Origin of the sequence: Actinokineospora pegani, assembly GCF_009745975.1 — a bacterium.
GTDB classification, from domain to species: Bacteria; Actinomycetota; Actinomycetes; order Mycobacteriales; family Pseudonocardiaceae; genus Actinokineospora; species Actinokineospora pegani.
Genome location: NZ_WHOL01000064.1, coordinates 1 through 57,671 on the forward strand (window position 1 = coordinate 1; position 57,671 = coordinate 57,671).

General features: G+C 75.9%; 33 protein-coding genes (1 of these 33 running past the window's edge). 14 read left to right on the forward strand and 19 right to left on the reverse strand.

The window, feature by feature from the left end; genetic code table 11:
- From GCL84_RS08565 to GCL84_RS08635, 15 genes are all read right to left on the reverse strand, one after another.
- Window positions 1-339 (reverse strand): beta-ketoacyl synthase N-terminal-like domain-containing protein (locus GCL84_RS08565; RefSeq protein ID WP_156754854.1); only part of this gene is annotated, 339 nt, incomplete at its 3' end.
- A 58-nt stretch (window positions 340-397) separates the two neighbouring features.
- Window positions 398-11,404 (reverse strand): type I polyketide synthase, encoded by an 11,007-nt coding sequence (locus tag GCL84_RS30600; protein ID WP_156754855.1) that lies wholly within the window; start codon window positions 11,402-11,404, stop codon window positions 398-400.
- Between the two features lie 66 nt (window positions 11,405-11,470).
- Complete coding sequence (locus tag GCL84_RS08575) at window positions 11,471-13,072, reverse strand: glycoside hydrolase family 1 protein (protein ID WP_156754856.1); 1,602 nt, start codon at window positions 13,070-13,072, stop codon at window positions 11,471-11,473.
- A gap of 147 nt (window positions 13,073-13,219) precedes the next feature.
- A complete protein-coding gene (locus GCL84_RS08580) occupies window positions 13,220-14,410 on the reverse strand; it encodes a macrolide family glycosyltransferase (RefSeq protein ID WP_197523109.1) in 1,191 nt (396 codons plus the stop codon).
- Between the two features lie 53 nt (window positions 14,411-14,463).
- On the reverse strand, window positions 14,464-15,087 hold the full coding sequence (locus tag GCL84_RS08585; RefSeq protein ID WP_156754858.1) for a DinB family protein: 624 nt from the start codon (window positions 15,085-15,087) through the stop codon (window positions 14,464-14,466).
- Window positions 15,088-15,104: 17 nt separating this feature from the next.
- Window positions 15,105-15,629, reverse strand: a complete 525-nt coding sequence (locus GCL84_RS08590) for a hypothetical protein (RefSeq protein WP_156754859.1) — start codon at window positions 15,627-15,629, stop codon at window positions 15,105-15,107.
- A 6-nt stretch (window positions 15,630-15,635) separates the two neighbouring features.
- A complete protein-coding gene (locus tag GCL84_RS08595; protein ID WP_156754860.1) occupies window positions 15,636-16,946 on the reverse strand; it encodes a cytochrome P450 in 1,311 nt (436 codons plus the stop codon).
- 22 nt (window positions 16,947-16,968) lie between these two features.
- Window positions 16,969-17,832, reverse strand: coding sequence for an alpha/beta fold hydrolase (locus tag GCL84_RS08600; RefSeq protein ID WP_156754861.1), 864 nt, complete (start codon window positions 17,830-17,832; stop codon window positions 16,969-16,971).
- Between the two features lie 36 nt (window positions 17,833-17,868).
- Entirely contained in the window at window positions 17,869-27,990 is a 10,122-nt protein-coding gene (locus GCL84_RS08605) for a non-ribosomal peptide synthetase/type I polyketide synthase (protein ID WP_156754862.1), read from the reverse strand.
- A 44-nt stretch (window positions 27,991-28,034) separates the two neighbouring features.
- Window positions 28,035-29,093 (reverse strand): HAD-IIIC family phosphatase, encoded by a 1,059-nt coding sequence (locus tag GCL84_RS08610; protein WP_156754863.1) that lies wholly within the window; start codon window positions 29,091-29,093, stop codon window positions 28,035-28,037.
- A complete protein-coding gene (locus GCL84_RS08615; RefSeq protein WP_235926092.1) occupies window positions 29,090-30,268 on the reverse strand; it encodes an acyl-CoA dehydrogenase family protein in 1,179 nt (392 codons plus the stop codon). The genes GCL84_RS08610 and GCL84_RS08615 overlap by 4 nt, the downstream gene beginning before the upstream one ends.
- Window positions 30,265-30,519, reverse strand: a complete 255-nt coding sequence (locus tag GCL84_RS08620; protein WP_156754864.1) for an acyl carrier protein — start codon at window positions 30,517-30,519, stop codon at window positions 30,265-30,267. Before GCL84_RS08620 ends, GCL84_RS08615 begins: the two co-directional genes overlap by 4 nt.
- Window positions 30,520-30,542: 23 nt before the next feature.
- Window positions 30,543-31,439: a 3-hydroxyacyl-CoA dehydrogenase family protein gene (locus GCL84_RS08625; protein WP_156754865.1), complete on the reverse strand. Its 897-nt coding sequence runs from the start codon at window positions 31,437-31,439 to the stop codon at window positions 30,543-30,545.
- A 2-nt stretch (window positions 31,440-31,441) separates the two neighbouring features.
- Entirely contained in the window at window positions 31,442-35,149 is a 3,708-nt protein-coding gene (locus GCL84_RS08630; protein ID WP_156754866.1) for an FkbM family methyltransferase, read from the reverse strand.
- Between the two features lie 395 nt (window positions 35,150-35,544).
- A complete protein-coding gene (locus tag GCL84_RS08635) occupies window positions 35,545-36,207 on the reverse strand; it encodes a hypothetical protein (protein WP_156754867.1) in 663 nt (220 codons plus the stop codon).
- Between the two features lie 207 nt (window positions 36,208-36,414).
- Here GCL84_RS08635 and GCL84_RS08640 point away from each other — a divergent pair, with 207 nt between their 5' ends.
- Window positions 36,415-36,621, forward strand: a complete 207-nt coding sequence (locus GCL84_RS08640; RefSeq protein ID WP_156754868.1) for a hypothetical protein — start codon at window positions 36,415-36,417, stop codon at window positions 36,619-36,621.
- A gap of 355 nt (window positions 36,622-36,976) precedes the next feature.
- Here GCL84_RS08640 and GCL84_RS08645 read toward each other — a convergent pair whose 3' ends face one another.
- On the reverse strand, window positions 36,977-40,057 hold the full coding sequence (locus tag GCL84_RS08645; protein ID WP_156754869.1) for an AfsR/SARP family transcriptional regulator: 3,081 nt from the start codon (window positions 40,055-40,057) through the stop codon (window positions 36,977-36,979).
- A gap of 666 nt (window positions 40,058-40,723) precedes the next feature.
- On the opposite strand from GCL84_RS08645, the gene ligA reads away from it, so the two are divergent.
- From ligA to GCL84_RS08670, 5 genes are all read left to right on the forward strand, one after another.
- Window positions 40,724-42,715: an NAD-dependent DNA ligase LigA gene (gene ligA / locus GCL84_RS08650; protein WP_156754870.1), complete on the forward strand. Its 1,992-nt coding sequence runs from the start codon at window positions 40,724-40,726 to the stop codon at window positions 42,713-42,715.
- Between the two features lie 190 nt (window positions 42,716-42,905).
- On the forward strand, window positions 42,906-43,808 hold the full coding sequence (locus GCL84_RS29930; RefSeq protein WP_156754871.1) for an acyl-CoA dehydrogenase: 903 nt from the start codon (window positions 42,906-42,908) through the stop codon (window positions 43,806-43,808).
- The gene (locus GCL84_RS29935; RefSeq protein ID WP_156754872.1) at window positions 43,805-44,506 is read left to right on the forward strand and encodes a PIG-L deacetylase family protein; all 702 of its coding nucleotides are present in this window, start codon (window positions 43,805-43,807) and stop codon (window positions 44,504-44,506) included. The genes GCL84_RS29930 and GCL84_RS29935 overlap by 4 nt, the downstream gene beginning before the upstream one ends.
- A complete protein-coding gene (locus tag GCL84_RS08665) occupies window positions 44,503-45,096 on the forward strand; it encodes a class I SAM-dependent methyltransferase (protein ID WP_156754873.1) in 594 nt (197 codons plus the stop codon). Before GCL84_RS29935 ends, GCL84_RS08665 begins: the two co-directional genes overlap by 4 nt.
- On the forward strand, window positions 44,988-45,734 hold the full coding sequence (locus GCL84_RS08670) for a glycosyltransferase (RefSeq protein WP_197523110.1): 747 nt from the start codon (window positions 44,988-44,990) through the stop codon (window positions 45,732-45,734). Before GCL84_RS08665 ends, GCL84_RS08670 begins: the two co-directional genes overlap by 109 nt.
- A gap of 64 nt (window positions 45,735-45,798) precedes the next feature.
- Here the strand turns inward: GCL84_RS08670 and GCL84_RS08675 are convergent, their stop codons facing one another.
- Window positions 45,799-46,260, reverse strand: a complete 462-nt coding sequence (locus GCL84_RS08675) for a VOC family protein (RefSeq protein ID WP_156754874.1) — start codon at window positions 46,258-46,260, stop codon at window positions 45,799-45,801.
- A 127-nt stretch (window positions 46,261-46,387) separates the two neighbouring features.
- Here GCL84_RS08675 and GCL84_RS08680 point away from each other — a divergent pair, with 127 nt between their 5' ends.
- From GCL84_RS08680 to GCL84_RS08705, 6 genes are all read left to right on the forward strand, one after another.
- Entirely contained in the window at window positions 46,388-46,885 is a 498-nt protein-coding gene (locus tag GCL84_RS08680) for a GNAT family N-acetyltransferase (protein WP_328618760.1), read from the forward strand.
- Window positions 46,886-46,985: 100 nt separating this feature from the next.
- Window positions 46,986-47,531: a hypothetical protein gene (locus GCL84_RS08685; RefSeq protein WP_156754876.1), complete on the forward strand. Its 546-nt coding sequence runs from the start codon at window positions 46,986-46,988 to the stop codon at window positions 47,529-47,531.
- Between the two features lie 130 nt (window positions 47,532-47,661).
- On the forward strand, window positions 47,662-48,318 hold the full coding sequence (locus tag GCL84_RS08690) for a TetR/AcrR family transcriptional regulator (protein ID WP_156754877.1): 657 nt from the start codon (window positions 47,662-47,664) through the stop codon (window positions 48,316-48,318).
- 214 nt (window positions 48,319-48,532) lie between these two features.
- Window positions 48,533-49,882, forward strand: a complete 1,350-nt coding sequence (locus GCL84_RS08695) for an FAD-dependent oxidoreductase (RefSeq protein ID WP_156754878.1) — start codon at window positions 48,533-48,535, stop codon at window positions 49,880-49,882.
- A gap of 278 nt (window positions 49,883-50,160) precedes the next feature.
- Entirely contained in the window at window positions 50,161-52,011 is a 1,851-nt protein-coding gene (locus GCL84_RS08700; RefSeq protein WP_156754879.1) for an alkaline phosphatase, read from the forward strand.
- Between the two features lie 96 nt (window positions 52,012-52,107).
- Window positions 52,108-53,094 carry a COG1361 family protein gene (locus GCL84_RS08705; RefSeq protein ID WP_156754880.1) on the forward strand — a complete coding sequence of 329 codons (987 nt, stop codon included), beginning with the start codon at window positions 52,108-52,110 and terminating at the stop codon, window positions 53,092-53,094.
- On the opposite strand, the gene GCL84_RS30605 is transcribed toward GCL84_RS08705, so the two are convergent.
- A complete protein-coding gene (locus GCL84_RS30605) occupies window positions 53,052-53,180 on the reverse strand; it encodes a hypothetical protein (protein ID WP_268891340.1) in 129 nt (42 codons plus the stop codon). The genes GCL84_RS08705 and GCL84_RS30605 overlap by 43 nt on opposite strands.
- Before the next feature lie 244 nt (window positions 53,181-53,424).
- On the opposite strand from GCL84_RS30605, the gene GCL84_RS08710 reads away from it, so the two are divergent.
- The gene (locus tag GCL84_RS08710; protein ID WP_156754881.1) at window positions 53,425-56,163 is read left to right on the forward strand and encodes a hypothetical protein; all 2,739 of its coding nucleotides are present in this window, start codon (window positions 53,425-53,427) and stop codon (window positions 56,161-56,163) included.
- On the opposite strand, the gene GCL84_RS08715 is transcribed toward GCL84_RS08710, so the two are convergent.
- On the reverse strand, window positions 56,075-57,028 hold the full coding sequence (locus GCL84_RS08715) for a hypothetical protein (RefSeq protein ID WP_156754882.1): 954 nt from the start codon (window positions 57,026-57,028) through the stop codon (window positions 56,075-56,077). The genes GCL84_RS08710 and GCL84_RS08715 overlap by 89 nt on opposite strands.
- A gap of 407 nt (window positions 57,029-57,435) precedes the next feature.
- Between GCL84_RS08715 and GCL84_RS08720 the strand changes: the two genes are divergently transcribed.
- Window positions 57,436-57,671: the 5' portion of a helix-turn-helix domain-containing protein gene (locus GCL84_RS08720; protein ID WP_156754883.1), read on the forward strand. It continues 1,966 nt past the right edge of the window; the window shows 236 of its 2,202 coding nt (coding positions 1-236); it begins with the start codon at window positions 57,436-57,438; its stop codon lies beyond the right edge, outside the window.

Consider the following 57,671-nt stretch of genomic DNA (forward strand, 5'->3'; position numbering starts at 1 on the left):
CAGCGCCTCACGCCGGGAGATGCCGAAGAACTCCGCGTCAAAACCCTCCACATCGGACAGGAATCCGCCCTCGCGGGAGTACGACTTGCCGGTGGCCTCCGGGTCCGGGTCGTACAGGTCCAGCGCCGCCCAGCGGGCCGGGAACGGGCCGATGGCGTCGCGGCCCTGCGCCAACAGGTCCCAGAAGCCCTCGGGGGTGTCCGCGCCGGGCACCCGGCAGGCCTGGGCCACCAGGGCGATCGGCTCGCTGTGCCGGGCCTCCAGCTCGGCGGCCCTGGACTGCAGGGCGCGCAGCGCGGCGAGCGGGACCTCGACCCGGTCGGGGTTCGGTGTCGTCATCGCGGAGCCTCTCCATCGGGGTGTGCGCGGTGCGCGGTGGTGGGAGTCGTCGGGTGGGTCACTGGTCGAGCCCCGCCGAGGCGAGGAAGGCGTCCAGCTCGGCGTTGAGGTCGGCCACCGAGCGGGACCCACCACTCGGCGCGGCCGCCACCAGGACCGGGGCGGGCTCGGCGGCGGCGGGGGCCGCCTCCTCGACGGGGGCGAGGTCGAGCCGGTCGAGCAGCAGGCGGGCGACCGCCGCCGGGGTAGGGTGGTCGAAGGCCAGGGTCGCGGGCAGCGTGAGCCCGCTCAGGGCCGAGAGCCTGCGGCGCAGCTCGACCGCCATCAGCGAGTCCAGGCCGAGCTGCTTGAGCACGGCGGCCTCGTCGACCTCGGCGGCGGGCAGGCCGAGCACGGCGGCGACCTCGGCGCGCACGGCCGAGGTGGCGGCGGCGAGCCTGCGCCCGGGGGCCTTGGCCAGCAGGTCGTCGCGCAGCGAGCGGGCGGCCGGGGCCGCCGCGGGCGCCGCCGCCTTGGGCACGGCCGGGCGGACCAGGCCGCGCAGCAGCGGCGGGACCCGCTCGCCCAGGCCCCGGGTGTCGAGCAGGACCGGGACGTAGCGGCCGGGACCGGCGCGCAGCGCGGCGTCGAGCAGCGCCAGGCCGTCGGCCACCGGCAGCGGCGCGACGCCCTGGGCCCGCATCCTGGCCAGCTCGGCCGAGCCCAGGTGCGCGGTCATCCCGACCCCGGACTGCTCCCACAGCCCCCAGGCCAGGTCGACCACGGCCCGGCCGTCGGCGCGCAGCGCCTCGGCGACGGCGTCCATGGCGGTGTTGGCCGCGGCGTACACGCCCTGGCCCGCGGTGCCGAACACGCCCGCCGCGGAGGAGAACAGCACCAGCGCGGCGTCGGGCAGCAGCTCGGCGAGCGCCTCGACGGCCGCGGCCTTGGGGGCCAGCGCCCGGTCCAGGGCGGCCGGGTCGCGGCCGACGAGCAGCCCGTCGTCCAGCACGCCCGCCAGGTGCACCACAGTGGACACCGCGCGCCCGGCGAGCGCCGCGGTCAGCGCGCCGCGGTCGCTGACGTCGACCGCCAGCGCCCGCGCCGAGGCGCCCGCGGCCCGCAGGTCCGCGAGCAGGTCCGCCGCCCCGGGGGCGTCGGGTCCGCGGCGGGACAGCAGCAGCAGGTCGTCGGCGCCGTGCGCGGCGACCAGGTGGCGGGCCACGGCCGCCCCCAGCTCCCCGGTGCCGCCGGTGAGCACGACGGTGCCGGTGGTGTCCACGCCCGGCCCCTGGGTCGGGGCGGGCGCGGTCGCCAACCGGGGCGCCAGCAGCTCCCCGCCGCGAACGGCCAGCTCCGGCTCGGCGCTGGCGAGGGCGGCGGGCAGGCCGGTGTCCTCGCCCGGGGGCAGGTCGACCAGCCGGAGGTCGCGGTCGGGGTGCTCGGACCTGGCCACCCGGACCAGGCCCGCGACCGGGCCGTGCGCGGTGCCGCGGCCGCCGCCGACCGGGGCGGTGTCCCGGGTGACCCAGGCGAGCGCGGCCCGGTCGAACCGCGCGTCGCCGAGCAGCGCCGTGATCGAGGCCAGCGTCCACCTGGCCGCGTCCCGGTTCGGCGCCGCCAGCACCACCCGCTCGGCGTCGGCGGGCACGGACGCCACGTCGGCGACGTGCTGGGCCCCGAGGGAGGCGGCCAGACCCGCGTCACCGACGACGACGGTGCGCCCGCCCGGACCGGACGCGGTGGCGCTGCCCACGGGGCGGTAGTCCACGCGGTGCAGGCCCTCGGCGCCCCGGCGGGCGGCGCGGACCTGGTCGGCGGTCGCGCGGTGCAGGTACAGCTCCTCGATCCGGGCGACCGGGGCCCCGGCCAGGTCGGTGACCCAGACCGAGGCGCGCCTGCCACCGGGCTCGTCGGCGACGGTGGCGCGGACGCGCACCCGGGTGGCCTCGGCGGCCAGCAGCCGCACGCCGCTCCAGCGGACCGGCAGCAGCGCCCCCTCGGCCGGGTCGGCCGGGTCGGCCACGGCGGCGCAGGCGTGCAGCGCGGCGTCGAGCAGCGCGGGGTGCAGGCCGTAGCCCGCGGCGCTCAGGCCGTCGGGGAGCCGCGCCACGCCGTGCGCGGCGCCGTCCACCACGGCGACGTGCAGCAGGCCGGTGAAGGCGGGGCCGTAGTCGACGCCCCTGGCGGCGAAGTCGGCGCGCAGGGCGTCGGTGTCGACCTGCGCGCCGTCCAGCTCGATCGCCGGGAACGGCTCGGCGGCGGCCGCGGCGGCCAGGGTGGCGGTGGCGTGCCTGGTCCACCGGCCGCGGCCGGTCTCCGGTCGGGAGTGCACGGTGGCCTGCCTGGTGCCGTCCTCGGCGGGCTCGGCGACGGCCACCTGCACCCGCACCGGGCCGGTCAGCACCAGCGGGGCGGCCAGCTCCACCTGGGCCACCGCGTCCAGGCCGACCGAGGCGCAGGCGGACCGCACCAGGTCGACCAGGCCGGTGCCCGGCACGAGGACCTCGCCGAACACCCGGTGGTCGGCCAGCCACGGGTCGGTGGCCGGGTCGACGCGGCCGGTGAACAGGTCGCCGCCCTGGGCGAGCGGGGTGGCCGCGCGCAGCCACGGGTGCCCGGCCTCGGCGAGGCCGAGCGCGCGGGCGTCGCCCGCGGCCGACGGCGCCGACCAGTAGCGCTGGTGCTGGAAGGCGTACGGGGGCAGCTCGGCGCGCGGTCCGGCGCCGAGCACCGGGGTCCAGTCGACGGGGTGGCCCGCGACGTGCAGCCGGGCCAGGTTGCCCAGCACCTCGGCGATCCCGCCGCGGCCCCTGGCCAGCGAGCCGACGACGACGCCGCCGCGCTCGGCCACCGCGTCGGTGATGGAGATGCCCAGCACCGGGTGCGGGGCGGCCTCGACGAACACGGTGGCGCCGCTGTCGAGCAGCCCGGCGAGGGCGCGGTCGAAGCGGACCGGCTCGCGCAGGTTGCGGGCCCAGTACCCGCCGTCCAGCTCGGTCCCGTCCAGCGGGCGGCCCGCGACCGAGGAGTGGAACGGCAGCGTCGCCGCGGCGCCGGTGACGCCCGCCAGCCCGGCGCGCAGGCCGGGCAGCAGCGGGTCCATCTGCGCCGAGTGCGACGCGTAGTCCACCGCGACCCGGCGGCAGAACACACCCTCGGCCTCCACGCGGGCGACGAAGGCGTCCACGGCGTCGGCCATTCCGGAGACCACAGTGGACCCAGGCGTGTTCGCCGCGGCGACGCCCACACCGTCGGCCAGCCGCTCGGTCACCCAGTCGACCGGGGCCTCGACCAGCGCCATGCCGCCGCCGGTCACGGTGGCGACGGCGGAGGACCGGGCGGTCACCACGACAGCGGCGTCCTCAAGGGACAGGGCACCCGCGACGACGGCGGCGACGACCTCGCCCTGCGAGTGCCCCACCACCGCCTCCGGGCGCACGCCCAGCTCACCCCAGACCGCGACCAGGCCCAGCCCGACCGCGAACAGCAGCGGCTGCACCACCTCCACCCGGTCCAGCGGCTCGTCGCCGCTCAGGCGCGCCGTCAGCGACCAGCCGAAGGCGGCGTCGCAGCGGGCGATGACCTCGGCGAAGGCCGTTGAGCCCGCCAGCAGCTCGCGGGCCATGCCGACCCACTGCGCGCCCTGGCCGGGGAACACGAACGCGACCCGGCCCTGGTCGGCGGCCACGCCGGTGATCACGTCGGCGTGCGCGCCGCCCGCGGCCAGCGCCGCCAGCGCGTCGGCAGCGGCGGCCGGGCCGTCGACGAGCACGGCGGCCCGGTGCGCCAGCGGCGTCCGGGCGGCGGCCGCGCGCACCACCGCCGCCCAGTCGGCGTCGGGGCGCGCCCGCAGCCAGCCCGCCCACCGGTCGGCCTGCGCGCGCAGCGCGGCCCCGTCGCGGGCGGAGAGCACCAGCGGCAGGACTGGCGCGATCGGGGCGGTGGCGGTCTCCTCGACGGCCGGGGCCTCGGCGACGATGACGTGCGCGTTGGTGCCGGACAGGCCGAACGAGGACACACCGGCCCGGCGCACCCGCTCCCCCGCCGCCCACGGCTCGGTGCCGGTGAGCACCCGCACCGGCAGCCCGTCCCAGTCCAGGGCCGGGTTGAGCGGGGTGCTGCGCGGGGTGGCGGGCAGCGCGCCGTGGCGCAGGGCGGCCAGGACCTTGCACACCCCGGCGACCCCGGCGGCCGACTCCAGGTGGCCGATGACGCTCTTGGCGGTGCCCAGGGCCAGCGGCTCGGCGCGGCCCGCGCCGTAGACCTCGGCCAGCGCCCGCACCTCGATCGGGTCGCCCAGCGCGGTGCCGGTGCCGTGGCACTCGACGTAGTCCACACCGGACGGCTCGACACCCGCCGCGGCCAGCGCCTGGCGCAACACCCGCTGCTGGGCGGTGCCGTTGGGGGCGGTGATGCCGCTGCTGGCGCCGTCGTGGTTCACGGCGGTGCCGGGCAGCAGGCCGAGCACCGGCAGGCCGCGCTCGCGCGCCGTCGACAGCCGGGTCAGCACCAGCACCCCGACGCCCTCGCCCCGGCCGTAGCCGTCGGCGGCCGCGGCGAAGGCCTTGCCCCGGCCGTCGGGGGCCAGGGCGCGGGAGCGGTTGAGCGCGGTGAAGGCGGCGGGGTCGGCCAGCACCTGCACGCCGCCCGCGATCGCGGTGGCGCACTGCCCGGTGCGGACCGCCTCGGCGGCCAGGTGCACCGCGACCAGCGACGAGCTGCACGCGGTGTCCACCGCCAGGGCCGGGCCCTGCAGGCCCAGGTGGTAGGCGATCCGGCCCGCGGCGAAGCTGGGCAGGGTGCCGGTGAGGGCGTAGGTGTCGCGGTCCCGCTCGGCGCGGTGCGTGCCGTACTCGCCGGGGCCCGCGCCGACGAACACCCCGGTCTGGCTCTCGCGCAGCAGGTCCGGGCGCAGGCAGGCGTTCTCCAGCGCCTCCCACGCGACCTCCAGCAGCAGCCGGTGCTGCGGGTCCATCGGCTCGGCCTCGCGCGGGCTGATGCCGAAGAACCCGGCGTCGAACCCGGCCACGTCGTCGAGCAGGGACGCCTGGCGCACCACCGGGCGGCCCTCGGCGGCGACGACCGGGTCCTCGAGCAGGGCGGGGTCGAACCGGTCGGCGCCCAGCTCGCGCAGGGTGTCGCGGCCCTCGGCCAGGACCGCCCACAGGCTGTCCAGGTCGTGCGCGCCGCCGGGCATGCGCAGCCCGACGCCGACCACGGCCACCGGGTCGTCGTCGGCGGCGGCGAGCACGACCGCCCCGGCCCGCTCCGGCGCGGCCAGGTCCAGCTCGCCCGCCAGCCAGTCGGCGACGGCGGCGACGTCGGGGTGGTCGAAGCTGAGCGTGCGCGGCGCGGCGACGCCCGCGCGGGCGGCGACCCGGCCCGCGAAGTCGACGCCCATCATGGAGTCGAAGCCCAGGTCGCGGAACCCGCGGCGGTGGTCGAGGCCGGTCGCGTCCGCCAGGCCCAGGACGGCGGCGGCCTCGGTGGCCACCAGCGCGCGCAGCGCCCGGTCCCGGTCGGCGGCGGGCAGGGCCGACAGCTCGGCCCGGAGCCCGCCCTCGGCCGGGGTCTCGGCGATCCGGGCCTCGGGCAGGTCGGCCCACAGCGGCCGGGGCCCGAGGGCGGCGGCCACGGCGGGCCAGTCCAGGTCGGCGAAGACCAGGTGGCCGGGGACGGCCAGCGCGGCGTCGAGGCCGAGCAGGCCGCGCGCCACCGGCATCGGCCGCAGGCCGAGCCCGCGCAGGTGCTCGCCGACCCGCCCGTCGGCCATCCCGGGGCCGCCCCACGCGCCCCAGGCGACGCAGGACACCGGCAGGTCCGCCGCGGCGCGCGCGGCGGCGACGGCGTCCACCGCGGCGTTGGCCCCGGCGTAGTCGGCCTGCCCGACGTTGCCGACCACCCCGACGACCGAGGAGAACAGCACGAAGGCGTCCAGCTCGACGCCGCGGGTGGCGGCGTCCAGCGCGAGCGCGCCGCCGACCTTGGCGGGCGCGGCCGAGGAGGGCGCGGCCGGGTCGATGTCGGCCAGCAGCCGGTCGTCGACGACACCGGCGGTGTGCACGACGGCGCGCAGCGGCACGTCGGCGCGCGCCAGCTCCGCGACGAGCGCGGCGACCGCGGCCGGGTCGGTCACGTCGCAGCGGGCGAGGCTGACCCGCACCCCGGCGGCGGCCAGCTCCTCGGCCAGGGCGCGGGCGCCGTCGGCGTCCCCGCCCCGACGGGAGGCCAGCACCAGGTGCTCGGCCCCGCGCCCGGCCAGCAGCCGGGCGGTGTGCGCGGCCAGGGCGCCGGTGCCGCCGGTGATGAGCACGGTCCCGCGCGGCCGCCACGGGGTGGTGGTCGGCGCGGTCCGGCGAATCCTGCGCACCAGGCGGACCCCGCCGCGCACGGCGGCGTCCTCGCCGTCGTCGGCGAGCAGCGCGGCGAGCTGGTCGGCGCCCGGGTCGGCGGGCAGGTCGAGCAGGCCCGCCCAGCGGCCGGGGTGCTCCAGGGCCACGACCTGGCCGATGCCCAGCAGGGCGGCCTGGGCCGGGTCGGGGGCGGGGTCGGTGGCGCCGCAGCGCGCGGCGCCGGTGGTCACCACGCGCACCGGGGCGTCCACACCGGACTCGGCGAGGTCGCGCAGCAGTCCGGCGACCGCGCCGGTGTACACCCCGGCGGCCGGGTCGGCGCCCGGGCCCGCGACGGCCAGCACCCCGACGACGTCCGGGCCGGGCGCGGTCACCACGTCCACACCGGACTCGCGCAGCAGCCCGGTGATCGGCGCGGTGTCGCCGCCGGGCAGGGCGACGACCAGCCTGCGGCCCGCCAGGGCGGTCGCCGGGGACGGGCGCCAGTGGACCTCGTGGGCGTGCCGGGCCACCGCGGCCCGGTCGGCCTGGCCCGCGCGCCAGCCCGCCAGGTGCGGCATCAGCTCGGCCAGCGTGCGCGGGGCGTCGGCGGGCAGGTCGAGCAGCGCGGCGACGCGGTCGACCGCACCGGCGGCCACCGCGGACCACAGCTCGTCGTCGGCGCCGCCGGGCGCGGTGCGGGCCGCGCCGTCGAGCCAGTAGCGGGTGTGCTGGAAGCAGTAGGTGGGCAGGTCGACGCGGCGGGCGCCGGGCAGCAGCGCCGCCCAGTCGAGGGCGGCGCCCGCGCCGTGCAGGGCGCCGACGGCGGCGGCCAGGCCCGCGGCCTCGTCGCGGTCGGCGCGGACGCTGGCCACGACCGCGCGGCCCGCGGGCAGCGAGTCCGGGGCCAGGACGGCCAGCACGGCGGCCGGGCCGATCTCCAGGCACGAGCCGACCTCGCCCAGGCCGGTGAGCGCGTCGGCGAAGCGGACCGCGTCGCGCACCTGGCGCACCCAGTAGCCCGGGTCGCGCAGCCCCCGCCCCTCGGGCAGGTCGGGGCCGAAGCGCTCGCCGGTGACCGACGAGACCAGCGGCACGCGGGGCGCGGCGATCGCGCAGGACGCGGCGACCTCGGCGAAGGCCCCGAGCGCGGAGTCCATGTGGTGGCTGTGGAAGGCGTGCGAGACGACCAGCCGCTTGACCCGCTTCCCGCGCGCCGAGAACACGGCGGCGACCGCGTCCACGGCGTCCGCGTCGCCGCTGACGACGCACTGGTCCGGGGCGTTGACCGCGGCGAGGGCCGCGCCGGGCACCAGCGCGGCGAGCACCTGCTCCTCGGTCGCGCGCACCGAGGCCATCGCGCCGTCGGCGCGGCAGGCCTGCATCAGCGCGCCCCTGGCCACCACGAGCCGGGCGGCGTCGTCCAGCGACAGCGCGCCCGCGACGTGCGCGGCGGTCAGCTCGCCCACGGAGTGCCCGGTGACCACCTCCGGCCGCACGCCCCACGACGCCCACAGCCGGGAGAGGGCGACCTGGTGGGCGAACAGGGCGGGCTGGGCGAACTCGGTGCGGTGCACGTCCTCGCCCGCCGCGGCCTCGGCCAGCGGCACGGGCAGGTGGCGGTCGAGGGCGGCCAGGACCTCGTCGTGCGCGGCGCGGAAGACCGGGTGCGCGGCGCGCAGCCCGGCGCCCATGCCGGGGCGCTGGCTGCCCTGGCCGGTGAACAGGAACGCGGTGCCGCCGCGCGCGGGCGAGGTGGTGGCGGTCCCGGCGGCCAGCTCGCGCAGCGCGGCGACGGCCTCGGCGGGGTCGGCGGCGACCACGGCGGCGCGGTGGTCCAGCGCGGCGCGGGTGGTGGCGGCGGTGAACGCGACGTCGGCGACCGCGGGGGCGCCGGGGGTGTCCAGGGCGTCGGCGAGGCGGGCGGCGTTGGCGGCCAGGGCCTGCGGGGTCTTGCCGGACACGACGATCGGCACCGGGCCCGATCGGGTGGCGCCCGCACCGGCGACAGCGGACCAGTCCACGGGCGCGCCCGCGGTCCACAGCGCGCCGACGAGCTCTTCGAGCGCCCAGCGGGCCGGTCGGCCGCGCCCGCCGGTGGGCAGCACGGCCTCGACGCCGGGCAGTCCGGCCAGCGGCCGGGCGGCCACCGGGTGCGGCGAGACCTCGACGACGGTGACGGGGCCGTCGGCGGTCAGCGCGGCGACGGCCTCGGCGACCAGCATCGGGGAGGTGGTGTTGCGGGCCCAGTGCGCGCCGTCGACGGCCGCGCCCGGCAGGGCGGCGCCGGTCGCGGTGGACACGATCGGCACCTCGGCGGCGGCACCGCGCACGTCGGCCAGCGCGGTGGCGACCTCGGCGGCCAGCGCGCCCAGGTCCGGCCCGTGCGCGGCGTAGTCGATGCGCACCCGGCGGGCGGCGGTCCCGGCCTCGGCGAGCCGGGCCTCCGCGGCGGCGAGCGCGTCCAGCGGCCCGGCCAGGGCGGTGTGCCCGGCGCCCAGGTGGGCGGCCACGGCCAGGGCGGGGGCGTGCTCGGCGGCCCACTCAGCGGCCTGGGCGTGCCCCAGCTCCACGGCGGTGACGCCGCCGAGCCCGCCGACCCGCGCGGCCACGAGCGCCGACCAGGTGGTGATGACCCGCGCGCCCTCGGCGGTGGTGAGCGCGCCGGAGACGACGGCGGCGGCGACCTCGCCGATGCTCTGCCCCAGCACGACGTCCGGGGCGACGCCCCAGGAGCGCAGCAGCGCGGCGGTCGCCACGTGCACCGCGAACAGCACCGGCTGCACGACCTCGGCCCGGTCGAGCCGGTCGCCCGCGCCCAGCAGCTCGTCGAGCACCGACCAGCCGGTGTGCGCGGCGACCTCGTGGTCGACCTGGCGCAGGGCGGCGGCGAAGGCGGGCTCGGCGAGCAGGTCGACGGCCATGCCCGGCCACTGCGCGCCGTGCCCGGAGAAGAAGAAGGCGACCCGGTCCGCGGGCGCCGGGGTGTTCAGCGCCCCGGCCAGCGCGTCCGCCAGGTCGTCGGCGTGCTCCACGACGGCGAACGCGCGTGCCGGGCCGGAGCCGACGACGCGGACCGGGCCCGCGGCGAACGGGTCGTCCTCGGCGGCCAGCTCGGCCACCGCCGCGGCCAGCGCGGCGGTGTCGGCGGCGGCGACGGCGGCCAGCAGGCGGCGCGGCGCGGGCGGGGCGCAGAGCACGGCGTGCGCGTTGGCGCCGCCGAAGCCGAAGCCGCTCACACCGGTGACGCGCTCGGCGTCGGGCCACGGCCGGGCCCCGGTCACCACCTCCAGGCGGTTGGCGGCGAAGTCGATGCGCGGGTTGGGGTCGGTGAAGTGCAGGGAGGCGGGCAGCTCGCCGTGGTGCACGGCCAGCGCCGCCTTGATCACGCCGGTGATCCCGGCGGCGGGCTCCAGGTGCCCGACGTTGGTCTTGGCCGAGCCCAGCAGCAGCGCCCGGTCGCGGCCGGGGGCGAAGACCTCGCCCAGCGCGTCGGCCTCGATCGGGTCCCCCAGCGGGGTCCCGGTGCCGTGGGCCTCCACGTAGGACACCTGGTCCGGGCGCACCCCGGCGTCGCGCAGCGCCGCGCGCACCACGGCGACCTGGGCGGCGGGGTTGGGCGCGGTGATGCCGTTGGAGGCGCCGTCGCTGTTGACCGCGGTGCCGCGCACCACGGCGTAGACGCGGTCGCCGTCGCGCAGCGCGTCGGAGAGCCTGCGCACCACGACGACGCCGATGCCCTCGGCGCGCACGTAGCCCGACGCGTCCGCGGCGAACGCGCGGCAGCGGCCGTCGGCGCTCAGGCCGCCGAACTTGGTCATCGCCACGCTGGTGTGCGGGTGCAGCAGCAGGTTGACCCCGCCCGCGAGCGCCAGGTCGGACTCGCCCCGGCGCAGGCTCTGCACCGCCAGGTGCAGCGCGGTCAGCGACGAGCTGCACGCGGTGGCCACCGACAGCACCGGGCCGCGCAGGTCCAGCGCGTAGGCGACCCTGGCCGGGATGACCGAGGGGTCCCAGCCCACGGCGGAGTGCGACCCGATGGCCTCCGGGTCCGCGCCGGTGGCCAGGTGGTACTCCTGGGACATCGTGCCGAGGAAGACCCCGGTTCGGGTGCCCGAGAGCGACCGGGGCGCCAGCCCGGCGTCCTCCAGCGCGGCCCAGGTGACCTCCAGCGCGAGGCGCTGCTGCGGGTCCATGTGCCGGGCCTCGGCCGGGGACACGCCGAACAGGTCGGCGTCGAACCCGGCGACGTCGTCGAGGAAGCCGCCCGCGCGGGTGACCACCCGGCCGGGCGCGGCGGGGTCGGGGTCGGTCCAGGCGTCGGCGTCCCAGCGGTCGGCCGGGACCTCGCCGACGGCGTCGACCCCGGCGCGCAGCGCCGACCAGAACCCGGCGGGCCCCTCGATGCCGCCGGGCAACCGGCAGCCGATGCCGACGATGGCCACCGGCTCGCTCGGGTCGGTCGGACCGGCGGGCGCCTGCCCGTCGCCGCCGTGGGCGCCCTCGCCGCACAGCGCGGCGGCGAGGGCGTCCACGGTCGGGTACCGCCACGCGGCGGAGGCGGGCAGCGCCGTGCCGGTCCACCCGGCCACCCCGGCCAGCACCGAGGTCACCCCGGCCGAGTCGACCCCGAGCTCGCGCAGCGGCCGGTCGGTCGGCACGGCGTCGGGGGCCAGGCCGGTCAGCCCGGCCACGATCCGGCGCAGCTCGGCGCGCACCGCGGCCGGGTCGCGGTCCAGTGGTGTGCTCATGGCTCATCCTCGGGTTCTGGGGCGGGGGCGCCGGGTGGGAGTGCCGGGTGGGGCTGCCGGGGTGGGTCAGTTCGCGGGCTCGGGGGCCAGCGGGCCCGTGCCGCCGTACTGCTCGCGCACGGGCGGCAGCACCGAGCGGGTCCGGGTGATCTGCGCGTAGACCTCGGCGGCGACGGTGGGGACGCGCTCGAGGGTGCCCGGGGTGACCGAGTAGAGGCCGAACTTCGGCGTGTGGCCCAGCAGCCACTCGAAGTTGTCCATCAGCGCCCAGTGGTAGTAGCCGCGGACGTCGACGCCCTCGGACCGGGCCAGCTCGATCTGCTCCAGCGCGCGGACCAGGTACTGCGCGCGGCGCTCGCCGCTGTCGCTGGCGATGCCGGACTCGGTGACCACCAACGGCAGGTCCGGGTAGCGCCGCGCGGTCGAGGCGAGCACCTCGCGCAGGCCGGTGATGCTGGTGTGGTAGCCCATGTCCGGGACCCAGTAGCTGGGGTCCTCGGCGGGCAGGCACGGCGACTCGGCGCAGAAGCCGACGTCGATCACCGGGTAGGCGGGCTTGTCCGGGGTCTGCGCCGGGTCGTAGATGCCCTGGTGGGCGTAGAGCTGCGGGCCCAGCCAGTCCAGCGTGCCCTTCCACTCCGGGTGCGGCTCGGTCCAGCTCCCGTCGAACGCCGGGTCGAACCTGCCGTTCCACAGCGCGTCGCTGAACTTGTAGTCGAAGTAGTCGCGGAAGCGCTCGACCGCGGCCACGTCGCGCGGGTCGTCGCTGACCTTGCCGTCGCGGACCGGGGTGTAGACCTGCGCGCCGGTGGTGATGCCGATGGCGGCGGCGAGGCCGTCGCGGTCGGAGTCGACCTTGTCGGCGGCCTTGACCGCGTGGTACATCGCGACGTGGGCGTTGAGGTAGCCGCGCAGGGCGGCGGCGAAGCGGGGCAGGGTGGCCTCGGTGAGGTTGGCCTTGCCGGGCGGGCCCGCGCCGAACGCGTGCGAGAAGGTCATGTAGCCCATGGGCTCGTTGACCGTGACCCACTCGTCGACCCGGTCGCCCAGCCGCTGGGCGAGCAGCGTGGCGAAGTCGGCCATCTCCCGCACGACCAGCGGGCCGCCCTCGGGGTGGTCGAGGCCGCAGAGGTTGGCGTCGGAGGGGCCGTTGGCGCAGCCGACGTCGGCCGGGTCGTCGACCCAGGCCGGGAAGGCGAAGTGGTGAATGGTGATCATCGGCCGGATGCCCCTGGCGAGCAGCGCGTCGACGAAGTCGCTGTAGTGCTCGACCGCGGCCTGGTCGATCTCGCCGCGGCGGGGCTCGATGCGCGCCCACTCCACGCCGAAGCGGTAGGAGTCGACGCCGAGCCTCGCGATCAGGTCGACGTCGGCGATGGCCCGGGTGTAGCCGCCGGACGCGTCGCCGACGAACGGGCTCTTGGCCAGGCCGTCCGGGTCGGACCAGCGGTACCAGTCGGTGTTGGGGTTGGCGTCCTCGATCTGCGTCGCCGAACTGGAGACGCCGAACCGGAACGAGCCCTTGCCCGAGGGCGCGGTCGGGGAGCCGATCCCGGCGAAGCGGGCGGGTTTGCCGGTCGGGCCCGCGGAGTCGCCCGCGGTGGCGATGGCGGGCACGCCCGCGGCGACCACCAGCATGGCCGCGCCCGCGATGAGTAAGCGTTTCACTGCTTTTGCCTTCGCTTCCGGGTGGGAACGCCGACGGGGCGCCCCCGCCCTTCGGCGGTGGCGCCCCGTCGGGACCCACGTGTTCGGTTGTGCGCGCCCGTCCGGGCGCCCTGTCTCGTCGAGCTGTGCCTGATCCTTAGTGGAGTGTCAGACGCCCGCGTGCTCGGCGATGTGCGCCTCGACCGCGTCGGCGGCGACGGCCGGGCCGTCGACCGCGCGCACGGACCTGCCGAACTCCGCGGTCCTGGCGCGCAGCTCGGCGTCGCCGGAGACCGCCGCCACCGCGGCGGCCAGCGACTCGGTGGTGACGTCCTCGGGCGCCAGGTGCGCGCCCAGGCCCAGCTCCGCGACCCGCAGCGCGTTGGCCCGCTGCTCGTTCATCTGCGGCACCACGACCATCGGGACGCCGTGGTAGAGCGACTCCAGCACCGAGTTCATGCCGCCGTGGGTGACGAACAGCGACGCCTTGGACAGCACGTCGAGCTGCGGCACGCTGTGGTGCACCTCCACCGAGTCGGGCAGCTCGCCCAACTCGGCGGCGTCGATGTGGTCGCCGGTGACCAGCACGACCCGGTGCTCGCCGGTGCCGAGGGCGGCCACGGCGGTGCGGAAGAACTCCGGGCGGCCGGTGGCCGCGGTGCCCAGCGACACCAGCACGACCGGCTTGTCGTCGGCCGCGGTCCAGGTGCCCTGGTACTTGGACCGGTCGCCCAGGCAGGGCCCCGCGAACACGAAGCGGTCGTCGAAGGTCTCGCTGTCGTAGTGGAACTCGCGCGGCAGGAAGACGATCGACTTGTGCTCCGGCTTCATGAAGAAGTCCATCGGCCCGGTGTCGGGGAACCCGACCTCGGGCAGCAGCGCGGTGAGCTGCTCGATCATCTCCATCATCTTCGGGTCGGTCAGCTCGGCCACCGGGAACTTGGCCTGGATGTTGAACGTCTCGTTGCCCGCGTAGGTCGGGAACAGCCGCACCAGCGGGATGCCGCGCGGGGCCGCGAAGAACCGCGCGCCCCAGGCCATGAAGTCGTGCAGCACGACGTCGGGGCGGTTCGCCTCGTAGAACTCCCCGACCTGCTCGACCAGCGAGGTGGCCTCGGCGAGGGTGCGCAGGCCCTCGCCGGACAGCGCCTCCTCGGTGAACGGGCTGGTGTAGAAGTCCCCGAACACCGACGTGTAGCGGACCGCCTCGCCCCCGGCCGCCTCGACGGCGGGCGCCAGGTGGTCGGTGACGGTGCAGGTCACGCGGTGCCCACGCCGGACCAACTCCTCGACCAGCCCGAGCGTCGGGTTCAGGTGTCCGTAGGCGGGGAAGTTGACAATGGCGATGTGGGATGCCACCGAATGGGTCCTCTCGTTGTGGTTGTGTGAATGGTAGACGCGCGGCTGCGCCACTAGAACGGGACGCGCATGCCCAACGCGGAGGACAGGCTGCCGAGCTGCCCGCAGTGGTAGGCGTCGTGCATCTGGATCAGGGAGACGGCCTCGCCGACGACCCGCAGCCGCGCCTTCCAGTCGTCGGAGACCCCGGCGACGATCTCGGCGTCGGTGCCGCGGCGCAGGTCCTCCGGGGTGAGCCCGGCGACGAACGGGCGCAGCCTGCGGTGGACCTGGTGGTAGAGCGAGTACATGTGCTCGAACGTGGGCGCCCGGTCGAAGTCCACGGTCGCGCAGTCGCCCGCCCACAGCTCGTAGAAGTCCAGCGACAGCAGCATGTCGAACCCGCCGTGCAGGGTGCCGACGTAGTCCTTGGAGCAGGTCAGGTGCCCCAAGTACCACAGCAGCGGCATGTGCCCGTCCGGTGCGGCCAGCGCGGTCGTCTCGTCGTACTGGTCGGCCAGCTCGCAGACCATCTCGTAGGTGAGGTCGAAGTCGCGCAGCAGGTGCTCGCCCAGCGGCGTCGCCGGGACCAGCTCGGGCAGCGGGAACCTGGGCGGCGGGATGGTCTCGGCGCCCGGTCCCTGGGGCGCGGTCTGGGTCGCGGTCTGGGTCGCGGTCTGGGTCGCGGTCTGGGTCATGGTCGGGTTCCTCGGGCTCAGTGGGTGACGGGGCGGTCGCGCCTGCGCGCGGCCAGCTCGGCGCGGACCTCGTCCCAGTCGGGCAGGGTGTGCCGGTCCGCGCGGGTCCAGCGCGCCCCCTCCCAGGCGTAGGCGAGGTTGCGGGTCTTGCGGACCGCCTCCAGGTGCTTGTCGGAGGTCAGGAACCGCTGCAACGACTCGTCGTCGGTCCAGACCGACAGGGCGCGGGAGCTGTTCCAGCACCTGGCCGAGATGCCGAAGGTGGCCGCGAGCAGTCCGGAGCTGGCCCACAGCTCCTGCAGCAGCACGTGGTTGAGCTCGGTGGCGATCTGCTCGACGCCGGGCCGGGGCCAGCCGCCGGAGGTGGCCACCAGGTAGCCCTCGGGCAGCGGACCGGCCAGGCCGCCGGTCTCGGGGTCGATGGCGGGCCCGGTCCAGGGCACCACCACGTCCAGGTCGGACTCGTCGCAGGCGGCGAAGCCCTCGAGCGTCGTGGGCAGCGGCGGGGTCACCACCCCGGGGGCGTGGTCCAGCTCAGTCACCGCCGATCACCGCACCCTGCTGACGGGCAGCGTCACGTACTCGGCCATGAGCAGCCGCAGGATGAGCATTTTCGACTCGCCCTCCAGCCGCAGCCGCGGCAGCAGCGGCAGCAGCGCGCGGAACATGACCCGCAGCTCCAGCTTGGCCAGGTTCGCCCCGATGCAGCGGTGCTCGCCGAACCCGCCGAAGGCGAAGTGCCGGTTGGGGGTGCGGGTGATGTCGAACCGGTACGGGTCGGGGAAGGCGACCGGGTCGCGGTTGGCGGCCGGGAACCAGGTGGCGACGGTGTCGCCGCGGCGGATCCGCTTGCCGCCCAGCTCGGTGTCCTGGGTGGCGGTGCGGGTCATGACGACCGCGACCGAGGTCCAGCGCAGGATCTCCTCCACCGCGCTGTCGACCAGCTCGGGGTGGTCGACGAGCAGCCGGAGCTGGTCGGGGTTCTCCAGCAGCGCCTTGATGCCGCCCGCGATGGCGTTGCGGGTGGTGCCGTTGCCCGCCTGCAGCAGGTTGAACAGCTGGTAGGAGATGTCGTGGAAGGCCAGCGGCTCGTCGTTGACCGTCGCCGCCGCGAGCCTGCTGAGCATGTCGGTGCCGTTGCCGCCGCCGTCGGCCATCCGCTTGCGGACGAGCTCGGACATGTAGGCGTCCAGCTCCATCATCGCGCGCAGGAAGGTCGCGGTGGCGTCCTGCCCGTCCTGGTGGGCGAAGTCCTTGTGGAACGCCGCCGCGGTGGCCTGGTGCAGGCCGAACAGGGTGTCCCAGTCGCTGTCCGGGACGCCGAGCAGGTCGAAGATCGCGGCCAGCGGCAGCCGGGCCGAGAGCTGGTGGGCGACGTCGGCGGTGCCGTTGGTGTCCAGCAGCCGCACGAAGTCGTCGACGTAGGTCTTGGCCAGCGCCGACAGGCGCAGCTCCTGGGCGGCCAGCGCCTTGGGGGTGAAGCTGGGGTACATCACCTGGCGGAGCTGGCGGTGCATGGGCGCGTCCATGAAGCCCAGGCCCGGGGCGTGGTCGGGGCGGTGCCCGTAGACCTGGCCGCGGCGCTCGCGCTCGGTCTCCCAGCTGTCGACCTCGTCGGGGGTCTCCACGGCGACCCGCTCGCGGCAGGAGTACAGCTCGGGGTTGCGGGCGACCCAGGCGATGTCCTCGTAGCGGGTCAGCGACCAGAACGGCTCGTAGCCCGGGCGCTGGTACCAGTGCACCGGGTCCTCGGCGCGCATCCGGTCCCAGTCGGCCCACGGGTACCCCCCGCGGTCGTCGTAGAGGGACTCGCTGGTGATGTCCAGCTCGTCCAGGGGTGGTGGTGCGATGGCGGTCATGGGTGGTCTCCGGTTCCGGTCGTCAGTTCTGGCTGTGCTCGGCGAGGAAGCCGGTCACCGCCGGGGCGGCGGGGGCGGCGGCCCAGTCGGCGAGCAGGCGCCCGCCGGGGAGGTCGGCGGCCAGCCGCCGGGCGGCCCCGGCCGGGCTGAGCCGGTCGGAGCCGGGCAGCACCAGCACCGGGGTTGGCGCGGCGGCGAACCACTCGTCGGCGACGGAGAAGTACGCCCGGCCCGCGGGCCACACGCCGTCGCGGTGGCGCACGAGCGCGGAGATGTACTTCTCCCGGCGCAGCGCGGCGAGCGCCTCGACGGCGGCCGGGTCGGCGGCGATGGTCCGCGCGAACGGCCCGGCCTCCGGGTCGGCGGCGAACGAGCGGCCGCGGCGGGCGGCCTCGAGCACGGCGGACATGCCCTCGGACCCGGGGTCGTCGAAGAAGGCCGCGCGGGGCAGCCGCATGGCGGGCTCGTGCCCGGCGAGGAAGTCGCCCAGCGCGTTGGTCTCGTCCCGGCCCGCGGGGGCGACGGCGACGACCGCGCGGACCCGCCGCGGGGCGTCCGCGGCCAGCCGCCAGGCCACCGAGGCGCTCTGGCCGCCCGCGACGACGTGCGCGACCGGGATGTCGAGCGCGTCCAGCACGGCGACGAGGTCCTCGGCGGCGACGCCGTAGTCGTACGGGGTCAGCGGGCCGGTGCTGGCGCCGGAGTGCCGCTGGTCGACGGAGACGACCTGGAAGTCCTGGTGCAGCGTGGCGGGGTCCAGCGGTCCGGCCGCCCAGTCGGCGACCTCGCCGCCGGGGCCGCCGGGGGCCAGCAGCAGCACCGGGAAGCCGGTGCCGCGGACCTCGTAGTGGATCCGGGCCCCGTCCGGGCGTTCGATGTGGGGCATGGTGGGTTCCTCTCCTTGCGGGCTCAGGGTTCTGGGTCAGGCGGGGACCGGGGTGCGCACTCCGGCTGTCACATCGGCCAGGACGTCGGCGAGGACGCCCGCGAGGGTCGCCGGGTCCTCCACCGGGGCGGCGTGCGAGCCGGGGACGACCCGGGTGGTGAAGTCCCCGGCGGCGCGGGCCCGCCAGCCCTCGGCCGAGGCCGGGGGCAGCAGCGGGTCGGACTCGGCGACGACGGCGACGACCGGGGCGCGCAGCGGCGTCCTGGGCGGGCCGTCGAGCGCCCGGCGGTGGTCGGTGGACAGCACGTGGTCGGCGCGCAGCGCGGCCAGGCACTGGGCGAAGACCGCCGGGTCGTCGACCACCGCGTCCGGCAGGACACCGCGCATGGCCTGGGCCAGCTCGGCCGGGTCGGCGGTGTCGAGCCTGCCCGCGGCGTCCTGGATGGCGAGCATGCCCTCGGTCAGCGGTGCGTGCGGCGGCTGCGCGCACGCGGCGACCAGGGCGACCGGCTCCGGGCCGTCCTGCGCCCGGTGCGCCAGCTCCCAGGCCAGCCAGGAGCCCTGGCTGTGCCCGAGGAGCACGGTCGGCAGCGGGGAGCGGCGGTCGAGCGCGGCGCCCACCTCGGCGACGACCTCGGCCATCAGCGCGGCGGGCGGCTCGGCCTCCCGGCCCTCGCGGCCGGGCAGCCGGACCCCCAGCAGCTCCACCCCCTCGGGCAGGTGCCGGGCCAGCGGGGCGTGCGCCAGGCTCGTCCCGCCGTTGCCCGCGGCCACGACGACCCGGGCGACCGGGTCCTCGACCGGGCGCAGCACCCGCAGCCACGGCTCGTCGTCGGCGGCCCCGGCGGGGACCTCCTCGACAGCGAGGCCGAGTCCCGCCAGGACATGCGCGGCGATCGCCGTGCAGCCGGTGGGGCGGAAGGCGACCGCGGCCGGGACCGCGACCCCGGTGCGCCTGCCGACCGCGGCGCGCAGCGCGGCGGCGGTCAACGAGTCGACGCCCAGTTCCGAGAGCGGCCGGTCGCCCGGCACGGACCCGGCGGGCACGCCCAGCACCGGGGCGGCGCAGGCGCGGACCAGCTCGACCGCCTCGGCCAGCCGGGCCGGGCCATCGAGCGCGGCCAGCCGGTCGGGCAGGCCCGCCTCGGCCGGGGCCCGGTCGGCCCCGGCGCGCGGGGCGCGGGTGCGCTCGCGCCAGTCCGCCAGGTGCGGCAGCAGGTCGGCGAGCTGGTCGCGCAGGTCGGCGGGCAGGTCGAGGGCGTCGGCCACGTCGGTGACCGAGCCGCTCTCGATGGCCGACCACAGCGCCCGCTCCTCGGCGGGGACGGCGTCGGCCTCGGTCGGCGCCCAGTACCGCTCGTCGCGGAACCGGTAGCCGGGCAGGTCGACCACCGCGGCCGGGCCGGTGAGCGCGGCCCAGTCGACCGGGTGGCCCGCGGCGTGCAGCGCGCCCAGGTTGGCCAGCAGCGCGTCCGGGCCGCCGTGGTCGCGGTGCAGCGACCCGACGACGACCGAGCCCACCTCGGCGGCGGCGTCGGCCAGCGGCACCGCCAGCACCGGGTGCGGGGACAGCTCCACGAACACCCGGTGCCCGTCGTCGAGCAGCAGGCGCAGCGCCTTGTCGAACCGGACGGTCTGGCGGACGTTGGCGCACCAGTACGCCGCGTCCAGCTCCGCGCCGCCCGCGGGCTCGCCGGTCACCGTGGAGTAGAACGGCACCGCGGTCGGCCGTGGGGTCAGGTCGGCCAGCAGCGCGGCGATGGCGGGCAGCACCTGGTCCATCTGCTCGTTGTGCGAGGCGTACGCGTTGACGATCCGCCTGCAGAACACCCCGCGCGCCTCGGCGGCGGCCAGGAACTCGGTCACCCCGTCGGCCGGTCCGGCCACGACGGTGGAGGACGCGGTGTTGACCGCGGCGACGGACACGCCGGGCAGCCCGGCCAGCCACTGCTCGACCTGCTCCACCGGGGCGTCGACGAAGCCCATCCCGCCGCCGGTGAGGCCGCGCACCACGCTGGAGCGCGCCCACACCACCTGGGCGGCCTCGCCCGGGGTGATCGCGCCCGCCACGGTGGCGGCGACGACCTCGCCCTGGGAGTGGCCGACCACCGCGTCCGGCTCGACGCCCAGCGCGCGCCAGGCGGCGGCCAGGCCGATGCCGGTCGCGGTGAGCGCGGCCTGCACGGTGTCCGGCTGGAGCATCTCGGCCCGCTCGGTCTCGCCGCGCAGCACCGGGACGACGGAGTACCCGGACAGCCGGGCGAACTCGGCGTCGAACTCGGCGACCGCCTCGGCGAACTCGGGCGACGCGTCCAGCATCCGGGCGCCCATGCCGACCCACTGCCCGCCCTGTCCGGGGCACACGAACACCACCGGGCCCAGCGGCCTGGCGGTGTCCCTGGCGGTGTTCGGCGTGGCCTCGCCGTCGGCCAGCGCGCCCAGCGCGGCGACCAGGCCCGCGGTGTCCACACCGGACACCGCGGCCCGCTCGGCGTGGTGCGCCCGGCGCAGCGCCGCGGTGGCGGCGACGGCGCGCGGGTCCACGTCGGGGTTCTCGGTCAGCCACGCCGCCCAGGACCGGGCCTGGTCGCGCAGCGCGGTCTCGTCCTTGGCGGACAAGGGGAGCAGGACCGGCGCCCCGGCGGGGGCGGCCGCCTCGACCTCGGGCGCCTGCTCGATCACCACGTGGGCGTTGGTGCCGCCGATGCCGAACGAGGACACCCCGGCCCGGCGCGGGCCCGCCGGGGCCCACGGGCGGGTCTCGGTGCTGACCGCGAACAGCGCCGGGTCCAGGCCCAGCTCCGGGTTGGCAGCGCGGAAGTGCAGGCTGGGCACCGTGGTGCCGTGGTGCACGCACAGCGCGGCCTTGATCAGCCCGGCCACCCCGGCGGTGGCGTCGGTGTGGCCGATGTTGGTCTTGACCGAGCCCAGCAGGCACGGCTCGGCGCGGTCGACGCCCGCGAACGCCTCCTGCAGCGCCTGGACCTCGATGGGGTCGCCCAGCCTGGTGCCGGTGCCGTGCGCCTCGACGTAGCCGACCGAGGCCGGGTCGACACCCGCGCCGGCGTGCGCGGCGGCGATGACCTCGACCTGGCCGCGCACCGCGGGGGCGGTGAAGCCGACCTTGGCCGACCCGTCGTTGTTGATCGCGCTGCCGCGGATGACCGCGTACACCCGGTCGCCGTCGGCGAGCGCGTCGGACAGCCTGCGCAGCACCACCGCGGCCACGCCGTTGCCGAAGACCGTCCCGTCGCCGTCGGCGTCGAACGCCCGGCAGGCGCCGTCGCTGGAGACGACCAGGCCCTCCTGGTGCAGGTAGCCGTGCACCAGCGGCAGGGTCACCGTCGACCCGCCGACGAGGACGGCGTCGGACTCGCCGCGCAGCAGGCTCTCCCTGGCCAGGTGGGTGGCCACCAGGCTGGTGGAGCAGGCGGTCTGCACGGTCAGCGCCGGGCCGCGCAGGTCGAGCTTGTGCGCCACGCGGGTGGCCAGGTAGTCGTTCTTGGTGGCGACCATGCCCCGGTAGAACGCGGCGAGGTCGGTGCGGTCGTCGGCGCGGTAGCCGCCGTGGCCCGCCCCGGCGAAGACCCCGATGCGGCCCGCGAAGTCGGCGGGCACGATGCCCGCGTCCTCCAGCGCGGTCCACGAGGTCTCCAGGAACAGCCGGTGCTGCGGGTCCATCAGCTCGGCCTCCGACGGCGAGCAGCCGAAGAACCCGGCGTCGAACCGGTCGGCGTCGGCCAGGTGGCCCTTGCGCCGCACGTAGCCGGGGTCGGCCAGCAGGTCGGCCGGGACGCCCGCGGCGAGCAGCTCCTCCTCGGTGAACTCCACGACGGACTCCACGCCACCGGTCAGGTTCGACCAGAACGCGGCCAGGTCCGGGGCGCCGGGCAGGCGGCAGGCCATGCCCACGATCGCCACCGGCTCGTCGGCGGTGATCCGGCCCGCGGTGCGCGCGACCGCGGTCCGGCCACCGGAGAGGTGTTCGGACAGCGACCGCACCGTGGGGTGGGCGAACAGCGCGGCGAGCGGGAACTCGCGGCCCAGCGCGGCCACGATGCCCTGGTGGGCGCGCAGCGCGGTCATCGATGTGGCGCCCAGGTCGAAGAACCCGCGGTCGGGGTCGACCGGGCCGCCCAGGACCTCGGCCCACACCGACGCGACCACACCGGCGACGTCGTCGCGCGGGCCGTCGTCGAGCACCGGGGCGGCCTGGGCGGGGGCGGGCAGGCGGAGCAGGGCGTTGCGGTCGACCTTGCGGTTGGGCGTGTGCGGCAGCTCGTCGAGCCGCACGATGTGCGACGGGCGCGACTGCGCGGGCAGCCGCTCGGCGAGGAAGCCCGCCAGGTCCACGCCGGCCGCACTGTCCACTGTGTCCGTTCCGGACCAGTACAGGACCAGCTCGGGGTAGGCGGGGTCGTCGGCGCGGATGACGCAGGCGCAGACCACCACGTCCGGGTGCTCGGCCGCCGCGGCGTCCAGCTCGCCCAGCTCGATCCGGTGGCCGCGCAGCTTGACCTGCGAGTCCTTGCGGCCGCCGAACTCCAGGCCGCCGTCCGCGCCGCGCCGGGCCAGGTCGCCGGTGCGGTAGAGCCGGGCGCCGGGCAGGTCGGAGAACGGGTCGGCGACGAACCGCTCGGCGGTCAGCTCCGCCCGCTGGTGGTAGCCGCGGGCGACGCCCAGGCCGCCGATCGCCAGCTCGCCCCAGCTACCGCGCGGGACGGGGCGGCCCGCCGGGTCCAGCAGGTGGGTGGTGGTGTTGGCGATCGGGTCGCCCAGGCGCACCGGCTGGTCGCCGCGCACCCGCCACACCGTCGACCACACCGTGGTCTCGGTGGGGCCGTACATGTTCAGCACGGTCCCCCGGCACAGCGCCGTCAGCTTCCTGGCCAGGTCGGGGTCGAGCGCCTCACCGCCGACGAGCACCGCGTCCAGCCCGGCGACCAGCGCCCGGCCACCCGCGTCGGCGACCAGCATCCTGGCCAGCGACGGGGTGCACTGCAGGTGCGTGGGCCGGTGGTGGGCGTAGGCGGCCCAGTCGGCCGCCGCGCCGGTGCCGACGACCACCCGGTAGCCCCGGGTGAGCGTCCACAGCAGCTCCAGCGTGGAGATGTCGAACGACAGGCTGGTCACCGCCAGCCAGGTGTCGCCCTCGCCGCCGCCGACCGACTGGTCCATGCCCAGGCAGAAGTTGGCGAACTGGGCGTGCTCGAGCAGCACGCCCTTGGGCTTGCCGGTCGAGCCGGAGGTGTAGATGGCGTACGCCAGGTCGGTCTGCGCCGGGCGGTCTGCGCCGGTCGCGGGCGCGGGGCCGGTCTGGTCCACGCGCACCAGCTCGGCGCCCGGGACCTCGGTGCCGGGGCCGCCGAGCACGACGGTCAGGCCGCTGTCGGCGACAACGTGCTCGCGGTAGGCCGCGGGGTAGCCGGGGTCGAGCGGGACGTAGGCGGCGCCCGCCAGCCAGACGCCGAGCACGGCCACCGAGAGCAGCGGTGTGCGCGGCAGGCTGACACCGACCAGGGAACCGGGGAGCACCCCGGCCTCCCGCAGCGCGGCGGCGACGCCGTGGGCGCGCTCGACGGTCTCGCGGTAGGTCAGCTCCAGGTCCGCGCCCGCCAGGTCGGCGCCGACCAGGGCGACCGCGTCCGGGGTGCGCGCTGCCTGGCGCAGCACCAGGTCCAGCGCGGTGTCCGGGCCCAGCGTCGCCGGGTCGACCACGCCCGCGCCTGCCGCGACCCACTCGTCGTCCTCAGTGGACTGGGCGGGCAGCGCGCCGACCGGGCCGGTCGGGTCGGCCACGGCGGCGGCCAGCAGCCGCTCGTAGCCCGCGAGCAGCCTGCGGGCGGCGGCGCCGTCGAGCGCGCCGGGCAGGAACTCCAGCTCGCCGCGCAGGCCCTCGCCGCTGGGGGCCAGGGTCAGGCCGAGGTCGAACTTGGACGCGCCCGCGACGTTGCCCGCCACGCTGCCGATCTCCGGCAGCCGCCAGGCCAGGTCGCCGTCGCCGACGGTGGGCAGCTCCGCGCTGCCGTAGTTGAACACGGCGCGGAACAGCGGGTTGTCGTCGCCGGAGCGCTCGACGGCCGCGGCGGCGACGATGTCGGACAGCGGGACGTCCTGGCGGGCCAGCACCCCGCTGACCCGCTCGGCGGTGCGGGCGACCAGCTCGTCGAAGCCGGGGTCGCCGGTGAGGTCGCAGCGCAGCGGCAGCGTGGTCACCAGGAAGCCGACGACCGGCTCCACCCCGGCGAGCTGCCGGTTGGCCCACACGGTGCCCAGGGCGAAGTCGTCCTGGGCGCAGACCCGGCCCAGCAGCGCGGCGAAGCCGCTGAGCAGCACCGCGTACGGGGTGGTGCCCAGCCGCGCGGCCAGCTCCTCGACACCGGAGCGCAGCGCGGGCGGCAGCGTGAAGTGCAGTGTGTCGCCGCCCTCGGGCGTGCCGTCGGCCTCGGCGGGCGGCAGGGCCAGGCGGGGCGCACCGGCGAGCTGGTCGGCGTGCCAGCGCACGGCGTCGGCGAAGCGGCCCGCGCGCTGGGCGGCCCGCTCCCACCGGGCGACGTCGCCCAGGTGCAGGGCAGGTTCGGCCAGCTCGGGCCCGCCGCCCGCGAGGAAGGCGTGGTAGGCGGTGTGCAGCTCGTGCAGCAGCAGGGTCAGCGACCAGCCGTCGACGACGGCGTGGTGCAGGGTGAGGCAGACGACCTGCTCGCCCGGCGCGGTCAGCACCGCGCAGCGCAGCAGCGAGTCGCCCGCCAGGTCGAACGGGGCCAGCTCCTCCGCGCGCAGGGCCTCGGCCAGGGCCGCGGCGTCGGCGACCTCCCGCTGGCGCACCGGCACCGGGGCGGTCTCGGCGACGACCTGGACGACGTCGCCGTCGCGGCCGTGCAGGCCGGTGCGCAGCGCCTCGTGCCGGGCCACGGCCCAGTCCAGGGTGCGGGCCAGCACGTCCGGGTCGATCGGCGTCGCGGGGCGGATCTTGACCGCCACGTGGTACTCGGCGGTGCCGGGGCGCAACTGCTCCAGGAACCACAGCCTGCGCTGGGCGTCGGTGGCCGGGTGCAGGTCGCGCTCCTCGGCCCGCTCGACCGCGGGCGCGGCGGCGGGCAGGTCGCCGAACACGCCGAGCAGGTGTTCGGCCAGCTCGGCGGGGGTGGGGTGGGCGAACGCGGCGTTGGCGGCGAGCGCGCACCCGGTCAGGGCGGTGAGCCGGTTGCGCAGGTGCAGCGCGGTCAGCGAGTCCATGCCGACGTCGGCGAACCTGCGCCGCGCGGCCACCGGCTCGTCGCCCGCCAGCACCGCGGCGGCCTCGGCGCCGACGACGCCGGTCAGCCAGGCGCGGCGGTCGGCCTCGGGAACGGCCGCGAGCCGGGCCCGCAGGCTGGTGTCGTCGGCGGTGTCGGTCAGGGCCTGGCCCGCCTCGCCGACGACGACCGACTGGTCGACCCAGTGCCGAGTGCGGTGGAAGGCGCAGGTGGGCAGCGCGACGGCGTCGCCGGGCCTGGCCCCGCCCAGCAGGCGCGCCCAGTCGACCGGCACACCCTGGGCGTGCAGCGACCCGAGCGAGCGCAGCACCTGGTCCCAGCCGCCCGCGCCGCGGCGCAGGGTGCCCGCCACCGCGCCGCCGGTCTCGGCGGCCGCGCCGGTGAGCACCATCCCCAGCACCGGGTGCGGGCTGATCTCGACGAACACGTCGTGCCCGGTGCGCCCGAGCCCGGCCAGGGCCAGGTCGACGCGCACCGTGTCGCGCACGTTGCGGCACCAGTACCCGGCGTCGAGCGCCGAGCCGTCCACGACGGACCCGGTGACGGTGGAGCAGAACGGGACCCCGCCCGAGCGGGGCGCCAGCCCGGCGAGGTCGGCGCGCAGCGCGGGCAGCAGCGGGTCGACGTGGGCGCTGTGGCCCGCGGCGTCGGACTTGACGCGCTTGCAGTACACCCCGCGCCCGGCCATGGCTTCGACCAGCTCGCCGACCGCGTCGTCGTCGCCGGAGACGACGACGGAGGAGGCGGTGTTGACCACGGCGACCGACAGCGCGTCGCCCCACGGGGCGATCGCCGCGGTCGCGGCGTCCACCGGCAGGTCGACGAAGGCCATCCCGCCGCGGCCGCTGCACTCGCGCAGCAGGCCCCGGCTGCGGGCGGCCATCAGCAGCGCGCCGTCGGCGAGGGACAGCGCGCCCGCGACGACCGCCGCGGCGACCTCGCCCTGGCTGCTGCCGACCACCGCGTCCGGCTCGACGCCCAGCGAGCGCCACACCTCGGCGAGGCCGACCATGACCGCGAACAGGGCGGGCTGGAGCACGTCGATGCGGTCGAACGGGGGCTCGTCGCCGGTCCCGGCCAGCAGCTCGCGCACCGACCACCCGGTGTGCGGGCGCAGCGCGGCGTCGCAGGCCTCGACGGCCGCGGCGAAGACCTCGGAGGTCTCCAGCAGCTCCCGGCCCATCTCGCGCCACTGGGCGCCCTGGCCGGGGAAGACGAACACGACCTTGCCGCGGTCGCCCGCGACGCCGGTGACCGCCTCGGCCGCGCCGTCGGCCAGCGCGCGCAGCCCGCGCACCGCCTCGGCCCGGTCGGCCGCGACCACGGCGGCGCGGTGGCCGAGGTGGGCGCGCAGCAGCGCGGCGGTCCTCGCGACCGCCGGAAGGTCGGCGTCGGAGGTCTCGAGCCAGTCGGCCCAGGACGCGGCCTGGGCGCGCAGCCCGGTCTCGTCGGCGCCGGAGACCAGCACCGGCACCGGCCCCGCGACGGGGGCGGGCTCGGGGGCGGGCTCGGGGAGGTTGGCCGGGGCCTCCTCGATGACCACGTGGGCGTTGGTGCCGCTGATGCCGAAGCCGGACACCCCGGCCCGGCGGACCCGCTCGCCGCGCGGCCACGGCACCGGGTCGGTGGCCAGCAGCAGGCCGCTGGTGGCCCAGTCCACGTGCGGGGTGGGCTCGTCGGCGTGCAGGGTGCGCGGGTGGCGCTCGGCGGCCAGCGCCAGCACGACCTTCATCACGCCCGCGACGCCCGCGGCGGCCTGGGTGTGGCCGATGTTGGACTTCGCCGAGCCGAGCACGACCGGGCGGTCGGGGTCGCGGCCGGGGCCGAACACCCCGGCCAGCGCCGTGGCCTCGATCGGGTCGCCGAGGCGGGTGCCGGTGCCGTGCGCCTCGATGGCGTCGACGTCGGCCGGGTCGAGCCCGGCGGCGGCCAGCGCGTCGCGGATGACCCGCTGCTGCGCCGGGCCGTTGGGCGCGGTCAGGCCCTGGCTGCGGCCGTCGGAGTTGACCGCGGTGCCGCGCACCACGGCCAGCACCCGGTCGCCGTCGGCCCGGGCCGCCGAGAGCCGCTTGAGCACGAGCATCCCCGCGCCCTCGGCCCAGCCGCCGCCGTCGGCCGCGGCCGAGAACGCCTTGCTGCGCCCGTCCGGGGCCATCGCCCGCAGCCTGCTGGACTCGACGAACATCGCCGGGGAGACCATGGTGGTGACGCCGCCCGCGAGCGCGGTGTCGCACTCGCCCGCGCGCAGCGCCGCCACCGCCAGGTGCAGGCTCACCAGCGACGCCGAGCAGGCGGTGTCGACGGTGAGCGACGGGCCGCGCAGCCCCAGCGCGTACGAGACGCGGCCGGAGATGACGCTGCCCTGGATGCCGGTGCCCTGGTAGCCGTCGAACGCGGCCAGCGGGCCCTGGTCGTAGTCCGAGCGCATGGCCCCGACGTAGACGCCGGTGCGGGTGCCCGCGAGGGTGGGCGCCGGGGTGCCCGCCCGCTCCAGCGCCTCCCACGCGGTCTCCAGCACCAGCCGCTGCTGCGGGTCCATGGCCCTGGCCTCGCGGGCGGAGATGCCGAAGAACCCCGGGTCGAAGTCCTCGATGCCGTCGAGGAAGCCGCCCTGGTCGGCGTAGGACTTGCCCGCCGCGGCCGGGTCCGGGTCGTGCAGGTCCAGGTCCGCCCAGCGGGCGGGCAGCGGGCCGATGGCGTCGCCGCCGGAGTCCAGCAGCGACCAGAACTGCTCGGGGGTGCGCACCCCGCCGGGGAAGCGGCAGGCCATCCCCACGATCGCGATGGGCTCGGTGCGGACGGCCGCCACCTCCTCGGCCAGTTCGGCGTTGCGCTGCTGCAGCTTCCGCACGGCGGCCATCGCGCGCCGCAACCGCTCGTCGTGCGCGTCGCTCTGCGTCATGCTCTCTCCCACTGGGCGGCCCGCTGGGCGGGGCCTGGACTCGGTCAGCCGACCTGGACGGTCATGTACGGCGGGAAGCCGGGGACCTCGGTGCCGTCGTGCTCGAGCACCACCACACCGCCGGACTCGGACACCTCGCGGAACCCGGCGAACTTGTAGGTGACGTACATGGTCCGGTTGCGCTCGGTCGGGACGAACTCGGCGCGCAGCGCCACCCCCGCCGCCGCCGCCTCGCGGATGAGGTGGTTGAGCAGCACCGACCCCACGCCGCGCGACATCACCCGGCAGGACATGAGCAGCAGCTTGACCGTCCACGCCCGCGCCCCGCGCTCCACAAGGGACAGACCGATCTGGCCGTAGGTGCCGTAGCGGTCGTCCAGGGAGGCGATGAGCAGGTCGTGGTCGGCCGAGCGGCGGAACTCGTCGAGCTCCTCGTAGGAGTAGGTGTAGCCGGTGGCGTTGAGCTGGTTGGTGCGCACCGTCAGCTCCTCGGCCCGCTGCAGGTCGAGCCGCTGGGCCGGGGCGATGGCGAAGCGCATGTCCAGCGCGGCCAGGAACTCCGCCGGGGTGCCGTCGTGGCTCTGCTCGGCCTCGCTGCGCTGGGCGTCGGCCTGGTACATCACCCGCCTGCGCTTGGCGTTGTCGGTGACGAACCGCGGCACCATCCGCTCCAGCGCGGGGATCGCCCCGAGGTCGGCGGCGTCGAGGCAGAGCACCTCGGGCAGCGCGTGCGCCACCTCGTCGCGCTCGAAGGGCTGGTCGTCGACGAAGGCCAGCGTGTCGACGCCGATGTTGACCGCCGCGGCGATGGCCGCGACCGACGCCGACTTCGGGCCCCAGTTGATCTGCGGGTGCAGCAGGTACTCCGCCACGCCCAGTTCGACCAGCTTGGCCATCGCGGGCCCGTGCTCGTTGCGGCTGGCGACGGAGTTGAGGATGCCGCGCTCGTCTAACTCGCGCATGACCTCGAGGACCCCGGGTCGGAGCCGGACTTCCCCGTCCTCGAGCAGGATGCCGTCCCAGACGGTGTTGTCCAGGTCCCACACCACGCACTTGACGGTCTTGGCGGTGGCCTCGTCGCGGACCGGGTGGGCGAGCGTCACTTGAAACCCCCGAACTCGTGGAAGGCGTGGTCGGCCAGGCCGACCTGGTGCAGTTGGGTGGTGCCCTCGATGACCTCCATGACCTTGGCGTCGCCGAGGTAGCGCTGGACCGGGTACTCCGACCCGCACCCGTTGGCCCCGTGCACCTGCACCGCGTCGGAGGCGGCGCGCACGGCGGCGGTGGAGGCGGTGTACTTGGCCAGCGAGGCCGCGGGCAGGGCGGCCGGGTCGCGCCGGTCGCGGCGCACGCCCGCGTCCAGGCACAGCAGCCGGGACGCGTGGTAGTCGGCGTACATGTCGCTGATCAGCCTGCGCACCAACTGGTGCTCGCGGATCGGCGCGCCGAACTGCTCGCGGGTGTCGGCGTAGGCGACCGAGGCGCCCAGGCAGGCGGCGATGATGCCCACCGAGCCCCAGGCCACCGTGTAGCGGCCCAGGTCGAGCGCGGTCCCGGCGATCTGGGTGGTGCCCAGGCCGGGGCGGCCGAGCAGGTGGTCGGCGGGCACCCGGACCCCGTCGAGGTGCACGTCGGCGGTCATCGAGGCGCGAATGCCGATCATCCCGGTGATCAGCCGGGTGCGCACCCCCGGCCTGCTCCGCTCGACCAGCACCGCCGTGGGCCCCTCCGGGCCGCGGGCCACGACCAGCAGCAGGTCGGCCACGTGCCCGTAGGTGATCCACTTCTTGTGGCCGTGCAGCACCAGCTCGTCGCCGTCGCGCTCGACCCTGGTGCGCACGGCGGTGGCGTCGCTGCCCACCTCCGGCTCGGACAGCGCCAGCGCCGCCACGCACTCCCCCGAGGCCAGCCGGGGCAGCCAGGTCTCCCGCTGCGCGCGGGAGCCCCAGCGGGCCAGCACGTGCGCGACCATGGTGTGCACCGTCAGCAGGCTGCGCAGCGACGAGCAGCCCCGGCCCAGCTCGGCGGCGAGCAGGCCCAGGGTCACCGCGTCGCAGCCGCCGCCGCCGTACTCGGCCGGGATCGGCAGGCCGAGCAGGCCGCGGCGGCCCAGCTCGTCGATGACCTGCGGTGGGGTGTACTGCGACCGGTGCAGGTCATCGGCGATCGGGACCACCCGGCGGTCGACGAACTCGGCGAACCCCGCGCACGCTGCCACGTGCGCGGAGCCGAGCAGGCCGTCGTCGACCGCGCGCGCCCGGTCGAGGGTGGTGCTCACGAGGCCACCGGGGCGGACAGCTTGCCCCGCACGAAGCGCTCCAGCGCCGCGACGGAGCGGAAGTTGTCCAGCTCGAGGTCCTCGTTCTCCACGACGACGGCGAACTCCTGCTCGACGAACGCCACGAGCTGCATGGCGAACATGGAGCTGACGAAGCCGCGCTTGAAGATGTCGTCGGTGTCGGCCAGGTCGGACACGGGGAAGTACCGGGACAGGTAGCCGATGACGCGGGTGCGGATGTCGGTGCTCATGGTTCCTCGCTTCTGGTGTGCGGTCAGCGGTAGGTGTGGAAGCCCCGGCCGGTCTTGCGGCCGTGCAGACCCGCGTCGACCATCTTCTTGAGCAGTGGCGCGGGCCGGTACTTGTCGTCGTTGTAGCTCTGGTACAGCACCTCGACGGACTTGAGGATGGTGTCGAGGCCGATCATGTCCGCCGTCTCGAGTGGACCCATGGGGTGGCCGAAGCAGGTCTGGAAGATGCGGTCGACGTCGCGCGGCTCGGCGACGCCGTCCTGGACCAGGAACACCGCCTCGTTGATGGTGAGCATCAGCACCCGGTTGGAGACGAAGCCCGGGTAGTCGGCGACGACCGTGCCCTCCTTGCCCATCCCGGCCAGGAAGCGCCTGGTCTCGTCGATCGTGTCGTCGGCGGTGTGGAAGCCGCGGATGACCTCCACCATCGGCTTGAGCGGCACCGGGTTCATGAAGTGCGTGCCGACCACGCGCTCGGGGCGCCCGGTCAGCGAGCCGACGCGGGTGATGGAGATGGCCGAGGTGTTGACGGCGAAGACCACCCCCGGGCGGCAGATCCGGTCGATCCGCGGGTAGATGTGCCGCTTGACCTCCCAGTCCTCGGTGACGTTCTCCACCACGAAGTCGGCCGCGGCCAGCGCGTCGTAGTCGGTGGTGAACTCGACCTCGTCCAGGGTGGCGCCCAGGTCGACGTTCCTGGCCGCGCCGAACATGGCCATGCCGCGCAGGCTCGACCGCAGCTCCGCGCGGGAGCGGGCCAGCACCTCGTCGGAGACGTCGACCAGCACGACCCGGTGGCCGCTGGTGGCGAGGCTGTGCGCGACGCCGACGCCCATGACCCCGGCGCCGATGACGCCGACGGTGGCGTGCTCGGGGCGGTCGGCCGCGGTGTTGTCGACGTGTTCGATCGTCTGGGTCATCGTCAGTCCCGAATCGCGTAGAGGTTGTGGATGTCGGTGCCGCGGTAGAGCTCGTCCTGGATGGCGACCACGCGGAAGCCCTTGTCCCGCAGCAGGTCCCCGAGCAGCTCGACGCGACCGTCGGCGCCGTCGTGCACCTCCAGGACGACCTGCCGGATCAGCGGCCAGTGCTCGTCGTCGATGCCGCGCACGACCGCCAGCTCGGCCTTCTGCACGTCGATCTTGATCAGGTCGATGCGGGTGATGCCGTGCTCGCGGATGACCGAGCTCAGGCTGCGCAGGGTGGCGGTGAACGGGACCGCCTCCAGCCGCACGTCCATCAGCTCGTCGAGGTCGGCGCCCGCGTCGTCGCCCTGGTTGCCGATGATGGCGATCAGGTTGTTGCGCTCCTCCTCGGTGTCCGGGTGGAACGAGGACATGCCGGAGCTGCGCGGGTAGAAGGTCAGCTCCGCCGTTCCGTCCGCATCGGACAGACCGGCGTTGACCAGCACCGCGTTGACGCCGTAGCGCTCGGCGTTGGCGCTGAGGTGCTCGAACATCGGCGGGGCGGGCTCGAAGGCGTAGACCTTGACGTCCTCGGCCTCGTGGTGGGCGAAGAGGGTGAACAGGCCGATGTTGCCGCCCACGTCGACGACCGTGTCACCGTCGGAGATGGTGATGCCGCGGCTGGCGTAGCCGCGGTTGTCGAAGATGTCGTGGTAGAAGTGCCGGGTCTCGGCCTCGTTCTGCTGCGAGACGACCAGGCCGTTGGGCAGGGTCAGCAGGTTGCGGCCGGTGACCGCGTCGACGGCCTCCACGTCGGCGTCGCGGCCCTCGACGAGCGCGGCCTGCGCGGCGATGGTCGGGTGCGCGTAGAGCTGGCGCAGGGTCAGCTCGACGCCGAAGCGGCGCTGCACGCGCAGGGCCAGCCGCGACGCCGACAGCGAGTTGCCGCCCAGGTCGAAGAAGCTGGCGGTGCGCGGGATGTCGTCGGTGGGCAGCAGCCTGGCCCACAACTCGCGCAGCCCGGCCTCGGTGTCCCCGCCGTCGGTCGACGCCGCCCCGGCGGGGGCGGGCGGATTCTCAGTGGGCAGATCCGCGGGCAAATCTTCGGTGGGCAGCGAGGCCCAGTCCAGGTCGGCGTCGGCCAGCCACAGCCTGCCCAGCGCGGTGAGCAGCACGGCGGTGTCGTCGCGCGGGTCGAGCGAGTGGCGCATGGCCGCGACCACGCCGCCGGGGTCGCCGTCGCGGACGGCGGCGACCATGCTGCTCAGGCCCTGGCCGGGGCCCGCCTCCAGCAGCACCCGGTCCTCTGCGACCACGCGCAGGCCGTCGGCGAAGCGGACCGGGCTGACCAGGTGCCGGGCCCAGTAGCCGGGGTCGGTGGCCTCGGCGTCGGTGATCAGGTCGCCGGTGACGTTGGAGACGTAGGGCACCCGGGGGGCGCTGTGCCGCAGGCCGCGGGCGATCTCGGTGACCTGGTCGGCGATGGGCGCCATCAGCGGGGTGTGGAAGGCGTGCCCGGAGCGGACCGGGCGCACGACCACGCCGCCGCCGGTCAGCACCGCGCGCAGCTCGGCGACCTCGCGGACCGGGCCCGCCACCACGCAGAACTCGGGGCCGTTGACCGCCGACAGCGCGAGCGACCCGGTCAGCTTCGGGGCCAGCTCGGCCTCGGGCAGGCTCACCGCGAGCATCGCCCCGGCGGGCAGGGTCTCGAAGAGCTTGGCGCGCCGGGCGACCAGCAGCAGCGAGTCCTCCAGGCTGAGCACGCCCGCGAGGCAGGCCGCGACGTACTCGCCGAGGCTGTAGCCGAGCATGACCTCCGGGCGCGCGCCCCAGCGCTCCCACAGCCGGGCCAGCGCGTACTCGACGGTGAACAGCGCGGGCTGGGCGACGGCGGTGCGGTCGAGCTCGACCGGCGCGCGGTCGTCGCCGCGGCCGAGCAGGGCGCGCAGGTCCAGCTCGCCGCCCGGGCGCGCCCCGGCCGAGGTGAACAGCGCGGTGCGGATGTCGAGGCCCAGCTCGGGGCGCAGCACCTCGGCGCAGTGGTCGACGGTGGCGGCGAACTCGGGGAAGTCCCGGTACAGGCCCGCGGCCATGTCCGGGTGCTGCTCGCCGAGGCCGGGGAACAGCAGGCCGAGCCCGCGCGGCCCGGCCGCGGGGCCGCTGCTGCCGATCGACAGCGGCTCCGGGGTGGCCACGACGGCGCCGCGGTGGCCGCGCAGGTCGCCGCCCGCCAGCACGCGGACCAGGTCGGGGGCCGCGGCGGCGGCCGAGACCGCGGCGTCGGCCGCGGCGACCGCAGCCGGGTCGGGCCCGGCGAGCAGGGCCAGCCTGCCGCCGGTGCCCGGCGCGGTCGCGGGCGGTCGGGCAGCGGTCAAAGTGGCGTCCATCGGCCTCTCCTCGAGGGGGTGGGGTGGGCGGAGCGGGACGACCCGGCGGGCCGGGTCGGGTCGGTCGGTCAGGTCGGTCGGGTCGGTCACCACGCGCAGCGCGTCGACCAGCCGGTGGGCGAGCGAGGCCGCCGACGCCGCCGAGGCGGAGCCGACGAGCACGGCGGCGACGCGGGTGCCGCCCGGTCGCGCGGCGGCGACCGCGCCGGGGCGCAGCAGCAGCCGGGCGGCCAGCACGCCGGGGTGGCACGCCACGGCGGGCCAGCCCCGCACCCCGCGCACCCGGCCCGGCTGGGCCACCGCGAAGCGCACGGCCGCGCCCCTGGTGGCCTGCCGGGGGGCCGCCCGGTCGCGGCCGAGCGCGTCGTCGAGGACGAGCGCGACCGGGTCGAGGCCGGGCACGGCGTGCCCGAGCAGGACCGCGCCCCACGCGGGCGGCAGCCTGGGGTGGACCTCGCCGACCGCCGGGCCCTCGGCGCCGAGCCGCACGGCGACGTCGAACACGCCGTGCCGCAGGCCCAGCGCGTCGACCGCGGCGACCGCGGCCGCCTCGACCAGCGCCCGCGTCGCCGCGGGCAGCTCGGCGGGGGCCCGGTAGGCCAGCGCCTGCCCCCGGCCGTCGGCGGGCGGCTCGGCCTCGGCGACCAGCAGCACCCGGGGCGCGGCGCCGAGGAAGGCCCCCACCACCGCGTACGCGGGCCCGTCGACCAGCCGCTCGACCAGGAACGGCCTGGTCGTGCCGCCGGTCGCGGCCCGCACGGCGGCGGGCAGGTCGGCCCGGTCGTCGACCCTGGTCGTGCCGCGCCCGCCGCAGCGCTCGGCCGGGCCGACCAGCCACGGCCCGGGGACCGCCCGCAGGAAGGCGTCCGCCCCGGCCAGGTCGGCGACCCGCAGCCACGGCGGCTGCCGCAGCCGCGCGTCGGCCAGCGCCCGGCGGGCCCTGGCCCCGTCGCGCGCGGCCAGCACCGCGGCGACCGGGTTGGCCCGCACGCCCGCGGCGACCGCGGCCGAGGCCACGGCGAGGTCGCCCTCGCCGTCGGGGTCCTGGCCCAGGCCCAGGACCGCGACCGGCCTGCCGTGCGCGGCGGCGCGCGCCCTGGCCCAGGACTCCCAGGCCAGCGGGCCGGTCCGACCCACCAGGTCCACCGTGTCGGCGCCGATCGCGGTCACCGGGTCCACCGCGGTGGCCGGGTCGGTGACCGCCACGTGCACCCGCAGGCCGCGGGAGCGACCGGCGGCGACCGCGTGCCGCAGGTCGTCCCGGTCGGCCGTCAGAGCCTCGGCCGAGACCACCAGCACCACCTCGGCATCAGCGTCAGCGCGCGCAGCAGTCATGGTCGTCCGCCTCGGGAAAAGGTGTTGTGTCCAGTCGCGGGATTTCGGTGGGAGAAGACACCAGCCGCGCGCCACTCGGGCACACCACTTCGACCGTGAAACCATCTTCTTGGCACGGGCCTGGAAAGTCAACCCCCCGCCCCGGCGATTCTTTCGGCGATTTTTCGACAGACCGGAAAAGGCCGATATCGCCCCAGGTGGTCCCACCTGGGGCGATATCGGCTCCGAGCCTGTTCGTGCAGCTCATCCCATGACTTCGAGGACATCCTGCGCGTGGTAGAAGGTCTTTCCAGAATTCTTGTAGCGACGCCACCCGTGCTTGTGGGCCAACCAGTACACACGATTGGCGGGCACACTCCAGATCTCCGCGATATCAGCCACGCTCAAGCCCGCCATCACACACCGACCCCTTCTTCCTGGCGAATCCGGTGCAAAGCCCCCCAGGCCGTCACCGGCCATTCGTGCTCGTCGTCGGCCGAGCAGCGGACCGCCGACGGGCGCCGCCCCGCGTCGGGCGCGCGCAGCGAGGCGGTGATCTCCCCCGCGCACTCCCGGACCGGGCAGCGGCCCAGCGGCACCCGCTTGGCGCGCACGGGCCGCATCACCCGGTCCACCCACGAGTGCGCCTCGCCCACCTCGTCGGCGAAGTCGCCCGCGGCCGGGTGCGCGGCCAGCCAGCGCAGGTGCCGGGCCAGGAAGGCCGCCATCGCCGGGATCGACCGGGCCGGGGCGCCGATCCCGCGCTCGTCCACCACCAGTTGCGACCAGCTCGCCAGCACCTCGACCACCCGCGCCCGCGCCTCGACGGCGGTGAAGTTCATCGGGATGCCGGGCATCCGCCCGCCCGAGACCCGCTCCGCCGTCGGCATCGCCGCGTTCAGCGCCCGCACCGCCCGCTCGTGGGCGCCGGGCAGCCCGACCAGCTTGTGCTCCACCGACCGCGCGCAGGGCGCGCACAGCAGCAGCCCGGCGATCGCCAGCCCCCGGCCCCCACCGGGACAGTGCCGCGCGGCGCACGGGGTCCCCGCCGCCGCCGTCCGTGTGTCGTCGTGGACCACGTCCACTCCCCTCCCGCTCGACCCGGGCTCGACCCGGGCATGGGCAGGACTCTGGCGGCGCGCGACATCGATCCGCCATCGGTCGCCCATCAATGGCGGGGCCCGGTGACCGATTCCCGTTCGATAGCGAGTCAGAGGCGGCGCCGGTTTGTCTTTACCCATCAGCCCCGGCACGTCGGGGGGAGATCACCGAGGAGGGGACACTCGATGCCCAAGGGTCACCAGAAGCCGAACCAGGTCACCACGCTCGCACGGAAGCTGCTGGTCAGCACGGCCGCCGCACTGACCGTCACGGCAGGCGCCGCCCTCGCCGCCACCGCCGCCGCCTCGGGCGCCGCGGTGGTCGGAGCCCCGATCGACACCCACTGGTCGGCCCCCGTCACCGTGGAGTGCGACACCCACTGGCGCTGCTGAGCACCCCGCCCTCTTCAGTGCGCCCGCCGCTATCGGCCGGGCGCACTGCCATGTCCGGACCTTTCGCGGGGTGCTGGATCGGGTGGCCAGGGGCCTCCACGACGATCACGCGCGTCAGGCGAGAAGGGAGGGGAAGGGCACCCCCACGCCCTCCCGAGGCTCGCACACCATCCGCCGCCCCGCCTGTGGACAACCGCCCTCGGCGCGCCGGAACTGTCCGACCCCACCGGTAGCGTGGAAACCGGGGGGCCGAAGGCCACGCCGCCGGTCACCCACTCCCGCTGAAGCCCACCCGGCAGCAGACCATTCGGCAGCAGAGCATTCGGCAGCAGAGCATCCCGAGACCGGCCCGCGCTCAGCCCACCTGCCCCCACCGGCGCTCGTCCTCGCGGAACTCGGCCCGCAGCCGCTCCGCCTCCGCCGGGTCCAGGTTGTCCAGCAGGCTGTCGGCCACCACCGCAGACATGCGGCTCTGGTCCGGTTCGCCCGCCGCCTGGTGCGCCCGTTCCAGTGCCAGCAGTGCCCGGGCCTGCCACAGCACCGCGCCCTGGGCCTCGAACAGCTCCAGCGCGGCGCGCAGGTGCCCCACCGCGGAGGTGTGCGCGCCGTCGGCCAGGGCGATGTCGGCGAGGCCGTGCAGCGCGCGGCCCTCGATCAGGCGCTCGCCGACCTGCCTGGCCGTGGTCACCGCCTCGACGAAGGTCGCGGTGGCCTGGTCGCGCCTGCCGTCGTCGCGCTGCACCGCGGCCAGGCCTGCCAGCGCGTGCGCCTCGCCGATGCGGTCGTCGGTGGCGCGGACCAGGCGCAGCGCGTCGGTCAGCGCGTCCTCGGCCGCGGCCAGGTCGCCGGTGTGGTGGTGCGCCTCGCCCAGCCGGAAGGTGGCCTGGGCCTCGACGCGCACGCAGCGGGTGCGCCTGCTGATCTCCAGGGCGCGGCCGAGCATCTCCTTGGCCCGGCCGTGCTCGCCGTCGTCGAGGCGGGCGCCCGCCATGTTGTAGAGCACGTGCGCCTCGCCGACCTCGTCCCCGGCGGCGCGCAGGCCGATCAGCGCGGCCTCGTACTTGGCGGCCTGGGCGGCGCGGTCGCCGCGGAGGCCGTCGATGAAGGCCATGTTGCGCAGGACCAGGGCGTGCCCGTAGTCGTCGCCCTCCGCGGCGAAGATGCCCGCGGCGGGCTGGAACAGCCGGGTGGCCTCGGTCAGCCGCTTCTGGAACATGTGCAGCGTGCCCAGCGAGTAGCGGGCGGCGGCGAAGCCCTTGCGGTTGCCCGCGGCCTCGGTGGTCCGCAGCGCGGTCAGGCTGGTCTCGCGCCAGTCGTCGAAGTAGCCCTTGGACTCGAACAGGGTGACGGCGGTCAGCGCCAGCTCCCAGCACAGCTCGTGGTGGCCCAGCTCGGCCGCCTGGTGCACCGCGCAGCACAGCGCGCGCCGCTCGGCCTCCCACCAGCCGCCCGGGTCCGCGACCACGTCGTCGAGGGCCTCCTCGGGCACCGCCTGTTCCGGGGTGGTGCCGGTGAGCAGGGTGTACTCGCCGCCGTACTCGTGCCGGTGGGCGACCCTGGTCAGGGTCAGCCAGCCGCCCAGGGCGGTGCGCAGCGCGTCGGCCTGCTCCTGCGGCGGGTCGGCGGCGGCCAGCTCGCGGGCGTAGACGCGGACCAGGTCGTGGAAGCGGTAGCGCACGTGCCGGGTGGACGGGGTGACCACGTCGATCAGGTGCGCGTCGACCAGGCTCTCCAGCACCTCCTCGGCCTCGGCCGGGTCGGCGTCGAGCAGCAGCGCGGCCGTCCACGCGGCGAAGTCGGGGGTGTCGAGGCCTGCCAGCCGCCGCAGCAGCCGCTGCGCCTGCTCGCTCAGCGACCGGTAGGCCAGGGCCAGGGTGGGGCGCAGCTCGATGCCGCCGTGGGCGAACTCGTCGAGCCTGCGCTCCTCGTTGTGCAGCCTGCGCACCAGGCTGCTGACCCGCCAGTGCGCGCGGCCGGCGAGCCGGGCGCCCGCGATCCGCAGGGCCAGCGGGAGCCCGCCGCACAGCGCCGCGAGCTCGAGGGAGTCGGGCAGCTCGCCGAGCACCCGGTCGCTGCCCGCGATCCGGCCGAGCAGCTCCAGGGACAGGTCGGCGTCGAACACGTCCAGCGGCACCGGGACCGCGCCGGGGATGCCGCTGAGCCTGCGCCTGCTGGTCACGATCACCGCGCAGTGCGCGGCGCCGGGCAGCAGGGCGGTGACCACCCGCTCGTCGACGACCTCGTCGAGCACCAGGAGCACCCGCTTGTCGGCCAGGGTGCTGCGGTAGAGGGCGGCGCGCTCGTCGGGCTCGCTGGGCACCGACGCGCCGGGCACGCCGAACGAGCGCAGGAACCGGGACTGGGTGGCGGCGATGTCGTCGGCCCAGGAGCAGCCGTCGACGGTGGTGTAGAGCTGCCCGTCGGGGAACGACTCGGCGAGCAGGTGCGCGGCGCGCACGGCCAGCGCGGTCTTGCCGACCCCGCCCTTGCCGGTGATCGCGACGGCGCGCATCGCCCCGTCCTCGAGGTCGACGGCGGCGCGGATGGTGGTCAGCTCGGCCTCGCGGCCGGTGAAGTCGGGCAGCGCGGCGGGCAGCTCGCGCGGGACCACGGCGGGCTTCTGCGCCACCGGGACCGCGGTGGGGCGCGGGGCCGCGGCCGCGGGCGGCTCGGCGTCGGGCACCACGGCGTCGAGCGCGGGCTCGCGGTTGAGCATCGCCTGCTCGAGCTCGCGCAGCCGGGCGCTGGGCTCGACGCCGAGCTCGTCGGCGAAGGCCGCGCGCACCCGCCGGTAGCAGTCCAGGGCGTCGGCCTGCCTGCCCGCGCGGTAGAGCGCCAGCATCAGCGACTCGTGCAGCCGCTCCCGCCACGGGTGGCGGCCGACCAGGTCGAACAGCTCGCCGATGACCTCGTCGTGCCTGCCGAGGGCGATGAGCAGCCGCAGCCGGTCCTCGACGGCGCGCAGCCGCTGCTCGTCGAGCAGGACCGCCTCGCGGCGCACGAGCTCGCTGTCCACGCCGAGCAGGGCGGAGCCGTCCCACAGCGCGAGGGCCGCGCCCAGCGCGGCGGCGGCGGCCGCGGGCCTGCGGCACTCCTCGTGCTCGCGGGCGGTGGTGGTGAGCTCGGTGAAGCGCAACAGGTCGAGCTCGTCCGGGGCGACGTCGAGCAGGTACCCGCCCGCCTTGGTGACGATGGCCTCGGGCCTGCCGACCTGGGCCAGCACCCGGCGCAGCGCCGAGACGCAGATCTGGATCTGGGACCGGGCGGTCGCGGGGGGGTCGTCACCCCACACCGCCCTGGCGAGCACATCGACGGGGGCGACCCGGCCAGCGCGCACGGCGAGCACCGCGAGGGTCGCCTGCTGGCGGGGACCGCCGATGTGCACGGATCTCTCCTCGTGCACGAGCTCGAGCGGCCCCAGGACTCTGACCCGCATCACATTCCCCGGCGATCGGCGGTCCACAACAACGAGCGAAACGCGTTTCCAGTGCGGGGAACGCGAGCTGACGTCGGTTTCCTTTTACCCCGCCGCAATGACAGTCCGCCCCTCGTCAGCAATCGCAGATCCGGGACACAGTGTAGGACACCACGCGCCGCCGTCGACCGTCTTCTCGCACGTCACCCTCATCCCGTGACAGGCGCCGGGCCAGGTGGCCACCCGGTCACCCGAATGGGCCGACACGCTGGTCCGGGCCTTGTTTTCCAGCGATCCGCCGGGCCTGTCAATAACGGAGAGCGACGTTGTGAAATACCAGCGGGGTCTTCCCGGAAATGACGCCGAACGGACGAAGGAACGCCCCTGAACGGCTGCCGGAGCACCGCGGGCACGGGCAAAGCCGCGCCACTCTCCGTGATCGAACTCGACACCAGGGTAACGCCTGCGGCCAGGCGTCGCGGGGAGTGGTCGCCCATCCCCGCTGAGCAGGCATTTCCCGAATTCTTTGTGAGCGTTGTCATACATGTCCGGAACCTGCCATTTCGCGTCCACAGTGGACCAACCCGGCCCGGGCGCCCCTGCGCCGTGCCGGTTCCGCTGGGAACAGTTGGCGCGCAGCGGAAGTCCTGCCGGGAACTGTCGGTGGGCGGGTATAACGTCTGCGCCGTGGACGCTCGGGAACGTATCCAGGAACTCGCCGACCAGGTCGTGGCGCTGCGCGACGCCTACTACCGCGGCTCGCCGTCGGTGGCCGACGCCGAGTACGACGCCATCGAGGACGAGTTGCGCGGGCTCATCGAGGCGAACCCGGACCTGGCCCCGGACCCGAACCCGCTGGAGCAGGTGGGCGCGCCCGCGGTGCTGCACGCGCCGGTCCGGCACTCGCGGCCGATGCTGTCGCTGGAGAAGGCGACCAAGGCCGAGCAGGTGGCGGCGTTCCTCGCGCGCTTCCCCGGGCAGTCGGTGGTGGTCATGCCGAAGCTGGACGGGCTGTCGCTGGCGGTGGTCTACGAGGACGGGCGGCTGGCCAGGGCGATCACCCGCGGCGACGGGACCACCGGCGACGACGTGACGCCCCTGGTGCGCGCGCTGACCGACGGCGTGCCGGACCGGGTCGAGGCGCCCGGGCGGGTGGAGGTGCGCGGCGAGGCGGTGATGCTGCGCTCGACCTTCGCCGCCTACAACGCCGCCCACCCGGACAAGCCGCTGATCAACCCGCGCAACGCCGCCGCGGGCACGCTGCGCGCCAAGGACCCGGCCACCGTCGCCGAGCGCAGGCTGCGGTTCCTGGCCTTCGACCTGATGACCGAGACCGACTCCGCCGACGCCGACCTGGAAGCCGGGCTGACCGCGCTCGGGTTCACCGTCGCCGACATGCGCCACTGCGTCGACGCCGAGGCCGCGCAGGCGGTGATCACCACGATCGAGGCCCAGCGCAACGAGCTGGACTACGACCTCGACGGGGCCGTGCTGCGCCTGGCCGACCGCGACGCGTTCGCCGCCGCGGGCACCCGGTCGAACTCCCCGCGCGGCGCGCTGGCGTTCAAGTTCGCCGCCGAGGAGAAGACGACGGTGCTGTCCGATGTGGTCTGGGACGTGGGCAAGACCGGCAAGATCGCCCCGGTCGCGCACCTGGAGCCGGTGTTCGTCGGCGGCACCACCGTCACCCGCGCGACCCTGGCCAACCAGGAGGTGATCCGCGCCCGCGGCATCCGGATCGGCGACACGGTGCTGGTGCGCCGCGCGGGCGACGTGATCCCGTTCGTCGCGGGCGTGCTCGACGCCGCCCAGCGCACCGGCGCCGAGCGCGAGATCGTCCCGCCCGCCACCTGCCCGTCGTGCGGCCAGGGCCTGACCGAGCAGGGCAACAGCCGCGAGCTGTTCTGCACCAACGTCGCCTGCCCGGCGCAGACCGTGCGCAGGCTCATCCACTGGGCCTCCCGCGCCGCCGCCGACATCGAGGCCGTGGGCGGGGTGTGGATCGAGCGCCTCGCCGAGGCGGGCCTGCTCGAACAGCCCTCCGACTTCTACCGCCTGAGCACCGGGCAGCTCCTGGAGTTCGACCGCATCGGCGAGGTCTCGGCGGCCCGCATGATCGAGTCCATCGACGCCAGCCGCGCGGTCGGCCTGCGCCGCGCGCTGATCGGCCTGGCCATCCCCATGGCCTCCGAGGGCACCGCCACCCGCCTGTGCCGCGCGGGCTTCACCTCCCTCGAGGAAGTCGCCGACGCGGGCGAGGAACGCCTGGTGCAGGTCGAGGACATCGGCCCCAAGGTCGCCGCCTCCCTCACCGAGCACCTCACCCGCCTGCGCCCCGAACTCGACCGCCTCCGAGCCCAGGGCGTCTCCCTGGACGTCCGCGAGGAAGACCTCCCCCCGCGGATCTCCGCCGACGCCCCCCTCAAGGACAAGACGGTCGTCATCACCGGGACCATCAGCGACCCCCGCTCCGGCGAGAAGATCCCCCGCCCCACCTTCCAGCGCCTGTGCGAGAGAGCGGGCGCCACCACCGCCACCTCGGTCTCGGCCAACACCGACATGCTCATCACCGGGGCCGACGTGGGCGCCAGCAAGATCGCCAAGGCCGAGAAGCTGGAGGTCCGAGTGGTGGACCAGTCCGAGATCTGGCCCCTCCTCATCACCGCGGGCCTAGCCTGACCCAGCCCCCGGCCACGAGTACGGGACTGTCCAAGGTCAGCTCGGTGGCTTCCGGCCTGAACCCACTTGGCCCCGGGGACCCCGGAGGACACCCACCAGTCCAGGATGGCCGGACGCCCTCACGGTTACACCGCCCGACACCGGGTATCCCCACCCCCACAACCAGCGAACCCCTGGGAGGGCCATCGGCATGGGCGCGAACGCAGCCGAGATTTTCCGCCAGTGGGTCGAAGCCGGAGAGGCCACCCTCCCCCTGCCCGGCAGCGGCGCCACCGGCAAGCGCTGGGCGGGTCTGGCGCGGATGGGCGCCACCGACCTCGCGGCCGCCCGCCTGGCCGAGGGCCACGCCGACGCCGAGGCCGTCCTGGCCGAACTCGACTCCCCGCCACCCCGCCCCGGCGAGCTGTGGGGGATCTGGGCAGCGGCCCCCAAGACCCTCACGGCCGAACACACCGACGACGGTTGGCGGATCACCGGAGACCGCCCCTGGTGCTCCGGCGCGCACACCCTCACCCACGCCCTGGTCACCGCGGGCGACCAACTCTTCCGCGTGCGAACGGCCGACGCCACCCCCATAGCGGGGACCTGGCCCGCCACCGGCATGGCCCGCAGCGACAGCGGCGCCATGCGCTTCGACCGCACCCCCGCCGAGCCCGTCGGCGGACCAGGCGCCTACGTGGGCCGCCCCGGCTTCTGGCACGGCGGGATCGGCGTCGCCGCGGTGTGGTTCGGCGGGGCCTGCTCGATCGCCCAGCCCCTCTACGACCTGGTCGCCCCCGATCCGCACGCCCTCGCCCACCGCGGCGCGGTCGAGGAGCTGCTGGCCACCGGGGAGGCGGTGTTCGCCGAGGCGGCGCGGGAGGTCGACGCCGCGCCGGGGGCGGACGCGGAGGCGCTCGCGCTGCGGGTGCGCGCCGCGGTGGACCGGATCGCCGCGGCCGTGCTCGACCACGTCGGCCGGGGGACCGGCGCCGGGCCGCTGTGCGCGAACGAGGCGCACGGGCAGCGGGTCGCCGACCTGACCGTCTACCTGCGGCAGGGCCACGCCGAACGCGACCTGGCCCGGCTGGGCGAGCTGGCGGTGCGGCGGTGACCGCCATCGAGGGCGCGGGCACCGCCGAGGAGCTCTGGCAGGCCTGGCCCGCGCTCGACGCGCTGCCCCGCTTCACCCCCGACGACCGGCCGCTGGTGGTCGTCGCGCCGCACCCGGACGACGAGGTGCTCGGCGTGGGCGGGCTGATGGCGCTGTCGGGGCGGGTGCGGCTGGTCGCGGTGACCGACGGCGAGGCCTCGCACCCCGGCTCGTCCGCGCGCACGCCCGCCGAGATGGCCGCGACGCGCAGGCGGGAGACCGCCGACGCGCTGGCCGTCCTGGGGGTCACCCCCGAGGTCGAGCGCCTGGGCATGCCCGACGGCGGCATCGACGAGGACGAGCTGGTCGAGCGCCTGACCGACCTGGTGCCGGACGACGCCTGGTGCGCGGCGACCTGGCGCGGTGACGGCCACCCCGACCACGAGGCCGTGGGCCGCGCGGCCGCGCGGGTCAGCACCCGGCTGCTGGAGTACCCGGTGTGGGCCTGGCACTGGTCGCGCCCCGACGACCACCGCGTGCCGTGGTCCACGGCGCTGCGCCTCGACCTGCCCCCGGCGGTGGCCGAGGCCAAGCGGCGGGCCGCGCGCGCCTACGCCAGCCAGGTCGAGCCGCTGGGCCCGGACCCGGCCGACGCCCCGATCCTGCCCCCGCCGGTGCTGGCCCGGCTCACCCGCGGGTACGAGGTGCTGTTCGGATGAGCCTGGGAGCCAACCACTTCCGCGCCCTCTACGCCGCGGACCCGGACCCGTGGGGGTTCCGCACGCGCTGGTACGAGGAGCGCAAGCGGGCCTTGACCCTGGCCGCGCTGACCAGGCCGCGCTACCGCTCGGCGTTCGAGCCGGGCTGCTCGATCGGCGTGCTGACGAACGCGCTGGCCGACCGCTGCGACGCCGTCCTGGGCTGGGAGATCGACGCGGGCGCCCGGGCCGAGGCGCTGTCCAGCGCCCCCGCGCACGTGCGGGTCGAGCCGGGCCAGGTCCCCCAGGACTGGCCCGGGCAGCGCTTCGACCTCGTGGTCGTCTCCGAGATCGGCTACTTCCTCGACACCGAGGACCTCCGCCACCTCATCGACCGCTGCGTCGCCAGCCTCGACGAGCAGGGCGAACTCGTCCTGGTCCACTGGCGACACCGCTCGTCCGACACCCCGCTGGACGGCGACACCGTGCACGCCGAGTTCCTGTGCCGCTCGGGCCTGCATCCCCTGGTCTCGCACAGCGAACCGGACTTCCGCCTCGCCGTGCTCGCCGCCGAGGAAACCTCCATCGCCGCCAGGGAGGGGTTGCGCTGAGCGGCATCGAGGTCGTCGTCCCCGCGCACGACGAGGCCGAGACCATCACCGCCTGCCTGAACGCACTGGCCGCCGCGGCGGTGGGCAGCCCGGTGCCGGTGCGCGTCACGGTGGTCGCCGACGCCTGCACGGACCCCACCGCCGACCTGGCCAGGGCCGCGGGCGCCAGGGTGGTCGAGGTCGAGGCGCGCAACGTCGGCGCCGCCCGCGCCACCGGCTTCGCCCTGGCCGAACCGCACGCGCGCTGGTTCGCCACCACCGACGCCGACAGCCTGGTGCCCCCGACCTGGTTCACCGACCACCTCGCGGTGGCCGCCGACCTGGTGGCGGGCGCCGTCGACGTCCTCGACTGGTCGGGCTGGCCCCAGCACCTGCCCGCCCACTACCGCTCCCGCTACTCCCGGGGCAGGGAGCACGTGCACGGCGCCAACCTCGGCATCACCTCCGCCGCCTACGCCGCGATCGGCGGCTTCACGTCCTTGGTGGACGGTGAGGACGCCGACCTGGTGGACCGCGCCAAGACCGCGGGCCTGACCGTCGTGCACGCCCGCACCGCCCCCGTCACCACCAGCGGCAGGCGCTTCGGCCGCTGCCCGGCGGGGTTCGCGGGCCACCTGCGCGCCCTGGCTTCGTCATGACGCACTGGTGGCGTCCGCGGGTGAGGCCGGTGTGGGCGGCGCGCTGCTCCACCTCCGACTCAGCTCAGTCGAGGCAGAACTCGTTGCCCTCGGGGTCGGTCATGACGATGTGGCCGTGGGCCATCGGCGGGGCGGGCTCGTGGCGCTCGACCCGCGTCGCGCCCAGGGCGGTGAGGCGGTCGCACTCGGCCTCCAGGGCGGCCATCCGGTCGGCGCCCTGGAGGCCGGGGGCGGCGCGGATGTCGAGGTGGACGCGGTTCTTGCCGCTCTTGTCCTCGGGAACCCGCTGGAAGAACACCCTGGGTCCCCGGCCGTCCGGGTCCTCGATGGCGGAACTGGTGTCGCGCTGGTCCTCCGGCACGCCGATCCCCGCCAGGAAGTCGTCCCAGGCGGCCAGGGCGTCGGCGCCCTCGGGGAGGGTGACGCCGGGCGGGGCGGGGTGGACGTAGCCCAGGGCCCCGCGCCAGAAGGTGGACAGCGCTCGGGGGTCGTGGGCGTCGAAGGTGACTTGGATGACGCGGCTCATCGGGGTGCTCCATTCGTCAGGCGGGTTCGCGACCACCCTGCCATCCCTCGCGGACAGGAACGGTCCGCGAGGGATGGCGGGCAAACGGCGTTGCCGAAGCGGCGGCCGCATCGACATGCTGGTCCGCGTGACTGACATCCGCGAGGCGACCACCGCCGACTGGCCCGGGATCTGGCCGATCATCCACGCCGTGGTCGTCGAGCGGCGGACCATGCCCTACGACCCGGCCCTGGACGAGACGGGGGCGCGCTCGATGTGGCTGCTCCCCCCGCCCGCCCGGGTCACCGTGGCCGCCGACGGCGCGCAGGTGCTCGGGACGGCCAACATGTACGCCAACCGGGCGGGCCCCGGCGACCACGTCGCCTCCGGCAGCCTGATGGTCGGCGCGGGCGCCAGGGGCCGGGGCGTCGGCCGCGCGCTGGTCGAGGACATGACCACCTGGGCGCGCGGCGCGGGCTTCGCCGCCATCCAGTTCAACGCCGTCGTCGAGACCAACACGCCCGCCATCGCCCTCTACGAGAGCCTGGGCTTCACCACCCTCGGCACCGCCCCCGGTGCCTTCCGCCACCCCGACCACGGCGCCGTCGGCCTGCGCGTCATGTGGCTCGACCTCGGCGCGCGGTGACCCCGGCGGCGGCGGTGGCGGTGGCGGACCCACGTCCCGGTGGGTGGACCACGCGCCCGATCGCCACCGGGCACGGACCGGGTGGCTTTACGATTCAACTGTGGCCAACCGTCCCCGTGTCACGCCGTTCGCCTCGCGGGCGGCGCGCAGCGGGCTGGTCACCTTCTTCGCGACGGCGCTGGCGCTGGCCGCGCACGCGGTCGGCGGGGGCGGTGGCCCCGGCAGCGGCGTCGCCGTCCTGGTCGCCGTGCTCGTCGGGTGGGCGGGCACGGCGGTGGCCGACCGGCAGGTCGGGATGCCGGGGCTGGTCATCGCGCTGGGCGCGGTGCAGGCGGTGCTGCACGGGCTGATGACGGTGCTCGGCGACACCTCGCACGGGCACCACCACGCGCACCACGCCGAGGTCGGCCCCGGGGTGATGGCCGCGGGGCACGTCGTGGCGGTCCTGCTCACCGCCTTCGTGCTGACGCGCGCGGACCTGGCGGTGTCGGCGGTGGCGAACGTGCTGGCCAGGGTGTTGCCGAGGAGGCCGCAGGCGGTCCCGCCGCTGGTCTGGCTGGTGGTGCCGGACGTGCGCACAGCGGCGCGGACGCCCGCGCTCGCCGTCTGGGGGCGGGCCGCCGCGCGGCGCGGCCCGCCCGCCTGAGCCAGGTCCACCCCCTCAAGGGACCGGCTGGTCCCGTTTCACCCATCGCCCACCCCGGAGCTTCGCGGTGTCGACCGCCTGCCTCCGGGCCCCGGCGTGCCGCCGTGCGCGTTCACGATGCGAGGTCGCGTTGACTGAAACCCTCTTCCCCCTCGAGTTCTGGCAGGAGCGCAGGCTCACCCACCCGCTGCGGTCGGGCAGGCACACCATGCCCGCCCAGGTCGTCGAGCGCTCCCAGCGGCTGCGGCTGCTGCGCGCGGTGCTCGACGTCGTGGCCGAGCGCGGGTACGCCGACGCCAACCTGACCGAGGTCGTCGACCTCGCCAGGGTGTCCCGCCGCACCTTCTACGAGCTGTTCCCCAACAAGGAGGAGTGCTTCGTCACGGCCCTCACCGCCTACACCGGCGCCGCCCTGGACGCCATGTCCGCCGCTGTGGCCGACGCCGGGGACGACTGGCGGACCCACCTGCGCGCGGTCGTGCACGCTTACCTCGACTTCCTCGCCGCCCACCCGGCCTGCACTCAGGCGACCCACGTCGGCGCCCTCTCCGGCGGCGAGACCGTCCAGCGGGTGCTGGTCGGCAACCGCGCGCTCATGGCCGACCTCCTCGAACGCGTGTCGCGCCCGGCGGGCGAGGTGCCCGCGAGCCTGCTCGGTGTCTGCGTCGGCGCGCTCATGGACGTGATCCGGACGAAGCTGACGCACGGCCGGGCCGAGGGGTTGCTCGATGACGAGGACACCGTCGTCGAGTTCGCCACCCGCGTGTTCGAGGCGGGGCAGCGGTGAGTGGGCGCTTATTCCTGCGGCGGTGCGAAGATCCTCACACCGCCGCGCGCTGAAATGGTGACACACTGGGTGCGGGCGCGGTTCCGCACTGTCCTCATCGGACAGATAGCGCGACGTGGACCCGAGCGCCGAGAGTCGGCAGGATCACAACCATCTTAGGGTAGCCTTACCTTACTATGAGTGAACACGCCTTCGACCAGACCCAGGAGCGACCGTGAGCCGTCCCCTGCGCATCGCCGTGGTCGGTGCGGGACCCGCCGGGATCTACACCGTCGACGCGCTGGTCAAGTCCGGCGCCGATGTCAGTGTCGACCTGTTCGAGCGGATGCCCGCCCCCTTCGGCCTCATCCGCTACGGAGTGGCCCCCGACCACCCCCGCATCAAGGGCATCGTCGACGCCCTGCACCGCGTGCTGGACAAGCCCGGGGTGCGCTTGTTCGGCAACGTCGACTTCGGGACCGACCTCAAGCTCGAGGAACTGCGCCACTTCTACGACGCCGTCGTGTTCTCCACCGGCGCCACGGCCGACCGGCCGCTGGAGATCCCGGGGATCGACCTGGAGGGCAGCCACGGCGCCGCCGACTTCGTGTCCTGGTACGACGGGCACCCCGACCACCCCCGCGACTGGCCGCTGACCGCGCGCTCGGTCGCCGTGCTCGGCGCGGGCAACGTCGCGCTGGACGTGGCCCGCGTGCTGGCCAAGTCGGCCGAGGAGATGCTGGTCACCGAGATCCCGGACAACGTCCACGCCGGGCTGGTCGCCAACGCCGCCACCGACGTGCACGTGTTCGGCCGCCGTGGCCCCGCGCAGGCCAAGTTCACCCCGATGGAGCTGCGCGAGCTCGACCACTCGCCGACGATCGAGGTCGTCGTCGACCCGGAGGACATCGAGTTCGACCAGGGCTCGCTCGAGGCCATCCGGAGTTCCAAGCAGGTCGACATGGTGGTGAAGACCTTGCAGGACTGGGCCATCCGCGACGTCGGGGTCCGCCCGCGCAAGCTGCACCTGCACTTCTTCCACGCCCCCACCGAGATCCTGGGCGCGGACGGGAAGGTGACCGGCCTGCGCACCGAGCGCACCGAGCTGACCGGCGACGGGAGCGTGCGCGGCACCGGCGCGTTCCACGACTGGGACGTCCAGGCGGTGTACCGGGCGGTGGGCTACCTGTCCACGCACCTGGCGGACGTGCCCTTCGACCACGTCACGGGGACCGTGCCGCACAGCGCGGGCCGCGTGCTGGACATCGACGAGCGCCCCGTCCCCGGCGCCTACGTCTCCGGCTGGATCAAGCGCGGCCCGATCGGCCTCATCGGCCACACCAAGGGCTGCTCGTCGGAGACGGTGGCGTCCCTGCTCGCCGACGCGCCGACCCTGCGTCCGGCCGCGCAGCCCGACCCGCAGGCGGTGGTCACCTTCCTCGCCGAGCGCCGCATCGACTTCACCACCTGGCAGGGCTGGAAGAACCTCGACGCCTACGAGCGGGCCCTGGGCCTGCCGCACGGCCGTGAGCGCATCAAGGTCGTGGAGCGCGCCGAGATGCTCCAGGCCTCCCGCCAGCCGTAAGAGCGACCCCACAGCCCCGCCCGGCGCCACCGGGCGGGGCTGTTCGCGTCCACCGTCTTCGCGCGAGGTCGAAGCGACGTGAGTCCACAGAGGATCGACCGCTGGTATCGGACCCGGGACGCGGCGTCAACGCGGTGCGGGCGGAGGGTTTCTGTTCACCGGTCGGACCACTCCAGCTCTCCCGCAGGACAGTTGAGCGGTGAACTGTGCAGGAGCGGGCGGCGGGGCAGATCCCCGCGCCGGTTCCCCATCGGTCAACCTCATGGAACGAGGGATCAATGAGCAGGAGAGTGCTCACGCGCACTCGAAACCTCGCCGTCTCGGCAACGGCGCTGGGCCTCGCGGCCGCGACGCTGTCGAGCGGCGTGGCCACCGCCGAGCAGGCGCGGGCGCCGAAGAACATCATCGTGCTGATCTCCGACGGCGCGGGCTACAACCAGTTCGACGCGGCGAGCCTGTACGAGAAGGGCCAGAGCCTGCACCAGGTGTCGGTCGACCCGGCGACCGGCGCGGTGCGGCGGGTCCCCGGTGTGCCGACCCAGGTCTACGAGTCCTACCCGGTGCGGGTCGCCCAGTCGCACTACTCGGCCAACGGCCGCGGGCACTACACCACCGAGAGCGCGTGGGGCGCCTTCGACTGGGTCAGCTCCGGCGCGACCGACTCGGCCGCCGCGGCGACCGCGCTGGGGACCGGGGTCAAGACCAACAACGGCGTCATCGGCCACCGGCCCGACGGCGAGCGGCTGCGCACCGTCGGCGAGCAGGCCAAGCAGGTCGGCAAGAAGGTCGGCCTGGTCACCTCGGTGCCGTTCAACCACGCGACCCCGGCGGGCTTCATCGCCCACAACACCGACCGCAACGACTACCACGGCCTGGCCACCGAGATGATCGACAGCGGGGTCGACGTCATCATGGGCGGCGGGCACCCGAACTTCACCGACGCGCACACCAGCCGCCCGTCGAACCACACCTGGATCTCGCAGGCCGACTTCCAGCGCCTGAGCTCGCAGGGCACGGACTTCGACTTCATCGAGTCCCGCGGCGACTTCGAGGCCCTGGCCGCGGGCGCCGAGGTGCCGGAGAAGGTGTTCGGCCTCGCGCAGGTCGCCGAGACCCTGCAGTACAACCGGCCGGGCCTGGCCAACGACTCCGTGCCGCCGGGCACCGACCCCGCCAACGACGTCCCGTCGCTGCGGACCATGACCGGCGGCGCGCTCAACGTCCTCGAGCGCGACGAGGACGGCTTCTTCCTCATGGTCGAGGGCGGCGCCGTCGACTGGGCGGGCCACGCCAACCAGACCACCCGCGTGATCGAGGAGCAGCTCGACTTCAACGCCTCGGTCGAGGCGGTCAACGCCTGGGTCGAGCAGCACAGCGACTGGGACGAGACGCTGGTCATCGTCACCTCCGACCACGAGACCGGCTACCTGGCGGGCCCCGGCTCGGGGCCTGCCTGGACCCCGCTGACCGGCGCCGCCGGGGAGCTGCCGCGGGTGGCGTGGCACTCCGGCAGCCACACCAACGCCCTGGTCCCGTTCTACGCCAAGGGCGCGGGCTCCGAGGTCCTGCGGGCGCGGGCCGACCAGTGGGACGTGGTGCGCGGGGCGTACCTGGACAACACCGACATCGGTGAGACCCTGTTCGACCTGATCGGCCACGCCCCGGCGACCGGGGACGCGGTCGCGCTCGAGGCGACCGTGCCGCTGCCGGAGACGGCCGGCGCGCTGACCATGTCGGTGCGGGACAACGGCTCGGTCGTGTTCACCGGCGGCGCCCGGGAGCAGAGCGGCGCGCTGCCCGAGGTCACCGTGACCGACACCCGCAACGAGGTCCAGGCCCGCGGCCAGGGCTGGACGGTGTCCGGCGCGGCGAGCGAGTTCGTCGCGGGCAATCGCCGCTTCGGCCCGGAGAACCTGAGCTGGGCCCCGAAGGTCGTGTCGTCGGAGTCCGCGGCCACCCCGGGCCCGGCCGCCGCGTTCGACGGCCCCGCCGCGCTGGCCGACACCAACCGGGTCACCCGGTTCGGCTCCACCGTGCTGGGCGCCGACCTCGGCCTGGCGGTGCCGGAGCAGGCCCGCGGCGGCCGCTACGGCAGTGAGATCACCCTGACGCTGTTCGCCAAGGACTGATCACCCGCGGGCGGGGTGGGGTGTTCGCGCGCCCCACCCCGTTCCGCGCGTTCGCACCCGGAACCCCCGACCACGAACAGGAACGGAGCCAGTCGCGTGTTCAGCCGCGTGTCCGTGCTCGCCGCCGTCGCCGCGAGCCTGGTCCTGGGGACGGCCCCCGCCGCCGCCCGGACCACCACCGAGTGGAGCGCCGTCCCCGCCTCCGACGGCGGCCCGGACGGCCGGATCTCCCTGCGCCACACCCTCGACCCCGGCGCCTCGGTCACCGACGGCATCGCCGTCACCAACCGCGGCTCGGCCCCCGCCCGGTTCACCGTCACGGCGGGCGACGGCGTCCTGGGCCGAAACGGCGCCTTCGACATCGCCGCGGGCGAGCCGACCGGGTCGGGCGGCTGGATCACCGTGGCAGGCCTCGACAGCGGCGGGATTACGGTGGCGGGCGGGGAGAGCAAGGTCCTGCCGGTGACCATCGCCGTGCCCGCGGACGCCGTCCCCGGCGACCACCCGGCGGGTGTCGCGGTGGGTGTGTCGGCCGACGAGGGCGGTGTGGCGGTGCGGCGGCGGATCGGCGTGCGGGTGCACCTGCGGGTGGCGGGCGAGGTCGAGCCGGCGCTGGCCGTGCGCGAGGTGGGCAGCTCCTACTCGTCGTCGTGGCTGCCGTTCGCGCCGGGCACGCTGCGGGTGGACTACGTCGTGGCCAACACCGGCGACGTCCGGCTCGGCGCGGCGACGACCGTGGACGTCGCCGGGCCGTTCGACCTGGCCCCGACGAGCGCGGCGGACGGGGTGGACGAGCTGCTGCCCGGCGACAGCGCCGCGCGGTCGGTGCGGGTGGCGGTGTCGCCGCTGTTCGTCCTGTTCGGCGACGTGTCGGTGGCGGCGACGGCGGTCGGCGCGGACCAGGTGGCCCTGCCGGGGGCGACGGCGAGCAGCTTCAGCAGCGGGGCGATCCCGTGGGCGGAGCTGGCGCTGGTGGTGCTCCTCGTCGGCGGCGGCGCGCTCGTGGTGGTCCGCCGACGTCGGACGACGGCTGACGGGGGTCAGAGCAGGGCTGACGCGGCAGCGGCCTCGGCCACCCGGTAGCCGATGACCGTGCCCAGGACGAAGCCCGCGGCCAGCAGCGACAGGGCGCCGCGGAGCAGGGCGGGCAAGGAGCAGAGCAGTTTCATGGTGACTCCTTTGTGGTGAATATCAGACCTGCCTATCCTGACTGCCCGGCGACGACTGATAAAGGCGTTTCCGGTTTCGTGGACAACCAGGCTTCACGAAACACCATCCGCAGGTCAGCATCACATTCCGTGTGCCGGTCTGATACCGCGAGCGCCGAGCCCGCGATTGTCGAATTTTTGTCTCCTGTTTTCCCACCGCTGGTCGGGCATCGTTGTCTGACACACCTCGAGCGATGGGAGAGCCATGACCGGGCGACCAGGGGCACGGGTCTTCGTCAGCTGCGCGCCGGGCGACCGGGCGGACGTCGCCGGGTTCGTCCGCGGCCTGCCGGGGCCGGTGCACATCGGCGACGGGGAGGTCGACGCGGCCCGGGCACGGGCGCTGGACGCGGCCGAGGTCGTCGTCGTCTGGCAGCCCCGGAACCCGCCGCGCTTCGCCGCGCAGTGGGACCTGGCCCGCGCGGTTCTCGGCGCCCGGCGACGCGGTGCGGACCCGCGCGCCCGGGTGCTCGTCGTGTCGACTGAGCCGACCGAGCCCGCGGAACTGCCGCCGGTCCCACCGGAGGGAGCGCTCAGCGCGGTCCTTTCGCGACTGTCCAATACCGAGCGTCGAACGGATGTGGGCAACGCGGGCCCCGACGAGCCCGATTGGGACGACCTGCTGCTGCGCCCCAGCCGGTTCGTCGGCCGGACGCGGGAGCTGTGGGCGGTGCACAGGGCGCTCGAGGGCGACCTGCTGGCCGAGCGGCCGCGCACGGGCCCCACGGCGGTGTCGGTCGTGGGGGTGGGGCGGACGACGTTCGCCGAGCGGTACCGGCGGCTGCACTCCGCCGCGTACCCCGGCGGTCGCGTGTGGACGAGCTTCGCGGGCCTGCGCGACGACGAGGCGCTGCGCGCGCACTGGGCGGCGGAGGTGAACCGGGTCGCCAGGGACTGGTTCGGGCTCGACACCTCGGGCCTGCGCCACGACCTGGCCCGGGCGGCGCTCGCCGAGCGGCTGACCGAGCGCGGCGAGGCGGTGCTGTGGGTGGTCGACGACCTCGACCGCGCCACCCCGGACCTGGTCATCGACTCCCCCGTGGTGCGCGCGCTGCTGCTCGCGCCCGGCGACGGGCCCGCGGTGGGACTGGGCCCGCTGAGCAGCGCGGAGGCCGACCTGCTCGCCGCGGGCGGGGACGGCGAGGCCGACGCGGCGCTGCCGGTCGCGCGCTGCGCGGGCGACCCGCTGCTGATCGCCGCCCGCGCGTGGCGGCCGGGCGCGGCGGACCCGGCCGACGCGCTGTCGGCCGTCATCCGCGACCGGGGCGACCACGCCAGGGTCGTGCTCAGCCTCGCCGCGCTGCTGGCCCCGGTCCCCTTCCCCGGCGAACTGGTCGCCGACAGCGTGGCCGACGTGCTGGGCGAGGGCGCGCCGCTGCTGGTCGCCCGCGCACTCGACGAACTGGCCTGCCACGCGCTGCTGCACCGGACCCGGGGTGGGCAGTGGCGGCTGCCCACCGCGGTCGCGCACGCCGCCCGCCGCACGCTGGACACCCTGCTCGGCGACGCCCTGGCCGTCCGGGCGTCGCTGCTGGTCGAGCGCGCGCTGGTCAGCGACACCCCGGGTGTGCGCGCGCACGCCGAGGCGCTCGCGGCGAACCGGGCCACCCCCGTGGACCGGCGGACGGCGCTGCTGCGCGCGCTGGCCACCGGGCACGCCCGCCGCGGCGACCTGGCCGCCGCCGTCGCCGCGGGCCAGCGCTGCCTGCGGGTGCGGTGGGCGGCGCCCGACGCGCTGGCCGTGGCCCGCTGGGCGGTGGCCGACGGGTGCGCCGAGACCGCGCTGCGGCACACCGCCGCCCTGGTCCGCCAGGCCAGGGAGGACGCCGACCAGCGGTTGGAGTACCGGGCGCGGTGGCTGGCCGCCACGGCGCACGACAGCCGGGGCGCCTACCTGTTGGCGGACCACGTCTTCCACCACCACCCGCTGGTCCGCGCGCACGGACCGCGCCCGCTGTGGGCGAGCGAGGCCGAACGCGCCGAGCTGGACCTGGGCCGGGCCACGGCGGCGCGGCTGCGCGGGGACAGCCGGTCAGCCGCCGCCCTGCTGCGACCGCTGTGGTCGGCCGTCGACGCCGACCACCCCGCCGGGGCCACCGGCCGCTGGTCCGCCGTCGCCGTCGAGCACGCCCGGCTGACCTCCGACACCGCCCTGGCCGAGCGGGTCGTGGGCGTCTACGGCGCGGCGGGCCTCCCGACGCACCCGGTCGCGGGTCAGGCCGCCGTCGCCGCCGTCGCGGGCCGGGTGACCGCGGCCTGGGCGGACCGGGGGCCCGCGCTGGGCGTGGCCGCGCGGCACGCCGCCGCGGAACACGCGAGAGCGGCGGGCACCCACGGCCGCGACGACCCGATCACCCTGGAGCTGGCCATCCTGCACGGCCAGGCGCTGCACCGGTGCGGGCGCCGCGCCGAGGCGCTCGACCGCTTCACCACCACCACCGGGCACGCGGGCGCGGCGCTGGGTGTCGACCACCCGCTGGCGCTGCGCGCCCGGCTGTGGCGGGCGATGGCCCGCGGCGCGCTCGGGGACTGGGCCGCGGTCGCCGACGACCTGCGGACCCTGCTGCCCCGGCAGGTGGCGATCCTGGGCACCGGGCACCCCGAGTGCGCGCTGGGCAGGCTGCACCTGGGCATCGGGCTGGCGATGACCGACCGCTCGCGCGAGGCCCGGCCGCTGCTCGGCGCGGCCGAGCAGGCGCTGGGCCGGGCGCCGCAGCCGTGGCGGCACTGGGCGGCGGTGGCGCGGGCCGGGGTGGCCGCGGCGACGCTGCCCGAGCCGGTGGTGCGGGTGGTCGGGATGGCGGGGGTGATGGGGCTGGCCGGGCTCGTCGGCGGGTGGGAGCGTCGCCTGCGGGTCAGGTCGTCCGCCACAGCAGGCCGTAGGAGCGGGCGAGCTCGAGGTCGTCGAACCTGGTCCGCACCAGACCCGCGGGGTCCGGGGTGATCCGCCCCCCGGCCGAGGCCGGGTCGGTCGCCTCGTGCGACAGCACCCCGTCGACCACCAGGACCTCGGCGGGCACCCGGTCCCGCTCGAACTGGACCGCCAGGTGGAAGGTGTCGCACGGCTGGATGGGGGTGCAGACGTAGAACGGGCCGAAGCTGGCCACCCGGATGCCGAGGCGGAACCGGTGCGCCTCGCCCTTGGCCAGCGGCTTGGGCAGGCGCAGCGTGAACGAGGCCCGGTTGCGGGTCCGCAGCTCGGCGCTGACCACGTCGCCGCCCGCGATGCCCTCCACCCCGACCGTGGCCAGGTCGAGCGGGCCCGCCTCGACCCCGGGCGGGGCCAGCACGGTGAACGAGTGCTCGATGTGGTCGAGGCCGTCGACCCTGGCGGTGATCGCGCGGTCCTCGACGACGTCGGCGCCGGGCCCGTCGAGGGTGACGACGGTGGACAGCGCGTTGGTGTGCCACGGGTGCCTCGGCCGAGCGGCGGCGACCAACTGCTCGCACAGCACGGCGAAGGCGCCGTCGATGCGCCGCTGGACGGTCCGGGCGTCGCGGTCGAAGCGGGTCTGCAGGGGCCGGACGCGGTCGGTGTAGCGGCTGTCCAGGTCGCCGTCGAAGCCCAGGGCGTACTTGGCGGTCAGGCGGTGGCGCTCGGACAGCCGGTCGCACTGCGCGGCGAGGCGGTCGTGGAACTGCTCGCGCGCGGTGAACGCCGAGGCCGAGGTGTCCACCCGGAGGACCTCGGCGAGACAGGGGTAGGTGGTCACGTCGAACTTGGCGTTGACGCCGTATCCGCGCCGCAGCGCCTTCAGCTCCGCCATCAGCGGGTCGGACTTCTCAGCGTTGGGGATGGTGTCGCTCACGCGGCCGCTCCAAGTCAGGGAATGCGGTATCGCAGTGTACCCGCGTCTTCCTCGCCTTCGGTCCTTGTTTCCCAGGGTTTCCCACATCGGGAAACAGCGCTGGTGCGGGCTGTTTCCCGGTGCGGCCCGGGGCAGTCAACATGAAACTCCTTCCACGACGGCGGGCGTGCGCCGACGATGGGAATCACCAACCGGTTGGTCGATCCGAGCGGGAGCAGCGCCCTTCGCGACGGCGCAGGCGCCCGCACCACGTCGAAAGGACGCGACCACCATGCACACGCACCCCTTCTGCACCATGTTCTTCCGCCTGTTCGGCTTGGGCGGCTGACCCACCAGGCGGGCGACCCCGGTCCGCGGGCCACGACGGCCGCGGACCGGGGCTCGTCCCCGGCCAGAAAGGCGATGACATGACGGAGTTCGGCGCGCGGCTGCGCCGCCTGCGCGAGTCGAGGGGGATGTCCCTGGCCGCGCTGGCGGGCGAGGTCCACTTCACCAAGGGCTACCTCAGCAAGATAGAGAACGGTCGGTCCCGGCCGAACCCGTCGCTGGCGCAGTCCTGCGACCGCGTGCTGGGCGCCGGGGGCGAGCTGCTCGGCATGCTCGCCGAGGACGCCGAGCCCGACCACCGCCCGCCCACCTGCCT

Coding starts and splice junctions, on each gene's coding strand:
- GCL84_RS30600 (WP_156754855.1), bottom strand. CDS start 11,404: ATGAGCACACCACTGGACCGCGACCCGGCCGCGGTGCGCGCCGAGCTG.
- GCL84_RS08585 (WP_156754858.1), bottom strand. CDS start 15,087: ATGACCCAGACCGCGACCCAGACCGCGACCCAGACCGCGACCCAGACC.
- GCL84_RS08595 (WP_156754860.1), bottom strand. CDS start 16,946: ATGACCGCCATCGCACCACCACCCCTGGACGAGCTGGACATCACCAGC.
- GCL84_RS08600 (WP_156754861.1), bottom strand. CDS start 17,832: ATGCCCCACATCGAACGCCCGGACGGGGCCCGGATCCACTACGAGGTC.
- GCL84_RS08605 (WP_156754862.1), bottom strand. CDS start 27,990: ATGACGCAGAGCGACGCGCACGACGAGCGGTTGCGGCGCGCGATGGCC.
- GCL84_RS08620 (WP_156754864.1), bottom strand. CDS start 30,519: ATGAGCACCGACATCCGCACCCGCGTCATCGGCTACCTGTCCCGGTAC.
- GCL84_RS08625 (WP_156754865.1), bottom strand. CDS start 31,439: ATGACCCAGACGATCGAACACGTCGACAACACCGCGGCCGACCGCCCC.
- GCL84_RS08630 (WP_156754866.1), bottom strand. CDS start 35,149: ATGACTGCTGCGCGCGCTGACGCTGATGCCGAGGTGGTGCTGGTGGTC.
- GCL84_RS08640 (WP_156754868.1), top strand. CDS start 36,415: ATGCCCAAGGGTCACCAGAAGCCGAACCAGGTCACCACGCTCGCACGG.
- GCL84_RS08645 (WP_156754869.1), bottom strand. CDS start 40,057: ATGCGGGTCAGAGTCCTGGGGCCGCTCGAGCTCGTGCACGAGGAGAGA.
- GCL84_RS29930 (WP_156754871.1), top strand. CDS start 42,906: ATGGGCGCGAACGCAGCCGAGATTTTCCGCCAGTGGGTCGAAGCCGGA.
- GCL84_RS08665 (WP_156754873.1), top strand. CDS start 44,503: ATGAGCCTGGGAGCCAACCACTTCCGCGCCCTCTACGCCGCGGACCCG.
- GCL84_RS08675 (WP_156754874.1), bottom strand. CDS start 46,260: ATGAGCCGCGTCATCCAAGTCACCTTCGACGCCCACGACCCCCGAGCG.
- GCL84_RS08700 (WP_156754879.1), top strand. CDS start 50,161: ATGAGCAGGAGAGTGCTCACGCGCACTCGAAACCTCGCCGTCTCGGCA.
- GCL84_RS30605 (WP_268891340.1), bottom strand. CDS start 53,180: ATGAAACTGCTCTGCTCCTTGCCCGCCCTGCTCCGCGGCGCCCTGTCG.
- GCL84_RS08710 (WP_156754881.1), top strand. CDS start 53,425: ATGACCGGGCGACCAGGGGCACGGGTCTTCGTCAGCTGCGCGCCGGGC.